Raw genomic sequence first — 55,549 nt, 5'->3', positions numbered from 1 at the left:
CCCGGAGTTCCGCCGGAAACTGCACAACTCGCCGCTGAACCTCCTGCACCCGGTGTGGGTGGAGGACGAGGCGTTCGACATCGACCACCACCTGCACCGCGTCGCCGTCCCCGCGCCGGGCGACCGCGAGACGCTGGCCGAGCTGTGCGCCCACTTCGCGGGCCAGCCGCTCAACCGCGGCCGCCCGCTGTGGGAGCTGTACGTGATCGAGGGACTGCCCGGCGACGGTGTCGCGGTGATGTTCAAGATGCACCACGCGACCGTCGACGGCGTCGGCGGCGCGAACCTGATCGCCTACCTGGCAGGCACCGAACCGGGTGAACTTCCGCCGCTGCCCGAGCCCGAGCCCAACCTCGCGCCGCCCTCGCACCTCGAACTGCTCAAGACCAGCGTCGGCGAGCTGGCGCGGCGGCCGGTGGAGCTGGCGAAACTGCTGCCCGGCCTGGCGAGCATGGCGCCCCGCTGGATCGGCCGCGCCCTGCGCCGACAGGGCATGCCGGTGCCGTTCACCGCGCCGCGCACCTCGTTCAACTCCACCATCTCCAGCGTCCGCGCCATCGCCTACAGCACGGTCGAGCTGGACGACGTGAAGACCGTGAAGAACGCCTTCGGGGTGAAGGTGAACGACGTGGTCCTGGCGTTGTGTGCGGGCGCGCTGCGCCGCTACCTGAACGCGCGCGGCGAGCTGCCCAAGGACCCGCTGGTGGCGACCGTCCCGGTGTCGACGCTGGACCGCACCAGCCAGGAGGGCGACAGCAACAACAAGGTGTCCGCGTTCTTCGCGACCCTGCACACCCACCTGCCGGAGGCCGCCGCGAGGGTCTACGCGGTCGCGGAGAGCAACCGCCAGGCCAAGGAGCACCACCACGAGATCGACGCGGACATGCTGCAGGACTGGGCCCAGTTCGCCGCGCCGGGCCTGTTCGGGCTCGCGGTGCGGGCCTACGCGGCGCTGCGGCTGGCCGACAAGCACCCGGTGGTCCACAACCTGGTCGTCTCCAACGTGCCCGGGCCGCCGATGCCGCTGTACTTCGTCGGCGCGCGGGTGACGGCCTTCTACCCGCTCGGCCCGGTGTTCCACGGCGCCGGGTTGAACGTGACCGTGCTGTCCTACGCCGGCAAGGTCGACATCGGGCTCCTCGCGGCGCGAGAACTCGTTCCAGATCTGTGGTTGCTGGCCGATGCGATGCGGGACGAGATGAAGGAACTGCTGGACGCGGCCCCGGCCCTTGCCTGAACGTCGCTCCTCGGCTAAGACTAGAACAGGTTCCAGTCTTCTAGTCGAGGAGCCGGTGTGGACTTCACCCTGGACGCGACCCGGGCCGAGATCGCCGCGCTGACCGCGGACGTCCTCGCCAGGGACCCCGAGCACGCCTGGCAGGCGCTGGCGAAGGCCGGGCTGCTCGAGCTCGCCCTGCCCGAGGAGCTGGGCGGGGACGGGCTCGGTCCGGCCGAGGTCGCGGTGGTGCTGACCGAGGCCGGCCGGGCGGGCGCGCAGGTGCCCGCGCTCGCCTCCCTCGCGCTCGGGGTGCTGCCGCTGAACCGGATGGGCAGCCCGGAGCAGCGCGCGCGGTGGCTGCCGGAGATCGCGTCCGGCGAGGTCGTCGTCACAGCCGCGCCGCACGAGCCGTCCCGGCCGTTCGCCGCCGAGCCGTCGACCGAGGCCGTCGTCGTGGACGGCGACTGGGTGCTGACCGGCACGAAGACCCTGGTGCCGTCGCTGGCGCAGGCCCGGTGCGTGCTCGTGCCCGCGACGCTGCCGTGGGGACCGGGCGTGTTCCTCGTCGATCCGCGGGCCGAGGGTGCGGCGGTGCACGGCACGTCGTTGCGGCTGTCCGGCGTCCGGGTGGGTGAGGCGGACCTGTTGCGCGACGGCTCGCTCGCGGACCTGCGCCGGTTCGCGCTCGCCGGCGCGGTCGCGCTCGGCGACGGCGCGGTGGCCGGAGCGCTGGCGCTGACCACCGCACACGTGCGGCAGCGCGAGCAGTTCGGCCGTCCACTTGCGACGTTCCAGGCGGTGGCGCAGCAGATCGCGGACGTCTACATCGCCTCCCGCACGCTGCACCTGGCCGCGTTGTCCGCGGTGTGGCGGCTCGACGAGGGGCTCGACGCGGACGAGGACCTGGCGGTCGCCGCGTACTGGCTCGCCGAGGAGGCGCCCAAGGCGCTCGCGGTGTGTCACCACCTGCACGGCGGCCTCGGCGTCGACATCACCTACCCGCTGCACCGCCACTACGGGCTGGTCAAGGAGCTCGCCGCGCTGACCGGCGGCGCGAGCGAGCGGCTGGACCGGCTCGGCGACCTGGTGGGGGCCTGATGTACATCGAACTGACCGCGCCGCAACGGAAACTGCGCGACGAACTGCGCGAGTACTTCGCCGGTCTCATCACGCCGGAGGAGCGGCAGGCGCTGCTGCGTGAACGGCACGGCGAGGTCTACCGCCGCATCGTGCGCCGCATGGGCAGCGACGGGCGGCTCGGCGCCGGCTGGCCCGAGGAGTACGGCGGCGGCGGGTTCGGCGACCTGGAGCAGCACATCTTCGCCGACGAGGCCGCGCGCGCCGACGTGCAGCTGCCGTCGGTGACGCTGCAGACCGTCGGGCCGACCCTGCAGGAGTACGGCACGCCGGAGCAGAAGGCGTTCTTCCTGCCGAAGATCCTCGCCGGGGAGGTGCACTTCGCGATCGGCTACACCGAACCCGGCGCGGGCACCGACCTCGCGTCCCTGCGCACCACCGCGGTGCGCGACGGCGATTCCTACCTGGTCAACGGGCAGAAGATCTTCACGACCGGCGGGCACGACGCCGACTACGTCTGGCTCGCCGTGCGCACCGATCCGGACGCGCCCAAGCACAAGGGCATCTCGATCCTGATCGTCGACACCAGCGACCCCGGCTACTCGTGGACGCCGATCATCACCTGCGACGGCGCGCACCACGTCAACGCCACCTACTACTCCGATGTCCGGGTCCCGGTGTCGATGCGGGTCGGCGAGGAAAACCAGGGCTGGAAGCTGATCACCACGCAGCTCAACCACGAGCGGGTCATGCTCGGCCCGGCCGGGCGGATCGGCGGGCTCTACGACCGGGTGCGGGCCTGGGCCGCCGAACGCGATCTGCTCGGCGAGCCCGACGTGCGCCGGGCGCTCGGCGAGACGCTCGCCGTGGTGCGGATCAACGAGCTGCTCAACTGGCAGGTCGCGGCCGCGGAGCTGGACGTCGCGGACGCCTCGGCGACCAAGGTGTTCGGCTCGGACCGCATCCAGCGGGTGGCGCGGCTGGTGGAGGAGAACGTGGCCCGGCACGGGGATCTGTCCGATCCGGGCACCGCCGCGCTCGCCGAGTGGCTGGACGTGCTCGCGCGGCGCAACATCGTGCTCACTTTCGGGGGTGGCGTGAACGAGATCCAGCGCGAGCTGATCGCGACGGCCGGACTGGGCTTGCCGAGGGTGCCGCGATGAGCGTCGAAGAGGCCGCTGCCCGGATCCGCGCACAGGGCGAGTCGTCGCGGCGCCTGGCGCGTGATCCGGTGAACCAGGCGATGATCAACAACTGGGTCGAGGCGATCGGCGACGCCAACCCGCGGTACACCGAGGGTGTCGCGCCGCCGGTCATGGTGCAGGTGTGGACGATGAACGGCCTGCACGGGCAGCGCGCGGCGGACGACCCGCTGGGCGCGATGCTGGCCGTGCTCGACGAAGCCGGATACACGTCGGTCGTCGCGACGAACTCCGAGCAGACCTACCACCGCTACCTGCGGGTCGGCGAGCACGTGTCGGCGTCGACGGCGCTGGAGTCGGTCGTGGGGCCGAAGCGGACCGCGCTGGGCGAGGGCTGGTTCGTCACGACCCGCACGTCCTGGTACGTCGGCGACGAGCTGGTGGCCGACATGCTGTTCCGGGTGCTGAAGTTCGCGCCGCCCCCGTCCGCGCGAGGCGCGCTGCGGCCGGTGGTCAGCCGGGACACCGAGTTCTTCTGGGAGGGTACGAAGGCCGGTGAGCTGCGGATCCAGCGCTGGGGCGACGTGTTGCGGCACCCGCCGGGGCCGATGCCGCCGGAGGGCGACCTGGACGCGAAGCCGGACTGGGTGGTGGCGAGCGGGCGCGGCACGGTCTACAGCTACGTCGTGCACCACCGTCCGGCGGTGCCGGGCAAGCAGCTGCCGTTCGTGATCGCGCTGGTCGAGCTGGAGGAGGGGGTGCGGATGCTGGGCGAACTGGTCGGGGCCGATCCTGCGGAGGTCCACATAGGACTGCCGGTGACCGCGACGTTCCTGAAGGTGGACGACGATCTGACGTTGCCTGCCTGGCGGGTGGCGCGGTGACCGCCGCCGGAACCGAGCTGCCCGAGCTGGCCTTCGACGTCACGCCGACGTTCGTGATCAGCACCGCGCTGGCGACGCGGGACTTCCAGGACGTGCATCACGACCGGGACGCCGCGGTCGCGCGCGGGTCGAAGGACATCTTCCTCAACATCCTCACCGACACCGGTCTGGTGCAGCGGTTCGTGACGGACTGGGCTGGGCCGGACGCGCTGGTCCGGTCGATCAAGATCAAGCTTGGCGTGCCGTGCTACGCCGGGGACCGGCTGGTGTTCACCGGGCGGGTCGCCTCGGTCGAGGGGCGGGTCGCGGTCGTCGAGGTGACCGGGACCGGGCAGCTGGGGGCGCACGTGAGCGGGACGGTGACCGTGGAGCTGGCGGCATGACTCTGTCGGGCAAGGCGGCGATCGCCGGGATCGGCGCGACGGAGTTCTCGAAGGACTCGGGACGCAGCGAGCTGCGGCTGGCGGCCGAGGCGGTGCGCGCGGCACTGGACGACGCCGGGTTGCGTTCGTCCGATGTGGACGGTCTGGTGTCGTTCACGATGGACGGCAACGCCGAGATCGCGGTGGCGCGGGAGCTGGGCATCCCGGAGCTGACGTTCTTCAGCCGGGTGCACTACGGCGGCGGCGCGGCGGCGGCGACGGTGCAGCAGGCGGCGATGGCGGTCGCGACCGGGGTGGCCGAGGTGGTGGTGGCGTACCGGGCGTTCAACGAGCGGTCCGGGCACCGGTTCGGGCAGGTGTCGTCCGCGGCGGCGGGGCAGGTGAACTCCTCCGGGGTGGACAACGCGTTCCACTACCCGATGGGGCTGGCCACGCCGGCGGCCACGGTGGCGATGGTGGCGCGGCGGTACCTGCACTCCTACGGCGCGTCGACAGAGGACTTCGGCCGGGTGGCGGTGCTGGACCGCAAGCACGCGGCGACGAACCCGGCGGCGTGGTTCCACGGCAAGCCGATCACGCTGGCGGAGCACCAGGCGTCGCGGTGGATCGCCGAACCGTTGCGGTTGCTGGACTGCTGCCAGGAGTCCGACGGCGGGGTCGCGCTGGTGATCACGAGTGCCGCGCGGGCACGCGACCTGCGCCACCCGCCCGCGATGATCGCCGCGGCGGCGCAGGGTAGCGGGCCGGACCAGTACATCATGACCAGCTACTACCGGGACGAGCTCGCGGGCCTGCCGGAGATGGGCGTGGTCGCGCGGCAGCTGTGGGCGCAGGCCGGGGCGGGGCCGTCCGACATGGACGTCGCGGTGCTCTACGACCACTTCACGCCGTACGTGCTGATGCAGCTGGAGGAACTGGGGTTCTGCGGCCGCGGCGAGGCGCCCGGTTTCGTGGCGTCCGGAGCGCTCGAACTGGACGGCTCACTGCCGCTGAACCCGCACGGCGGCCAGCTCGGCGAGGCGTACATCCACGGGATGAACGGCATCGCGGAGGGGGTGCGGCAGATCCGCGGCACGTCGTGCAACCAGGTGCCGTCGGTGTCGCACGTGCTGGTGACGGCCGGTACCGGTGTGCCGACCAGCGGGCTGGTGCTGGCTCAGTCGTAGCCGCGGATGAAATGGCTCTCGTCGTCCACCAGGTCGGTGGTGTCGAACGTGGTGTCCTCGATGACGGATTGGTCGGTGATCGGTTCGGTGGCCGGCATCGTCCTTCGTCCTTTCCTGACGTCGCCTACGGTGTGTGGTTCCCGTCATAGAAGCAGTGAAACACCGGCGATTTCAGTACCCGGGGACCGGGATCCAGCCCGGCCAGCCGTCCGGGTAGCACGTCGGCTCCAGGCCGGGTGGGAAGACGAACAGTGGAATGTTCGCGACCCAATAGAGCCAGGTGAGCAGCAGGACCACCACCAGCAGCACCCCCGGCGTCCACCCGCGCAGGCGCGGCCACAGGCGGCGGTGCAGCTTGTGCAGCCCCCACACGGCGAGCGCCATGACGATCCAGTCGACCAGCAACGCGGGCCCGAGAACGAGGATCACGCCGGGCATGGGATTCGAGTGGCACGCCCGCGCATACCACCACACGGCGTGCTGCGCCGCGAAGAACCACGCGAACCCGATGAGGGCGTACAGCACCGCGCTAAGGCACCCTCCCGCGCTTCCGCGGGCCGTGTCGGCAGGCTCCACCTGATCTCTCTCCCCCCTCGCGCGTCGCCCACCAGCTGCGCCGTGTCGGTTCAGTGGACGGGAACCGGGAACCAGGCCGGCCAGCCGTCCGGGTGCTCGGAGCAACAGGACGTCTCGGGGCTGTACGGGGCAAACGAAAAGCATCCACCACCGCAGGCGCGGCCACAGGCGGCGGTGCAGCCGGTACACCAAGCGGGCGGCCAGGGCCAAGACCAGCAAGTGCGGGCAGCCCCGCAGCATTTCCGTTGCGGCGTCGTCCGCCACTGGCCTCCCGTCCGGCCGGTCCGTCACCGGTTGCGCCGTCTCGCGGTGTGGAATTCACCTCGATGACCTCTAGCGCACACACACGTTCATGGGCGAACTTGAGGACGTGCAGATACCGGTCCTGGTTGCGTGGAGCCTCACGGTGGCGTTCGCGCTGCTGGCGGTTCCCAGCGTGGTCCGGCTGGTGCGCCTGGACGCCCTCACGACCACCCCGGACACCCGCCAGCAGGACGTCGCCGAGCTGTTGATGGTCCTGGCGATGCTCGCGATGGTCTCGCCGCTCGGGGGGCCCATTCCGGCGGCCGGGTGGCAGGCCATCCTGGTCCTCACCGCCGGCTGGTTCCTGGTCGCCGCGCTGCGGGGGCGCCGGTGCTGTGCCATGCACCACCTCGTGTCCGCCGCGGCGATGCTGTACATGATCACCGCGATGCCCGGCCACCACGACGGGCCCTGGATGGCGATGACACCCGGCCGGCTCGCCTGGCCCGTGCTGGCGCTGGCCGCCATCGGCTATTTCGCCGTCGACAGCGTCCGCTCCGGCATCCTCGGCGCGCGCTGGGCCCGCACCGAGAGCCTGCGCGACCACCGCGCGGTCCGCCAGGTCTGCCGCGCCCTGATGGGCGTCGGCATGGCTTACATGCTGGTCAGCGGCTTGTGAGCAGGGCGTCCGCCAGCACCGGCGCGTTCCGCTCCACGGCCGTCGTCGTCAGCGCCAGGCCCTCGTCCGTCCGCCACACCCGTGTCCGCAACGTCTCCCCGGGCAGCACGATGCCCGCGAACCGCGCGGAGAACGACCCGACGCGCGTGACGTCGGCGTCCAGCATGGCGTCCGTGACGCCCTTGGCGACCATCCCGTACGTGCACAGCCCGTGCAGGATCGGCGCCTCGAACCCCGCCGACCGGGCGAACTCCGGGTCGATGTGCAGCGGGTTCCGGTCGCCGCACAGCCGGTAGATCAGCGCCTGCTGCGGCAGCGTCGGCGTGTCGATCACCGCGTCCGGCTCCCGGTCCGGCAGTTCGACGCGCGAGGAAGAGCCCCGCGAACCGCCGAACCCGCCCTCACCGCGGGCGAAGATGCTCGACCGCGCCGTCCACAACGGCGCCCCGTCCGTCGACACCACCGACGTCTCGTTGACGATCACCGCCGCCTTGCCCTTGTCGAGCACGTCCACGATCCGCGTCCGCGCGACCGCCTTGCCCTCGACCGGGATCGGCCGGTGCACGGTCACCGCCTGCGTCCCGTGCACCACCTTCGCCAGATCGACTTCGATGCCGGGGAACGACACGGCGGGCGGCTCGTAGATGCGCAGGTTCGCCGCCACCGTCGCGAACGTCGGCAGCACCCGCAGGTCCCGCTCGTAGGTGTAGCGCACCTCCCGCGGATCGACCGGCCGGGCGCCCGCGCCCAGCGCCAGGTGGTAGAGCAGCACGTCGGACGGCGTCCAGGCGAACGTCAGCTCGTCGAGCTCGGCACCGATGGCGACGTCGGGATCGATGGGCAACGCGGCAACTCCTACTCGTAGGTGACCGACACCTCGTCGGTCAACGGTACCGACTGGCACGCCAGCACGATGCCGTCGGCGATGTCCTCGGAATCCAGGACCTCGTTGTTCAGCATCTTCACTTCACCGGAGACGATCCGGCACGCGCACGCGCTGCACTGGCCTTCGCGGCACGAGTACGGCGCGTCCAGCCCGCGGGCCAGCAGGAAGTCCAGCAGCTTCTCCTGCCGCGGCCAGGTGAACGAGTGCTGCGAGCCGTCCAGATCGACGGACAGCGCGGTCGTCCCGGCCTCCTCCGAAGCTGCGGCGGCAGCCTTGTCCTCGAACGGGTTCCCGCCCAGCGAGACGAACCGCTCCAGGTGGATCCGCTTGCGCGGCATCCCGAGGTCCTTCAACGCCTGCTTCCCGGCCGCCATGAACGCCTTGGGCCCGCACAGGAAAGCCTCGAACTCCGCGTACGGCCGGACCAGCTCACGCAGCTGCGTCACCGATGGCAGCCCCTGCACGCTTTCCAGCCAGTGCACCAGCACCAGCCGCTCCGGATGCTCCCGCGCCAGCGCGGCCAGCTCGGACGCGAAGATCACCGACGGGGAGTCCCGGTTCGCGTACACCAGCACGATCCGCCCGCCGCCGGAGGCCAGCGCGGACTTCAGGATCGACATCACCGGCGTGATGCCGCTGCCGCCGGCCATCAACAACAGGTCGGCGTCCAGCGATTCGGGCGTGAACACCCCAGCCGGGGCCAGGACGTCCACAGTGGAACCGGCGGAGACGTTGTCGCACAACCAGTTCGACCCGTACCCGCCCTCGGTCCGTTTCACCGTCACCTTGAGCCGCGAGCCCTCGTGCGGAGCGCTGGCCAACGAGTAGCACCGCGCCGCATCACCCGCGCGCAACGTCAGGAACTGCCCCGGCCGGTACGCGAACTTCGAAGCATGCTCGGCGGGCACGTCGAACACGATCGACGACGCCTCGGCCGTTTCCGCGATCACCTCGGCGACGGTCAGCGTGTAGCTATCCGGCATCGAGAACCCCGAACTCCCCGTCCCGCACCGCCGCGACGATGCTGTCCACCAGCTTCGGACAGGTGTCCAGCAGCGCGGTGTTGCGCCCCTCGGCCACCTCCTGCGCGAACACCGGGCAGCTGCCGGCATCGGTCGTCCACTGGATGCTGGTGTGCTTGACGCTGTTCTTCTTCACCAGCACCCACGTGCCGCACGACGCGCACGCGTGCGGCCGCAGGCCGCCTGCCAGGAACTCGGTGCACTCGGCGGTGGTCATCCCGCGACCCCCGCCTCCTGCTGACGGGCCAGGTTCTCGGCCACCTCCCGCGCCCACACCTCGTTGGCCTTGGTGGTGTCCACCTCGAACTCGAAGCGCCGCGTCATGTCCTCGGTGACGTCCTCGACGTCCACGTAGAACTGCTCGTACCAGCGGCGCAGCTGGTAGACCGGGCCGTCCTCCTCGCACAGCAGCGGGTTGTCGATGCGGGTCTTGTTCTTCCAGATCTCCACGTCCTGCAGGAAACCCACGCCGATGCTCTTGGCGAACTTGCCCGCGATCTTGTCCGCCTGCTCGTCCGACACGCCCGGCAGCTTCTTCACGCTGACGCCCCACTGCAGCACGAACGAGGTCGGCGTGACCGGGTAGTGGCAGTTGATCAGCACGTTCTCGATCTCGAAGCCCTTGTACGTGTTGAGCAGCGTGTTGATCATGTATGACGGCCCGAAGTACGAGGCCTCCGAGCGCAGCAGGTTGTCCTCGCCGCCGTAGTTGGACGCCATCCCGACGTCCGGCCGTCCCTTGGTGTTGAGGTATTGCGTGGCGATGTGGCCCTCGAACACGTTCTTGAAGTACGTCGGGAACGCGTAGTGGATGTAGAAGAAGTGGGCCATGTCGACCATGTTGTCGATGATCTCGCGGCAGTTGGACCCCTCGATCAGCACCGAGTCCCAGGTCCAGTTGCTCCACTCGCCGCTGAAGATGCCGTCGATGCGCGGGATCACGACGTCCGGCGGCGGCGGGTTGCCCTGCGGGTCGTGCCACACGAAGAGCTGCTTGTTCTCCTCCAGCGTGATCCACGACCGGGTGCGGGCACGCAGCGGAACCCGTTTGGCGTAGGGGATCGACACGCACTTGCCGTTGCCGCCCCAGCGCCAGTCGTGGAACGGGCAGGCCACCTCGTTGCCCTTGACGCTGCCCTGGCTCAGGTCGCCGCCCATGTGGCGGCAGTAGGCGTCCAGGACGTTGAGCTTGCCGTCCTCGCCTGCGAACACCACGAGCTTGGTGCCGAACGCGTTGACGGCGTGCGGTTTCCCGTCGCGGAACGTCTCGGCCAGCCCCAGGCAGTGCCAGCCGCGCGCGAACCGCGCCGGCGGCGCACCCGCGGCGATCGTGCGGACTTCAGTCATCATCGACCTCCAGTGCGATTCTGGGTGGCCAGGTGGCGTGAGGCAAGGAACCCGAAGACCATCGCGGGCCCGATCGTGGCGCCCGGCCCGGCGTAGGTGTGTCCCATGACCGCGGCGCTGGTGTTCCCGGCCGCGTACAACCCGGGGATCACCGACCCGTCCTCGCGCAGCACGCGGGCGTGGGTGTCGGTGCGCAGCCCGCCTTTCGTGCCCAGGTCGCCGGGCACGATCTTGACCGCGTAGAACGGGGCCTTGTCGAGCGGGCCGAGGCTGGGGTTCGGCTTGTGGCGGGGGTCTCCGTAGTAGTGGTCGTAGGCGCTGCGCCCGCGCCGGAAGTCCACGTCTACACCGCGCCGGGCGAAGCCGTTGAACCGCTCGACGGTCGACTCCAGGGCCGCGGTCGGCACCTCGATGCGGGCGGCCAGTTCGCCCAGCGTGGGCGCCTTGGCCACGATCCCGGCCTTGAACCAGCGGCCGGGCAGCTTCTGCCGCGGCCCGACGCCGGTGAACATGTACCGGTCGCGGTAGCGCTGGTCGAAGATCAGCCAGGTGGGGATGTTCTCACCGGGCCCGTCGCCCGGCCCGTACATCGCGTGCACGGCCTCGACGTAGGGCGCGGACTCGTTGACGAACCGCTCGCCGCGCGCGTTGACGAGGATGCAGCCCGGCCGGGACCGCTCGGCGAGGGCGAACCACGGCCCGCCGGTCAGCGGGATCGTCGGGCCCCACCAGGCGTCGTCCATCAGGGCGACCGACGCGCCGAGCTTGAACCCGGCCAGGATCGCGTCGCCGGTGTTGGCCTTCGCGCCGACGGTCCACTCGGTGCCGATGGGGCTGCGCTGGTACTTCGCGCGCATCTCCTCGTTGTGCTCGAACCCGCCCGCGGCGAGCACGACCCCCAGACGTGCCCGCACGGTTTCCGCGCGCCCGTCGCGCCGGACCACCACCCCGGTGACCCGCTCGTCCTCGGTCACCAGGTCGGTCAACGGGGTCTCCAGCCACACCGGCACGTCGGCGCGGAGCAGCCCGGCGCGCAGCCCGGCGGCCAGCGCCTGGCCCATCGACAGCAAACGCTTGCCGCGGGCCAGCCCGGTGAGCCAGCGCCCGCCGATGCGCAGGACCCGCAGCGCGCCCTTGGGGTGCCGGGCGAGCAGGCTCAGCCAGCGGTAGTCCGCCTGGGTGATCGGCACGCCCAGCGGCGCCCCGCTGTAGGGCGGTTCCAGGTTGCCCAGTTCGTCGCCGAGCAGCTTGCCGTCGAACGGTTTCGGCTCGACCGACCGGCCGCCGGCCCGCCCGCCGGGGGCTTCGGGGTGGTAGTCGGAGTAGCCGGGCACCCACTGCAGTCGCAGCGGCGTGACCCGGTGCACGAACGACACCACCTCGGGGCCGTGGTCGAGGAACGCCTGACGCAGCTCGGCCGGCACGACGTCACCGACGATGGCGTCGAGGTAGGCCCGCGCCGCCTCCGGCGTGTCCGCCACACCGGCCGCGCACAATGCCTCGTTGCCCGGGATCCACACCCCGCCACCCGATCGGGCCGTGGACCCGCCGAACTTGGGGGCCTTCTCGATCACCACCACGGAGAGGCCGGCGTCGGCGGCCGTGAGGGCGGCGGTCATGCCGGCGGCGCCGCTGCCGACCACCACGACGTCGAACTCGTCGGTCATGCCACCTCCGCTGAAACGTGTTCCACTTCGCTGAGCGCCTGTTCGCCGCCTTGTCGGTCACGATAGACGAGAACGTGTTTCAGTTCTAGGGTAGCGGGTGTGAACCAGACGGCGGATGTGATCGTGATCGGGTTCGGGGCGGCCGGCGCCTGTGCGGCGATCGAGGCCGCCGACGCGGGCGCGGACGTGCTCGTGCTGGACCGCTTCGGCGGTGGCGGGGCGACCGCGCTGAGCGGCGGCATCGTCTACGCGGGTGGGGGCACCGCCCAGCAGCGGGAGGCCGGGGTCGGCGACTCCGTCGACGCGATGTACGACTACCTGCGGCTCGAGGTCGGCGAGGCGGTGTCGGAGGAGACGCTGCGGCGCTTCTGCGACTCCAGCCCGGCGATGATCGAGTGGCTGGAGCGCAACGGCGTGCCGTTCGAGGGCAGCCTGTGTCCGTACAAGACGTCCTACCCCAACGACGACCACTACCTGTACTACTCGGGCAGCGAGTCCGCCGGCGGGTTCCGCGACCTGGCCAAACCGGCCGCGCGCGGGCACCGCACGAAGGGCCCGGGCACGTCGGGCAAGCTGCTGTTCGCCCGGCTGGCCCAGGCGGCACGCGACCGCGGGGTGCGCGTCCTGCCCGGCACCGGGGTCGAGTCGCTGATCGTCGAGGACGGCGTCGTGAGCGGTGTCCGGGCCCGCACGATGCGCGACGCGCCCGCCCGGGTCCGCGCCGCGCACGCCCGCATGGCGCGGTACGCCGCGAAGCCCGGGATCTACGTGCCGAGCGTGCGCAAGGCACTGCAGCACCGGATCGAGCGGCTGGAACGGCGGTACGCGCGCGAGGTGGAACTGACCGCCCGGCGCGGGGTCGTGATCGCGGCGGGCGGGTTCATCTTCAACCGCGAGCTCGTGCGTGAGCACGCCCCGGCCTACCGCGGCGGGCTGGCGCTGGGCACGATCGCCGACGACGGTTCCGGCATCGGGCTCGGCACCGCGGTCGGGGCGGCGACCGGCGAGATGCACCGGATCTCCGCGTGGCGGTTCGTCACGCCGCCCAGCGCGATGCTCAAGGGCGTCCTGGTCGACCAGGACGGGCGGCGGATCATCGACGAGTCCCGCTACGGCGCCGCGGTCGGCGAGGTGATGATCGGCAAGCACGACGGCAAGGGCTGGCTGCTCGCCGACGCCGAGACGATCGCCGAGGCCCGCCGCACCGCCCGGCGCGAGAGCCAGTGGTTCCAGTGGCTGCAGGCCCGCTACCTGCTGCAACGGGGCCGGGTGTCCGCGGCGACCCTGGACGAGGTGGCGCGCAAGGCCGGGGTCGACCCGGCCGGGCTGGCCGCCACCGTCGAGGCCTACAACGCGGCCGCGGACTCGGGCGCCGCGGACCCGGCCGGCAAGCCGGCCGAGTACGTGCGGCCGGTGCGGGCGGCGCCGTTCTCGCTGATCGACGTCTCCATCAAGCCCAGCCTGGGTTTCCCCTGCCCGATGCTCACGCTCGGCGGGCTCGTGGTGGACGAGTCGACCGGCCAGGTGCGGGACGCCGACGGCGCGGGCATCGCCGGGCTGTACGCGGCGGGCCGGTCCGCGGTGGGAATCTGTTCCAAGTCCTACGTGAGCGGCCTCTCGCTTGCCGACTGCGTGTTTTCCGGGCGCAGAGCGGGAATTTCCGCAGCTCGACGGGCTGCTTGATGACAAAAACGAGAACGTGTTCTAGTCTTGCTGATGACTGAGAAAAGACATGACGGACGGGGCGTGCAGATGACCGATCAGGATGGTCGCGGGGTGCTGGCCGGGGTCCGGGAGCTGCTTCCCGTTCTGCGGGAGCGGGCCCAGGAGACCGAGGACGCGCGGCGCATTCCGGACGAGTCGATCAAATCGCTGCAGGAGACCGGGTTCTTCAAGCTGCTGCAGCCGAAGACCTTCGGCGGCTACGAGGCCGACCCGGTGACCTTCTACACCGCGGTGAAGCTGCTGGCGAGCGCGTGCGGGTCCACCGGCTGGGTCGCCTCGATCCTCGGGGTGCACCCATGGCACCTCGGGCTGTTCGAGCCGCAGGCGCAGCAGGACGTGTGGGGCGAGGACGTCGACGTGCGCATCTCGTCGTCCTACGCGCCGATGGGCAAGGCCACCGTCGTCGACGGCGGGTACCGGCTGACCGGCCGGTGGAGCTTCTCCTCCGGCTGCGACCACGCGACCTGGGTGTTCCTCGGCGCGCCCGCGTTCGACGCCGAGGGCAGGCCGGTCGACTTCTGCACCTACCTGCTGCCGATCAGCGACTACCGGATCGAGGACGTCTGGGACACCGTCGGCCTGAGCGGCACCGGCAGCAACGACATCATCGTCGAGGACGCGTTCGTCCCGGCGCACCGCGCGCTGAGCTTCCAGGCCACCTCGAAGTGCCGCACCCCGGGGCAGCGGATCAACCCCGGTCCGCTGTTCAAGCTGCCGTACGGATCCGTGCACCCGTCGACGATCACCGCGCCGATCATCGGCATGGCGCAGGGCGCGTACGAGGCGCACGTGGAGCATCAGCGCAACCGGGTCCGCGCCGCCTACATGGGCGAGCAGTCCAAAGAGGACCCGTTCGCGAAGGTGCGGGTCGCCGAGGCGGCCAGCGAGATCGACGCCGCGTGGCTGCAGCTGACCCGCAACATCGACGAGCTGTACCAGCTGGCCTGCCGCGGCGAGAAGCTGCCGTTCGCCACGCGGCTGCGGGTGCGGCGCGACCAGGTGCGCGGCACCGAACGCGCGATCGCCGCCGTGGACCGGCTCTTCGAGAACTCCGGCGGCCGCGCGCTCAAGCGGGGCACGCCGATCCAGCGGTTCTGGCGCGACGCGCACGCCGGCCGCGTGCACGCGGCGAACGACCCGGAACGCGCCTACATCATGTACGGCAACGGTGAATTCGGCGTGCCCGTCGAGAATGCGATGGTGTGACGTGACCGAGGGCAAGTACGCCGAGGTCGGCGGGGGCCTGCGGCTGCACTACCACGAGGCCGGCACCGAGCACGCGGAAACCGTGGTGCTGCTGCACGGCGGCGGGCCAGGCGCCTCGGCGTGGAGCAACTTCTCCCGCAACATCGAGGTCTTCGCCAAGTCCTTCCGCGTCCTCGCGGTCGACCAGCCCGGGTTCGGCAGGTCGGACAAACCGACCGAGCACCCGCAGTACTTCACGCACAGCTCGACCGCGGTCGTCGGCCTGCTCGACGCGCTGGGCGTCGGCAAGGCGCACCTGGTCGGCAACTCGCTCGGCGGCGGCACCGCGGTCCGGCTCGCGCTGGACCACCCGGACCGCGCCGGGCGGCTCGTCCTGATGGGGCCGGGCGGGCTGAGCACCAACCTGTTCGCACCCGACCCGACCGAGGGGGTCAAGGCGCTCGGCCGGTTCGCCGCGCCACCGGGGCCGAGCAAGGAGAAGCTCGCCGCGTTCCTGCGGCTCATGGTGTTCGACCCGGCGCTGATCACCGACGAACTGGTCGAGGAACGCTACGCCAATGCGAGCACGCCCGAGTCGCTCGCGGCGATGCGCGCGATGGGCGCGTCCTTCGCGGGCGCCGACTACGAGCAGGGCATGCTCTGGCGTGAGGCCTACAAGCTGCGGCAACGCGTGCTGCTGATCTGGGGCCGCGAGGACCGCGTCAACCCGCTCGACGGCGCGCTGGTCGCGCTCAAGACGATCCCGCGCGCGCAGCTGCACGTGTTCAGCCGCTGTGGACACTGGGCCCAGGTCGAGAAGTTCGACGAGTTCAACCGCCTGGCACTCGACTTCCTGCGAGGTGAATGAGATGGGCATCCGCTCACTGGCGTACCTGCGCATCGAGGCGACCGACATGGCCGCCTGGCGCGAGTACGGGCTCAAGGTCCTCGGCATGGTCGAGGGCAAGGGCTCGCACCCGGACGCGCTCTACCTGCGGATGGACGACTTCCCGGCGCGGCTGGTGATCGTGCCGGGGGAGAGCGACCGGCTCGCGGTGGCCGGCTGGGAGGCCGCCAACGCCGCCGAACTGGACGAGGTGCGGGCGCGGCTGGACGCAGGCGGCGTGCCGTACAAGGAGGGCAGCGCCGAGGTGCTGGCCGAGCGGCGCGTCACTGAGCTGATCAGCTTCGACGACCCGTCCGGCAACACCCTGGAGGTGTTCCACGGCGTCGCGCTGGAGCACCGGCGCGTGGTGAGCCCGTACGGGCACCGGTTCGTCACCGGCGAGCAGGGCCTCGGGCACGTCGTGCTGTCCACGCACGACGACGACGCGGCGCTGCGGTTCTACCGCGACGTGCTCGGCTTCCGGCTGCGCGACTCGATGCGCCTGCCGCCGCAGATGGTGGGCCGCCCGGCCGACGGGCCGCCGGCGTGGCTGCGGTTCTTCGGCTGCAACCCGCGCCACCACAGCCTGGCGTTCCTGCCGATGCCGACGCCGAGCGGGATCGTGCACCTGATGGTCGAGGTGGAGAACACCGACGACGTCGGGCTGGCGCTGGACCGCGCGAAGCGGCGCAACGTGCCGATGTCGGCCACCCTGGGGCGGCACGTGAACGACCTGATGCTGTCGTTCTACATGAAGACGCCGGGCGGGTTCGACGTCGAGTTCGGCTGCGAGGGCCGCCAGGTCGACGACGAGTCGTGGATCGCGCGCGAGAGTACCGCGGTCAGCCTGTGGGGCCACGACTTCAGCGTCGGGATGCGGAAGTGATCTCGTCCGCGATCGAGCCGGCGCGTTTCCGCCAGGTGCTCGGGCACTTCGCCACCGGGGTCACCGTGATGACCACGATGGACGACGGCGAGCCCGCCGGGTTCGCGTGCCAGTCGTTCGCCGCGCTGTCGCTGGACCCGCCGCTGGTGCTGTTCTGCCCGGCCCGCGAATCGCGGACGTGGCCTGCGATCGAGCGCAGCGGGCGGTTCGCGGTCAACGTCCTCGCGGAGGGGCAGCACCGGGTCAGCGCGGTGTTCGGGGCGCGCGGCGCGGACAAGTTCGCCGCCGTCGAGTGGGAGCCGGCGCCGTCCGGCTCCCCGGTGCTGCAGGACGCACTGACCTGGGTGGACTGCGCCGTGGAGACCGTGTTCGAGGCGGGTGACCACTTCGTCGTGGTCGGACGCGTCACGGCGCTGGGGGAGGCGTCGAACGGGCGGCCGCTGCTCTACTACCGCGGCCAGTACACCGGCGCGGCGCCGGTCAAGGCGGACGTGCTCAGCTGGGCCGGCCCGGACGACTGGCTGTGACCGCCTCACCGGCGATCTCGTCGACCGACCGGCCGGTGGTGCGCGGGCCGAACACCGCGGTGATCAGGATGAGCAGCACCATCGCCAGCGCGACGGCCACGAACACCGCGGTCGCGCCCTCGGCCTCCAGCAGCGGCAGCAGCAGGTAGGGCATCGCGGCGGTCGCCAGGCGGGACAGCGAGTAGGCCGAGCCCGCGGCGGACGCGCGCAGGCTCGTCGGGAAGATCTCCGCCTGGTAGGCGTGGTAGGCGTTGGAGAACACGTTGCTGACCGCGGTGTAGCAGAAGCCGAGGATCGCGATGGCCGCGCCGCCGGTGGAGTAGCCGAAGGCGAGCCCGAAGACCGCCATGCCCGCCGCGGCCGCGACGATGAGCCACTTGCGCTGGAAGCGGTCCATCAGCGGGATCGACAACGCGGAGCCGATCGGGTAGCCCAGGAACGACAGGGCGCTGAACGTCAGCGAGTGGGCGACGTCGAAACCCTTGGCGGTCAGGATGATCGGCACCAGCGAGCCGAAGCCGTAGTAGCCGAACACCTGCAGGACCTGGAACGCGGACAGCATCGCGGTGCGCGTGCGCCACGGCTTGCGGAGCAGCGCGCGGAACCGTTGCGGCTGCGCTTCTTCGTGGCTCGCCAGTGGCACGTCGAGCGTCGTGCGTGCGGATTTTTCCAGTCGCTGGACGACTTCCTCGGCTTCGGCGTGCCGTCCCTGCGCGATGAGCCACCGGGGCGATTCGGGCAGACCGGCGCGAAGCGCCCACACGATCGCCGCGCCGAGCGCCCCGATCACGAAGAGCCAGCGCCAGCCGTCGACGCCGAGCGGCGCCTCGCCGACCAGACCGCGCGCGAGGAACCCGGCGGCGGGAACACCACAGAAGCCGATGGTGTAGGCCCAGGCGGTGGCCCTGCCGCGGGCGTGCGCCGGCAGCAGGTCGGCCAGGTAGGCGTCGGCGAGGGGTAGTTCCGCGCCGATGCCGATGCCCGCGACGAACCGGCAGACCACCAGCATCCAGACGTCCGTGGAGAACGCGCCGAGCAGCGTGAACAGCGAGTAGACGCTGAGCGTGAGCAGGAAGGCGCGCCGCCTGCCGATGCGGTCGGCCAGCCTGCCGAGCGTCACCGCGCCGACGAAGGCGCCCAGGAAGGCCGACGCCAGCAGCGGCTTGGTCGCCGCGCCGGACACGCCGAACTCCTTGGACAGCACGGTGCTCACGGTGCTGGCGAGGAAGAGGTCGTAGAGGTCGAAGAAGGTCGCCACCCCGACGACGGCGATGAGCAGGCGGTGGAAGCGCGTCACGGGCAACCGGTCGAGCCGGGCGGTCATCGACAGCGGGGCGGTCATGGCCGGAAAGTTTTCTCCCGCAAGCCGATCTTGACAACGGTTGCCGGATTCGTCCGGTGTGCCAGGATGCGCCCGGTGGAGGGCGTCTTCGCGCGGCTGGGGCAGAGCCCGCACTCCGGTTACGCTTCCGGGATGGATCTCAGGCAAGACGCGCACGCGATGTCCGACGACCTCGTGGCACTGCGGCGCGCACTCCACCAGGTGCCCGAACTCGGCCTCGACCTGCCCCGCACCCAGGAGACGGTTCTCCGGGCCCTCGACGGGCTGCCCCTGGAGATCAGCACCGGCACCGGGCTCTCGTCCGTCACCGCCGTGCTGCGCGGGCAGGGCGGCGACGGCGATGTGGTGCTGCTGCGCGGTGACATGGACGCGCTGCCGGTCACCGAGAACACCGGCGCCGCCTTCAGTTCCCGGCACGAGGGGCGGATGCACGCGTGTGGGCACGACCTGCACACCGCCGGCCTCGTCGGCGCCGCGCGGCTGTTGTCGGCGCACCGCGACCGCCTGGCGGGGGACGTGGTGTTCATGTTCCAGCCCGGCGAGGAGGGCCACGACGGCGCCGGGCACATGATCGCCGAAGGCGTCCTGGACGCGGCAGGCCGTCCGGTCGCCGAGGCCTACGGGCTGCACGTGGTGTCGGCGATGATCCCGCGCGGCCGGTTCGTGTCCCGCCCCGGCCCGATCATGGCCGCCGCCGACGGGCTGTTCGTCCGCGTCCTCGGCGCGGGCGGGCACGGGTCCCGGCCGCACGTGGCGCTCGACCCGGTGCCTGCCGCCTGCGAGATGGTGACCGCGCTGCAGACGATGGTCACCCGCCGGTTCAGCGTGTTCGACCCGGTCGTGGTCACCGTCGGCACCTTCCACGCAGGCACCCAGCGCAACATCATCCCGCCGGAGGCCCGCTTCGAGGCCACCATCCGCAGTTTCTCGAAGGAGGCGCGGGAACGGGTCGCGGAGCTGGCCGTCCCGCTGTGCCGGGACATCGCGGCGGCTCACGGCCTGGAAGCCGAGGTCATCTACTCGCCCGAGTACCCGGTCACGGTCAACGACCCGGGCGGACACGAGTTCGTCGCCGAGACCGTGCGCGAGGTGTTCGGCGAGGAGCGGTTCACGGAGGCGCCGGATCCGGTCACCGGCTCGGAGGACTTCTCCCGCGTGCTGGACCGGGTCCCCGGCGCGTTCGTGTTCCTCGGGGCGACTTTCGCCGAGGACCCCGACTCCGCGCCGTACAACCATTCCCCGGAGGCATCGTTCGACGACAGCGTGGTCGCCGACGGCGCGGCGCTGCTCTCGTCGCTGGCCGCGCGGCGGTTGAGCGGAGCGACGGCATGACCCGGATCCTGTTCGCCGGCGGCCGCGTCTTCGACGGCACCGGTAGCGACCCGTTCGACGCGGACGTGGTGGTCGAGGACGGCCGCATCGCCGCGATCGGCACCGGCCTGGACGCCGACGAGGTCGTCGACTGCGCGGGCACCACGCTGCTGCCCGGGCTGTTCGACTGCCACGTGCACGTCACCGTGTCCGACATCAGCCTGATCAAGCTGTTCCAGAAACCGTTTTCCTACCAGTTCTACGAGGCGGCGCGGAACCTGCGCAGCACGCTCGAACTGGGGATCACGACGGTGCGCGACGCGGGCGGCGCGGACCTCGGCATCAAGAAGGCTCAGGCGGACGGGCTGATCAGCGGCCCGCGGCTGGAGATCTCGATCGGCATCATCAGCCAGACCGGTGGGCACGGCGACGACTGGATGCCTTCGGGGCACTGCGTTCCGTTGACGCTGCCGCACCCGGGGCGGCCGTCCACGGTCGTCGACGGGCCGGACGAGATGCGAAAGGCTGCGCGGGAGTTGCTGCGCGCGGGCGCCGACGTGCTCAAGGTGTGCACGACCGGCGGGGTGCTCTCGCCCGGTGACGACCCGCGGCACACGCAATTCACCCCGGCCGAGCTGGACGTGCTGGTCGCCGAGGCCGCCATGCAGGGCAAGGCGGTGATGGCGCACGCGCAGGGCACCGAGGGCATCAAGAACGCGGTGCGGGCGGGGATCCGGTCCATCGAGCACGGCATCTACCTCGACGACGAGGCCATCGAACTGATGCTCGCGCACGGCACGTGGCTGGTGCCGACGCTGATCGCGCCGATCGCGGTCATCCGCGCGGCCCGGGCGGGCGCGGCGCTGACCGACGAGATGATCCGCAAGGCCGAGGACGTGGCGGAGGTGCACGCATCGTCGATCCGCCGCGCGGTCGAAGCCGGGGTGAAGATCGCGATGGGCACCGACAGCGGCGTCGGCCCGCACGGCACGAACCTCGAAGAGCTGCCGCTGATGCAGGCGGCCGGCATGAGCCCCGGCGAGGTGCTCGCCGCGTCGACGTCGTCGGCTGCGGAGCTGCTCGGGTTCGGTGAGTCGCTAGGCAGGCTGGAACCGGGTTTCCGCGCGGACCTGGTGGTCGTGTCCGGCGACGCCTACGACCTGGCCGCGTTGCCGGGACGGATCCGCGAGGTGTGGCAGGACGGCGTGCGCGTGGTCGCGCCCGGCTCGCAGAAGTGAGAAGACCCCCGGGCCGCGCCGAAACTGGGGGAGGAAGGCGCGGCCCGGGGGCCTCGCTCCAGCGCCCGAGGGGGAGGTAAGCGCCGGAGCACCGGCCGGTGTGAAACTGGGGAGGATGACACCGGCCGTGTGGAGTCAGGATAGCGCGCGTTGCGGCGCGCGGACCGCCTTTCACAGGAACTCGACAGGTTTCGGGTGTGGTGGTCAGAGGACCAGGTCGGCGAGAACGGTGTTCAGGGCATCGGCGAACGCTTTCGCGTTGCGCTGGGGGGCGAGGTGCGCCCCGGGCAGTTCGACGAACGGCAAGCCCAGTTCGAGGGCGAGCGCGCGCGCCGGGCGGTAGTGGTAGTAACCGCGGCTGCCTTCGCCCGCGGTCAGCACGATCGGCACCGGGCCGCGGCGGAGTGCGTCGAGGTCCGGCAGGTAGCGGTAGAAGCCGACGAGTTCGCGGTCGAACAGCAGGCGCCACTCGTGTTCGTGCGGCAGGCGCACGGTTTTCAGCGGGGGCAGCCCGGCGCCCGCGATGGAGCCGAGGAACCCCTGGAACGCCGCGAAGACGTCGCCGTCCGCGCTGAGGGCGGCCTGCTCTGCGGCGAACTCGAGCCACTCGTCGGCGTCCGGCAGCAGGCCGACGGCGGGCGGCTCGTGGACGACCAGCCCGCTGACGACGTCGGGGTGCCGGACGGCGAGCTCCAGCCCGATCTGACCGCCGGCGCTGCTGCCGAACACGAGAGCCTTGCTGTAGCCGAAATGCTCGACGACAGCACGCGCGTCATCAGCGTGCCGCGCGACGGTCAGCGGCCCGTCCGTGGAGTCCGTGCTGCCGAAGTGCCCACGCCGGTCGTACCCGAGAACGGTGTAGCGGGTCGCGAGCTGCTCGGCGAGGGCCCGGTAGGAGGCGGCCGCCCCGGTTCCCCCGGGCACCAGGAGCAGCGCCGGGCCGGCCCCGCTCCGCTCGACGTGCAACTCCCCGTCCGGCACCGGGCACGCGCCGCTCTCCGAGATCATGGGCGCAGTCAAGCACAACGGGAGCACCGCCCACCCACGCACCCGTTCGAGCTCGCCCCCACACTCGTTCTCAACCTGTGCGCGCGCAACCCCGGCCATCACTCGTGCCACCCAGGGCGCCGGCAGCGGAGATCCCCACCGGCGCCACTCCACAGTGGACTTTCCTCAGGCTTCCTTCAGCGCAGCGGCAAGACCTTCGCCCAGCGGGGTCGTCGGGCGCCCGATCAGCGCCGACAGCTCGCCGGTCACCTCCGCGAGCGTGCCCTCGGCGATGTTCTGGTCGAGTGCCACCACGAACCCGGCCGTCTCCGCGGGCAGCCCGGCCTCGACCAGCGCCGCGCGGTGCTCGTCGGCGGTCAGGTTGCGGTAGCGGATCTCCTTGCCCGCGATGGTGGAGATCTCGCCGGCGAGGTCGTCGAACGTCCACGCGACGTCGCCGCCCAGTTCGTACACCTTGCCCTCGTGCCCCTCGCCGGTGAGGACCGCCACGGCGCCCGCGGCGAAGTCGGCCCGCGTGGCGCTCGCGACCCGGCCCGCGCCGGCGCTGCCGATCAGCACGCCGGTCGCGATGGCCTGCTGTGCGTTCTGCACGTAGTTCTCGGTGTACCAGTTGTTGCGCAGGATCGTGAACGGCACGCCGGACGCGCGGATGATCTCCTCGGTCGCCTTGTGCTCGGGCGCCAGCACCAGCGGGGTGTCGTCCGCGTGCGGCGCGCTCGTGTAGACCAGGTGCGTGACACCGGCCGCCTTCGCGGCGTCCACCACGGCCTGGTGCTGCGGAACCCGGTGGCCCACCGCGTTGCCCGAGATCAGCAGCACCTTGCTCGCGCCGGCGAACGCCGTCGCGAGCGTCTCCGGCCGGTCGTAGTCGGCTTTCCGCACTTCGACGCCCAGGTTCGCGGCCTTCTCCGGGCTGCGCACCGCGGCGACGATCTGGCCGGCGGGCAGCTTTTCGCGCAACCCGGCGACGACGTGGCGGCCCAGCTGGCCGGTGGCGCCGGTGACGACGATGGTCATGTTCTCGCTCCTTCTCGGACGTCTGCTCACCGGCGAAGTTAGTACTAACTTCTCGAAAGTGCCAACTATGGGTGAGTACCGTCACCGGGAATCGTGGGCGCCACCAGGTATCCTCGGTGTCATGAGTTGCGACGCCGAGCACGACCAGTTGGTCGCCGACGTCTTCGCACGCGCGTGCACGTCGCGCGGCGTGCTGGAGCACGTGACGGGGCGCTGGGGCACGCTCGCGCTGGCCGCGCTCGCCGAGGGGCCGTTCCGGTTCAACGCGTTGCGCCGCAAGGTCGACGGCGTCAGCGAGAAGATGCTGGCCCAGACGTTGCAGGCGCTCGAACGCGACGGTTTCGTGCACCGCGAGGCCGAGCCGACGATCCCACCGCGCGTCGAGTACAGCCTGACGCCGCTCGGCGCCGAGGTGGCCGGCCGGCTGCGGGAGTTGATCGAGCTGGTCGAGGGCCGGGTGGCGGAGGTCGAAGCCGCGCGCCGAGCCTACGACGATGCGAAGGCGGCCGTGGCGCGCTAGGTAGGGCCGGGCCTGGGGCCTCTGGGATCAGGCGGCCGTGCCGTCACCGAAGGCCGTCACGTGGGCTGCTGCGCAGGCGCACGGGAGGTCGCCCGGCACGACGACGCTGCCCGCGATCGTCGTTCGCGGCTCGAGCGGGATCGCGCGCACCCGGGTGGAGCGGATCTCGATCACCTGGTCGGCGGGCAGCACGGTCCAGCTGCGCGGATCGGAGCCGACCTCGACGATCCTGTCGTGCACCGTCCCCGCGCGGTGCGCCGGTGGTCCCTGGAGTCCGACGTCGGGCAGCGCGCTGAGCACCGACGGGTCGTGGTCCTGGGAAGTCTTCAGGGGACCGGCGGCCAGTTCGGCAACGCCGACGACCGCGCGGCCGGCGGCGGGCTGCCGGGTCGACACGACCGCGAACAAGGCCTCGGTCCAGGTCGGCAACACCCGCAGCCCGGGCGCCGAACGCACCTCCCTTGCCAGGGCAAGGTCGATCTCCCCCTGCCGCAGAGCGTTCAAGCGAGCGGTCAGCGGCAGGTCGACGAGCACGACGTCGAATCCCGGGGCCTTTCCCGCAACGCGTCGATCCCGCGTTCCAGCCGGGCGGTGAACTGCCCGGCGCCGGTCCCGATGCGCATGACACCTGCACACTCGCGTGCCGCGACCCGAACCCGATCGACGGCCGCGAGCGCCTCCCGCGCGGCGGCGAGCACCCGGCGTCCCGCCTCGGTCAGCCGGACGCGGCGCGGTGAGCGGTCCAACAGGCGGACCCCCAGCTCGCGCTCCAGTGCCGCGATCCGCCTGCTGACCGCCGGCTGAGCGATGTGCAGCCGCTCGGCGGCCCGTCCGAAGTGCAGCTCGTCCGCGACCGTGACGAAGTACCGCAACGCCCGTAGTTCCACCCGGTCTCCCCTGCGACGATGCCTCCAGATTATCGCTGTGCGGCAGCCCTGGTTCTGGTTCCCGGCGAGCCCTGGTGCTGGAGTCGGGACATGGACATCGATCTCGGTCTGCTCGGCGCGCACCTGCGCGAGCACGAAGTGGACCCGGACCGCGCGGTCGAGGTGGAGCGCGCAGGCTACGGAACGCTCTGGCTGGACGCCTCCCGACGCGACCATCCGGCTGACTGTCGGCACGAGTGTGGTGAACGTCTGGACCGCCGACGCGGAAACCGTCGCGGCCTCCTACCACAGGATCGAAGCCAGGCACCCCAGGCGCTTCCTGCTCGGCGTCGGAATCGGCCACCGCGAAGTGCACGCCGAACACACCTGCCCGTACGACACGCTGGTGTCCTGCCTGGACCGGCTCGGCAGCGCGGGCGTGCCGGCCGACCGCATCGTGGTGGCCGCGCTCGGGCCGCGGGTGCTGCGCTTGGCAGGGGCGCGCACCGCCGGAGTCATTCCCGGCATGGTCACCCCGGAGCACACCCGGCGGGCCCGCTCGATTCTGGGCCCCGGGAAGCTGCTGTTGCCCGGGCATTTCGCCCTCGTCGAGCCGGACGTGAACCGAGCCCGCGCCGCCGCCCGGAACCGCGCTGGGTGTGCGCAACTACGCGAGCGACCTCCGGCGTCTCGGCTTCACTGAAGACGATCTCTCCGGCGCGGGCAGCGACCGGCTCATCGAGCGGCCGGCGCCGACCACGTCGGCGTCTACCCCCTTGGCGACGACCCGATCGCCACACTCGTCGAAGTCGCGAAGGCGGTTCAAGCCACCGAGCCGGGGCTGCGCGACAACCTCAGTGGGCGCCGGAGCTAGTCCCGCTGCGCCAGGAACACGAACTCCATGCCGGGCCGGTCCGGGGTGTCCCGCACGTCGGCCACGCGGAATCCTTGTGCGGCAAGGCTTTCCTCGACCTCGTCGCGCTCACGGAACCGCAGCGTGGAGTCCGAGGTGACCACTTCGCCGTCGGCCAGGAACCGGTACGTGAAGCGGAACGACACCAGCGGCAGGCTGACGTCCGTGACTTCCATGCGTCGCTCCACGCGGCCGGCGCCGGGCACGTCGAGCACCAGCGGGCCGGTCGCCGCGGCCCAGTCCTCCCAGGCCCGCCGCTCCGGGCGGCGCGTCTCGAACACGAAGTGACCGCCCGGCCGCAGCCCGGTCCGGATGCCCGCGAGGGTCCGGGCCCAGTCTTCGTCGGTAAGGAACACCTGCGCGACGTTCCCCGTCATGGCGGCGAGATCACCGGCGGCCGGGGGCAGATCGGTGGCGTCGCCGTGGATCCAGGTGATCTTCCCGTCCGGATCCTTCGCGCGCGCGACCGCCAGCGACGCCTCCGCCGGGTCGACGCCCACCACGGTGCGGCCCGTCGCGGCGAGGAGCACGGCCAGGCTGCCCGTGCCGCAACCGACGTCCAGCACGTGTTCGGCCTTGAGCTCGTCGGCGATCGACAGGTACAGGTCGAGGTCGTCGCGCTCGCCGTCGAAGGTGTCGTAGACCGGGGCGAGGCGGGGGTGGGCGAAGATCGCGTCGGGCACGGCACGCACCTTAGCCGGGCGGCGGTGCGCGCGCCCGGTTTTGTCGGTACCCCCTGTCACACTGCGGACGTGACCAACTGGAGGGAATTCGAAGAGCAAGCGCCGGCGCTGGCGGCGGTGGTGCGTGAGCGGTTGACGGCGGCGGAGACGCACGTGCTGGCGACTCTGCGGCGGGACGGGTCGCCCCGGGTGAGCGGCACCGAGGTCGACTTCCACGGGCCCGATCTGTTCATCGGGTCGATGTGGGGCGCGCGCAAGGCGCACGACCTGCGGCGCGACGGCCGGTTCGCGTTGCACGCCCACCCATCCGCCGAGGGCGACGCGAAGCTGTCGGGGGTCGCGATAGAGGTCACCGAGAAGGCCGTCCTGGACGCCGTCCAGGGCGACATGCAACCGAGCCACCTCTTCCGGCTCGACCTCCAGCAGTCGGTGCTGACAACGGTCGAGGGCGACAAGCTGGTGGCGACCACCTGGTGGCCGGGCCGGGAGGTGGTGCGTTTCGAGCGCAAGTGAGACCAGGTACGAGGATACCCTCACGCGCCCGGCGTGAGGGTGGGCTTGACGTCCGTGGAAGGGCCTTGGTGCCCGCGTCGGGGTGAGCCGGGGGTGCCCGTGTCGGGGTGAGACGCCGCCTCGCCGATGCCGGATCGTGCGTGTTCCGGACCGCAATGCCGGCGACGGCCCGGCGCGCCGGGTGGGCCCCGCAGCCGCTCCAGGCGGGTGGGCCCCGCAGCCGCTCCAGGCGGGTGGGCCTACAGCCGTTCGACGGTGGTGGCGGTGGAAGCGCCCTCGCTGGCGCTGTGGCGCTGTGGCACGTAGGCGGGCTCTCCAGCCACTCCGGGATGGTCGCGGTAGGAGTGCTCCAGTGGCGGCCGCGTGCGTGAGCGGGTCTGCGACTGCGCGGGAACGGTGGCGGTCCGGTGCGTGAGCGGGTCTGCGTCTACGCGCGGACGGTGGCGGTGGCCGCGCGCCGGTCGCCTGACGAGGCACGGGCGGGTTCGCCCGCTGCTCCGGGACAGTGGCTGCGGGAAGCGGTTCGCTCGCCGCTGGCACGCGGGCGGGCCCGCATCCGGCGGGATGGCGCAGTGCTCTGCTGGCGGGGCTGCACGCGAGCGGTTCTACAGCCGCCCCGGGATCGTGGCCGCGGAGAGCGCTCCGCCCGCGCGGCTGGGCGTGCGGAGCGCTCCCTACAGCCGCTCCAGGATGGTGGCCGTGGAGAGTGCTCCGCCGGCGCACATGGTCACCAGGGCGGTCGTACCGTCGCGGCGTTCCAGCTCGTGCAGGGCCGTCGTCAACAGGCGGGCGCCGGTGCTGCCCACTGGGTGCCCCAGTGCGATGGCGCCGCCGTTGACGTTCACCCGCTCGGGATCCGGCGAGTGCACCTGCTGCCACGACAGCACCACCGAGGAGAACGCTTCGTTGACCTCGAACAGATCGAGATCGCCGACCGCCATCCCGGCGCGCGACAGCACCCGCGACGTCGCCTGCACCGGGCCGTCCAGGTGGTAGTACGGCTCGGCGCCGACCAGCGCCTGCGCGCGGATCCGCGCCCGGGCGCGCAGGCCCAGCGACGCCGCCCGTGCGGAGTCCATGATCAGCACGGCCGCCGCGCCGTCGGAGATCTGGGACGACGTGCCCGCCGTGTGCACACCGCCGTCGAGCACGGGCTTCAACCGGGCCAGCCCATCCAGCGTGGTCTCGCGCAGGCCCTGGTCGCGGGCCACCAGCCGGGTCTCCCCGGTCGGCCTGCCCTCCGCGTCGAGCACCGGCGCCTTCGCCGGCGCCACCTCGCGGTCGAACCGGCCCTGCGCCCACGCCGTCGCCGCTTTGGTCTGCGACGCCACCCCGAACCGGTCGACGTCCTCCCGGGTGATGCCACGCCGCAGGGCGATCCGCTCCGCCGCGCCGTACTGGTTGGGCATGTCGATCGCCCACGAGCCGGGCTTCGGCGCGCCCGCGTCCACGCCGCGGTTCGCGCCCAGCGGGATGCGGCTCATCGCCTCCACCCCGCACGCGATGCCGACGTCGATCGCACCTGCCGCGATCAACCCGGCGACCAGGTGCGCGGCCTGCTGGGCCGACCCGCACTGCGCGTCGATCGTCGTCGCGCCGGTCGTCGCGGGCAGGCCGGCGTGCAGCCACGCCGTGCGCGTCACGTTGCCCGACTGCTCACCCGCCTGCGTCACGCAACCGCCGATAACCTGTTCCACGATCGCGGCGTCCAACCCGGCCCGCTCGACCAGCGCCCGCTGCGCCACGCCCAGCAGCTCGGCCGCGTGCAACCCGGCCAGCCAGCCACGCCGCTTCCCGATCGGGGTCCGTACGGCCTCGACGATGACGGGTTCACCCACGGCAGCTCTCCTCCACTCGACTCCCGCTTAAAGTAGAACTTGTTTCAATATTGAGCAAGTGTGACCCAGGTCAACCGTCACTTGGTGGCCAATCGGACCACCAGGGCATTCAAGATCGAGTAAACGGGTTTCACTCAAACTCTCGACTTGGTTAACACCGTATGCTCTAATCGGGTTTAGAACGTGTTCCACGACGACGTGAGGCACCTCGGGAGGTAGCCGTGGCCACGCCCCTGATCCCCGCCGGCTTCGATTTCACCGACCCCGACCTGATCGCGGCAAGGCTTCCGCTGGAGGAGTTCGCCGAGCTCCGCAAGACCGCGCCGGTCTGGTGGAACGCGCAGCCGCACAACCGCGCGGGCTTCCGCGACGACGGGTTCTGGGTCGTCACCCGGCACGAAGACGTCAAGACCGTGTCGAAGGACAGCGAGCTCTACTCCTCGCAGGAGAAGCTCGCGATCATCCGGTTCGACGAGAACATGACCGACGAGGGGCTCGACGCGAACCGCCTCGTCCTGCTCAACATGGACGCGCCCCAGCACACCAAGCTGCGCCGCATAGTGTCGAAGGGCTTCACGCCCCGCTCGATCGCCCGCCTGGAGGACACGCTCCGCGACCGCGCCGCGCGCATCGTGCACGAGGCGAAGAAGAAGGGCTCCGGCGACTTCGTCGAGGACGTCGCGTGCGAACTCCCGCTGCAGGCCATCGCCGAGCTGATCGGCATCCCGCAGGAGGACCGCCGCAAGATCTTCGACTGGTCCAACCAGATGATCGGCTACGACGACCCGGAGTACGACATCGAACCGATCGCCGCCTCCGCCGAACTCGTCGGCTACGCGTGGAACATGGCCGAGGAGCGCCGGAGGTGCCCGATGGACGACATCGTCACCAAGCTCGTCCAGGCCGATGTGGACGGTGAGTCGCTCAGCTCGGAGGAGTTCGGCTTCTTCGTCATCCTGCTGTCGGTGGCGGGCAACGAGACCACCCGCAACGCCATCACCCACGGCATGAAGGCCATGCTCGACCACCCCGACCAGTGGGAGCTCTACCGCGAGCAGCGGCCGAAGACCGCGCCGGACGAGATCGTCCGCTGGGCCACCCCGGTGATCGCCTTCCAGCGCACCGCGACCGCCGACACCGAGCTCGGCGGCCAGCACATCCGCAAGGGCGACCGCGTCGGCATGTTCTACAGCTCGGCCAACTTCGACCCCGAGGTATTCGACGAGCCCGAGAAGTTCGACGTGCTGCGGGATCCGAACCCGCACGTCGGCTTCGGCGGCACCGGCTCGCACTACTGCCTCGGGGCGAATCTCGCGCGCCTGGAGATCGACCTGATCTTCAACGCCATCGCCGACGAAATGCCTGGTATCCGCGAGATCGCGCCGCCGGAGCGGTTGCGTTCGGGCTGGCTCAACGGCATCAAGCACTACCGGGTCGCCTACGAATAGGGGTTAGGCGGCACCTCGGTCCTCGTCGCCAGGAGGTGCCCGGTGCCCGTCGTCCCGCCCAGCCCGGAAGAACTCGCCGAACTCGCGGCCCGTCACGGTTTCCGCCTCGGCGAAGCCGACCGCAAGTCCTTCGCCGGTCTCGTGGAGGCCAACCTCGCCGCCCACGAGGCCGTCGAGCACCTGTACGCCCGCTCGGCGCCCAGCGCGCCGCGACTACGAGTGGCCGGCGGACAACCCGCTCGGCGCGTGGTACGTGCGCACCCGGATCCCGCCGACCGGTGACGATCCGCTGAGCGGCCGCGAGGTCGTGATCAAGGACAACATCGCGGTCGCCGGGGTGCCGATGATGAACGGATCCCGCGCGGTGGAGGGGTTCGTGCCGCGCCGGAACGCGACCGTCGTGAGCCGGGTGCTCGCGGCGGGCGGCACGATCGTCGGCAAGGCGGTGTGCGAGGACCTGTGCTATTCCGGGGTCCAGCTTCACCTCCGCCTCTGGCCCGGTGCGCAACCCGTGGGACCCCACCCGGCACGCCGCCGGCTCGTCGTCCGGCAACGGTGCGGATTCCGGCCGCGTTCTGCGGCGTGGTCGGGCACAAGCCGACGCACGGGCTCGTGCCCTACACCGGAGCATTCCCCATCGAAACCACGATCGACCACCTCGGCCCGACGACCCGCACGGTCCGGGACGCGGCGCTGCTGCTGAGCGTCCTCGCCGGTGACGACGGCTCCGACCCGCGCCAGTTCCGCACCCCGAGCCGCCGGACTACCTGGCCGCGGTCGAGCAGGATATCCGCGGCGTGCGGGTCGGCGTGCTCACCGAGGGTTTCGGCCTGCCGATGTCCGAACCGGGTGTCGACGACGCGGTCCGCGGCGCGGCCGACCGGCTCGCCGCGGCGGGCGCCGTGGTGTCCGAGGTCAGCGTGCCGTGGCACCGGGACGGACTGGACGTGTGGACCGTGATCGGCACGGACGGCACCGCGCGCCAGATGATCGACGGCAACGGCTACGGCATGAACGTGCCCGGCCGGTACGACCCGGAGCTGATGGTGCACTTCGCGCAGGGCCGGCGCGTGCACGCCGACGACATGTCGGACACGCTCAAGACCATGATCCTCACCGGTGCCTACGCCGCCGAACGCTACGACATCCGCCACTACGCGATGGCGCGCGAGCTGGCGTGGGAGCTGCGCGCCGGCTACGACGCGGCGCTCGCCGAGGTGGACGTGCTGGTGCTGCCGACGGTGCCCCACGTCGCGAAGCCCCTGCCCGGCCCGGACGCGACGCGCGAGGAGCGGATGGTCAACGCGCTGGGGATGGTCGGCAACACCGCGCCCTTCGACGCGAGCGGGCACCCGGCGATTTCGGTGCCCGCCGCGCCGGTGGACGGCCTGCCGATCGGCCTGATGATCGCGGGCCGCCGCTTCGACGACGCGACCGTGCTCCGCGTGGCGGCCGCCTACGAGCGGGAGGTGGGTGGCTTCCCGGTCGCCGCCCGGTAGGTCAGGAGCGCGGCGGCGCCCTGCTGCCGGACCGCGTGGAGCCGCAGATCCGCGGGTGCGGTGAACAGCCGCCGCCCGGTGCCGAGCGCCGTCGGGAACACCAGGAGCCGGTACTCGTCGACGAGGTTCTCGGCGGCGAGGGTGTGCACGACGCCGATGCTGCCGGTGACGATGAGGTCCCGGTCCGTCCCGCGCACCGCCGAGACCAGGTCCCCGTCGAGCACGGACGAGTTCTGCCACGCGTCCGTGCTGGTCAGCGAGCGGGACACGATGAGTTTCGGGATGGCGTTCATCTTCGCCGAAAACTCGTCGGTCCGGCCCGGCCAGAGCTTCGCGAACAGCTCCCACGTGACGCGGCCCAGCAGCAGCACGCCGGTGTCGAGCAGCGCGCCGAGCCCGAACTTGTCGCCGGCCACCGCCTCCGGACCGTGCCGGAACGCCCAGCCGCCGCCCGGTGTGCCGCCGGATCCGTCCGGGTCCTCGATGACGCCGTCCAGCGTGACGAACTCGATGACGATCAACGTGCCCATGTGGACTCCTCGGTTGTCCTCCGCCGGCCCCGGTGTGGCCCGGCGGAAGTACATACCGGCGAGTGCCGCCATACTCATCGCGATGGCCAGGGTCGATTTCGCAGCGCTGACCGAACCGCACCGGGCGGAGCTGCTCGCGTACTGCTACCGGATGCTCGGGTCGGTCCACGAGGCCGAGGACCTGGTGCAGGAGACCATGTTGCGGGCGTGGCAGGCCCGTGAGCGCTACGACGAGCGGCGGGCGTCGATCCGCACCTGGCTGTACCGCATCGCGACCAACGCGTGCCTGACCGCGCTGGAAGGCAAGGCGCGCCGGCCGCTCCCGTCCGGGCTGGGCGCGCCCAGCACCGCCCCCGGGGCGCCCCTGCGGCCGGCTTTCGAGGTGCCCTGGTTGCAGCCCTTCCCCGACGCCCGGCTCGGCGATCCGGCGGACCAGGCCGTGCGGCGGGACAGCATGCGGCTGGCGCTGATCGCGGCCATGCAGACGCTGCCGCCGCGGCAGCGGGCCGTCTGGGTGCTGCGCGAGGTCCTGGCTTTCCGCGCCGCCGAGGTGGCCGGACTGCTGAACACCTCGGTCGCTTCGGTGAACAGCGCCCTGCAGCGGGCGCGGGCGGGGCTGTCCGTCGCGGCCCTCGAAGACGTCGCCCCGTCCGGCGACCCCGCGGCGCGCCGGACCGTGGAGGCCTACGTCCGCGCGTTCGAGGCGGCCGACGTGGACGCGCTGGTCGAGCTGCTCACCCACGACGCCGTGCTGGAGATGCCGCCGGTGCCGCTGTGGTACCGCGGCCGCGACGACTACGCCGCGTTCATCCGGCGGGTGTTCGCGATGCGCGGCGTGGGCTGGCGGATGGTCCCGACCGGGGCGAACGGCCAGCCGGCCGTGGCCGCCTACGCCCCGGATCCCGCCGGCGGGCACCGCCTGCACACCCTGCAGGTGTTCACCGTCGCCGGCGGGCGGATCAGCCGCACGGTCGTCTTCCAGGACCCGGCGGTGTTCGCGGCCTTCGACCTGCCTACCGCCGTCTAGGTGGGTTGTCTGGTGAGGTTGGTTCCGCGGCTGGCGGGGGTGTGGCCGCCGCCCGATCCGGTCCGCAGCGCTACCACCTGCGCTTCCACCTCTGGCGGGGTCTGCCCGGGGCTGTGGTGCGGGCGGCTGGATCGATCGACCAGGCCCGCCGGGCCGTGCTCGCGACAACGACTCGCCCAGCGGGCGACGGTGGTGTGACTGACCTGGAACCGCTCTACCGCCCGCGCAGCGACCACCCTGCTCCACGACACACCGGGCCAGCCGCAGCCGGCCGGTGGGGGCCAATGGCGCCTACCAGGGTCATCTCAGCGATGTCAGCCGGTCACCACCGTCCCCGGACAGCACACCTAGGCTTCGCCGAGCCCACCACCCACATCGCGAAGTACTGGGAGCCCCCGCCGTACGCGTGGCCCAGCGCGCGGCGCGCCCCGTCGACCTGGTAGTCGCCCGCCCGGCCCATCACCTGCTTCGCCGCCTCGGAGAATCGCAGCATGCCGGACGCCCCGATCGGGTTGGACGACAGCACCCCGCCGGACGGGTTGACCGGCAGCCTACCGGTCAGGGCGGTCTCCCCGGCCTCGGTCAGCTTCCAGCCCTCGCCCCCGGGCATGAAACCGAGGTTCTCCAGCCACATCGGCTCGAACCAGGAGAACGGCACGTAGATCTCCGCCGCGTCTATTTCGGACAGTGGGTCGGTGATCCCCGCCTCGCGCCACAGCGCCGCGGCGGCTTCCCGGCCGGCCTGCGGGTTGACCTGGTCGCGGCCGGCGAACGTGGTCGGCTCGGTGCGCATCGCGGTCGCGTGGACCCACGCCGCGCCCGGCACCGCGTCGCCCGCGGCCTCGTCGCCGATCACCATCGCGCACGCGCCGTCCGAGGACGGGCAGGTCTCGTCGTAGCGGATGGGGTCCCACAGCACCTGCGAGGACCGCACCTTCGCCACCGTGATGTCGGCCTGCTTGAGGTGCGCGTACGGGTTCAGCGCCCCGTTCCGCCGGTCCTTCGCCGCGACGATCGCCCCGACGTGCTCGGGCGCGCCCGACCGCCGGATGTAGGACCGCACGTGCGGCGCGAAGTACCCGCCCGCGCCGGCGCCGACCGGCATCGTGAACGGCGGCGCGATCGACAGCGCCCACATCGCGTTCGACTCGGACTGCTTCTCGAACGCCACCGTCAGCACGCGCCGGTGGATGCCGGACTGCACCAGGCTCGTCGCCACCAGCGCCGTCGACCCGCCCACCGAACCGGCGGTGTGCACGCGCAGCAACGGTTTCCCGGTCGCGCCCAGCGCGTCGGCCAGGAACAGTTCGGGCATCATCACGCCCTCGAACAGGTCCGGCGCCTTGCCGATGACCACCGCGTCGATGTCCGGCCACTCCACCTGCGCGTCGGCCATCGCGCGGTCGATCGCCTCCCGCAGCAGGCCGGGCATGGACACGTCGGTCCGCTTGGCCCGGTGGTGGGTCTGCCCGGTGCCGAGCACCGCGGCGAGCTGCTTCGCCATTCTCACGCCTCCAGGACCGCGACGAGGTTCTGCTGCAGGGCCGGGCCGCTGGTGGCGTGCGCGAGCACCTTCGAGGCCTGGCCGGTGAGGATCCGGGTGGCGGCCTCGCCAATGCGCGCCAGCCCGGCCGCGAACATCGGGTTGCCGCTGAGCGCGCCGCCCGAGGGGTTGACGCGGACGTCGTCGCCGAGCCCGAGCGCGGTCCGCAGGATCAGCTCCTGGTGGGTGAACGGCGCGTGCAGCTCGGCGATCTCCACGTCCCCGGTGCCGACCGCCTGCCCGGCCGCTTCCGTGGACGGCGAGCGGGTCAGGTCGCGCGCGCCGAGCACGGGCGTGTCCACCCGGTGCTCGATGCCGGTGATGACCGCGGGCCGTTCGGCGAACTCGTGCGCCCGCCCGGCCGCGGCGAGGACGATCACCGCGGCGCCGTCGGTCACCGGCGCGATGTCGTGCGCGCGCAACGGATCGGCCACGTACGGCGCGTCCAGCAGGTCGGCGATCTCGCTGGCGCCGGAGAACTGCGCGTGCGGGTTGCGGGTGGCGTCGGCGCGGCTGCGCGCGGCCACCTCGGCCAGGTCCTTCTCGCTCCACAGGCCGGCGTCCAGCCCGAGCCGCGCCTGCAGGCCCGCGATGCTCACCGAATCCGGCCACAGCGGCGCGACGGTGTACGGGTCGAGCTGCAGGGCCAGCACCCGGCGCAGCTGCCCGGCGGAAGACTTGCCGAAGCCGTAGACCAGCGCGGTGTCGACCTCGCCGGTACGGATCTTCAGCCAGGCCTCGTACAGCGCCCAGGCCGCGTCCATCTCCACGTGCGACTCGTGGATCGGCGGGAACGCGCCGATCGCGTCGATCGCGGAGATGAACGAGAACGCCCGGCCCGCCAGGTAGTCCGACGAGCCGGAGCACCAGAACCCGATGTCCGACTTGGACAGTCCGGTCTGCTTGTAGACCTGGGCGAAAATGGGCACGAGCATCTCCACGCCGTTCGTGGTGCCCGGCGTGGAGCGCACGTTCGGGGCCTGGGCGAACCCGACCACCGCGACGTCTCGCATGGCAGTTCCCCTCTACAGGTGGTGGGCGAAGGACTCGTAGGGCGCGTCCGGCTCGCCGGTCGGCTCGAAGTGGCTGATGTTCTCCAGGCTCGTCCAACACTCGTCGCGTGGTTTCCAGTTCGCCTTGACCCGCATGCCCATCCGGACGTCGGCGGCGCCGCAGCCGAGGACGAGGTGCAGGAACGCGATGTCGGCGCCGTCGAGCAGGATGTAGGCCGCGACGTAGGGCGGCTTGATGCGCTGGCCGAGGAACGGCACGTTGACGATGCAGAACGTGGTGACGATGCCGGTGTCCGGGAGTTCCACTTCGTCCACTGTGGGCACCCCGTCGGTAGGGCAGGCGCCGCGTGGCGGGATGTAGACCTTCTCGCACTTCGGGCAGCGCTGGCCGATGAGCTTGCCCTCGGCGAGGCCGCGCAGGTAACGGCTCTCCTCCGGTGACGCCGAGTGCTGGTAGTGCAGCTGGATCGGCGTGACCATCACACCGCTCTGTTCGGACTTCGGCGGTGGCGCGGGGGAGGGCCCGTCGTCCGCGCCGACGGGAAGGAAGTAGGCGATGTCCCGGATGTGGCCGGCGGGCTCGTCGGCCCAGCGCACGCGCACCCGCATCCCGGTGCGCATCTCGGCTGGGCTGTCCACGTGCACGGCGTGCAGCATCGCGGTGTCGGCGCCGTCCAGCCGGACCAGCGCCCACGCGAACGGCGTGGCCAGCGGCTGGCCCTCCAGCGGTTCGGGGATCCAGGACCAGCTCAGCACGGTGCCCTCGTCGGACACCGGCACGAACTCGGTGAGCGCCGCGGCGGTGACCGGGTCGTACTCCACCGGCGGCACGTGCACGCGGCCGTCCGAGCCGCGCACGCCCTCGATGCGGCGCTCGCGCAGTCCGGCGGCGAACCGGCCGAGCACGGGCCCGAGGGAGCGGGTGTAGTCGAAGGCGAGATCCAGCGGCGCGGACAGCGGTGTACTCACGAATCGAAGTGAAACACGTTCTCGATCTGGCGGCAAGACGCTCTGCCGGAAGGTTGCGCGGTAAGTGTAACAAGTTCTAGATTCGGGTGCATGACCACTGCACTGGAGACGATCGGCCTGTGGAACATCGCGGCCGGGCAGCCGGACCGGGCGGCGATCGTGAACTCCGACGGCAGCGAGGTCGGTTACGGCGCGCTCGCCGGCAAGGCCAACGCCTACGCGCGCGGCCTGCGTGAGCTGGGCCTGGAGACCGGCGACGTCGTGGTGGTGCTGCAGCCCAACAGCGACGAGCTGCTGGCCGCGTACTTCGCCGCGCTGCAGACCGGGCTGTACGTGGTGATGGTCAACTGGCACCTGGTCGGACCGGAGGTGGCCTACATCCTGTCCGATTCGGGGGCGAAGGCGTTCCTCGCGCACGAGCGGTTCGCCGACGTGGCGATCGCCGCGGCGGACGAGGCCGGGGTGCCCGCCTCCGGCCGGTTCGCGGTCGGCCGCATCGACGGGTTCCGCGACGTGGCCGAACTGGGCGCCGGGGGGAGCGGGCGCCCGGAGGTGCGGACGGCGGGGTCGCCGATGCTCTACACCTCCGGCACTACGGGACGGCCCAAGGGCGTGCGGCGGCCGCTGAGCGGGGCCGACCCGGACAGCGTGCCCGCCGCGTCCACGTGGTTCTTCGGGATCTTCGGGCTGAAGCCGTTCGACGACCACGTCCACCTGTGCGGTTCGCCGCTCTACCACACGGCGGTGCTGAACTTCGCGTCGATCTCGATCCAGCTGGGGCACACGGTCGTGCTGATGGACCGGTGGGACCCGGAGGAGATGCTGCGGCTGATCGAGCGGTACCGGGTTACGCACAGCCACATGGTCCCCACGCAGTTCCGGCGCCTGCTGGCGCTGCCGAAGGAGGTGCGGTCGCGCTACGACCTGTCGTCGCTGCGGAACATGATCCACGGCGCGGCGCCGTGCCCGCCCGAGGTGAAGCGGCGGATGCTGGAGTGGTGGGGCCCGGTCGTGACCGACTACTACGCCGCGAGCGAGGGCGGCGGCACGATGATCACCGGCGAGGAGTGGCTGCGCAAACCCGGTTCGGTGGGGCTCCCGTGGCCCGGCTCGGTGATCAAGATCCTGGACGACGACGGCAACGAGCTGCCCCCGGGACAGCCCGGCACGGTCTACATGCGGATGGGCACCTCGACGTTCGAGTACCACAAGGACGCCGAGAAGACGCGCAAGGCGCGGGTCGGGAACCTGTTCACCCTCGGCGACGTGGGTTACCTGGACGAGGACGGCTACCTGTTCCTGCATGACCGCAAGAACGACATGATCATCTCGGGCGGGGTAAACATCTACCCGGCCGAGATCGAGAACGAGCTGGTGATGCACCCGAAGGTCGCGGACGTGGCGGTGTTCGGCATCCCGCACGAGGACTGGGGCGAGGAGATCAAGGCGGTCGTCCAGCCGGCGCCGGGAGTCGCACCGGGGCCCGAGCTGGCGGAGGAGCTGCTGGAGTGGGTGCACGGCCGGCTGGCGAAGTTCAAGTGGCCGCGCAGTGTCGATTTCGCCGAGGAGCTGCCGAGGGATCCCAACGGTAAGCTGTACAAGCGCGAACTGCGGGATCCTTATTGGACGGACCGGAAGATCTGAGCCTCCTGCGGCCGCGGTTCCGTGCGGCCGGGCGCGGCCCGGTGTTCCGGAAATGTGCGCGCCCCGCTAGCCGCCCGCGCCCTGTTGGCAGCCCGAGTCCTGCGGATTGCCCCGCGGGGCGCGGTTCGGTGCGCGCGTGGCAGCCCGCCGACTTACCCCAGCGCGGGGTTGATCGGGCGCTCAGGCTGGGCGTGGCCGCAGGTCCCGCTGGTGCGTTCTTCCGTCACCACCTCGCCGGAGCGTGCGAAGCGCACCGACGCCCACCACGAACCGTCGGCGCGGGGGTGCTTCTCCCAGGTCAGCGTTCCCGGCACCCACTGCCCGGCGTCCTGGACAGGGCTTCGCAGGCGGATTCGGGTTTTCGCGCACCCTCAGCCACCGTTCGGTGCAGCAGTGCCCGCAGGGCTGGAGCTTCTCCGGGCCCAGGTCCGCCCAGCGGACCGGCACCACGTCACCGGTCTCGCCGCCCCTGCGGCGCACGTGCTCCTGCCCCTTGAGCAACCACTCGCACCGGTCGTCGTTGTGGTACGCCGACCCGCCCGTGGTGCGCCAGCCGCGCGGCAGCACCCCCGCCGGCGGCGGCGTGCAGTACGCGCACTGGTCCGCCGGCAGGAGGTGCTTGTATTCGCCGTCCATCGCGCCAAGGTAGCGGCGGCCACCGACAGTCTCAGCGGCCCTCGAACCGCGGCTTCCGCTTCTCCGTGAACGCGCGCGGCCCCTCTTTCGCGTCGGCGGACTGGAAGACCTTCAACCCGTACTGCGCCTCGATCTTGAAGGCCTCCTCCTCGGGCATCCCCTCGGTGTCGCGGATCGTGCGGAGGATCGCCTGCACCGCGAGCGGCCCGTTGGCGGCGATCATGTCCGCCAGATCCAGCGCGCGCTCCAGCGCCCGCCCGTCCGGCACCACGCTGCCGATCAGCCCGATCTCCTTGGCCTCGGCGGCGGTCAGGTGCCGCCCGGTCAGCAGGATCTCCGCAGCCAGCGTGTACGGGATCTGCCGCGGCAGCCGCACCGCCGAGCCGCCCATCGGGAACAGCCCCCACCGCGCCTCGGACACGCCGAACCGCGCGCTCTCCCCGGCCACGCGGATGTCGGTGGCCTGCAGGATCTCCGTGCCGCCCGCGATCGCCGGGCCCTCCACGGCCGCGATCAGCGGTTTCGTCAGCCGCCGTCCCTTCAGCAGGCCCTCGATGCGGCCCGGGGCGAACGTGCCCTTCTCGTACGAATCGGCGGGGGAGTTGTGGTTCATCGACTTCAGATCCGCGCCGGCGCAGAACGCGCCGCCCGCGCCGGTGAGCACACAGCACCGGATCTCCGGATCGTTGTCCACCCGGTCCCACGCCTCGACCAGGATCGCCATCATCTCGCCGCTGATCGCGTTGCGGACCTCCGGCCGGTTCATCGTCACCACGAGCGTGTGCGCGCGTTGTTCAACCAGGGCGTGCGGCTGCGTCATGATTACCTCTCCGTCCGGCGCCATTGCCCAAAACGATAACATGTTCTACTTTGGCTGGGTGGCATACAACATCGCGGATCTGCTCGAGCACGCCGTCGACGCCGTGCCGGATCGCCCCGCGGTCATCTGCGGACAGCGGCACGTCACCTACGCCCAGCTGGAGGACAGGGCCAACCGGCTGGCGCACCACCTCGCCGCGCAGGGGGTCGGTCCCGGCTCCCACATTGGCGTTTATTCCCGCAACTCCGTGGAGACGATCGAGGCGATGTTCGCCGCGTACAAGTTGCGCGCCATCGCGGTCAACGTCAACTACCGCTACGTCGAAGCCGAGCTCGAGTACCTCTTCGACAACGCCGACCTGGTCGCGCTCGTGCACGAGCGCAAGTACGCGGACAAGGTCGTCGCGGTGCTCCCGAAGGCCCCGAAACTGAAACACGTACTAGTGGTTGAGGACGGCAGCGACGCGGACTTCTCCGGCTACGGGGGCGCCGAGTACGGGCCGGCGCTCGCCGCGCAGTCGCCGGACCGCGACTTCGGTGAGCGCAGCCCGGACGACATCTACATCGTCTACACCGGCGGCACCACCGGCTATCCGAAGGGCGTCATGTGGCGCCACGAAGACGTGTGGCGGGCGCTCGGCGGCGGCATCGACTTCGTCACCGGCGAGTACGTCCCGGACGAGTGGACGATGGCCGAGCAGGGCAAGCAGGGCGCGATGGTCCGGCTGCCCGCCGCGCCGCTCATCCACGGCGCCGCCCAGTGGGCCGCCTTCGGCGCGATGTTCGGCGGCGGCACCGTCGTGTTCGTGCCGCAGTTCGATCCGCACGAGATCTGGCGCGAGATCGAGAAGCACAAGGTGCACGTCCTGACGATCGTCGGCGACGCGATGGCCCGCCCGCTGCTCGACGCCTACCGCGAGGGCGGATACGACGCCTCGTCGCTCGTCGCCGTGTCCAGCCACGCCGCGTTGTTCTCCCAGCCGGTCAAGCAGGAGTACCTGAGCACCTTCCCGAACCTGGTGCTCACCGACGCGATCGGCTCGTCGGAGAGCGGCTTCACCGGCATCGGCATGGTCGCCAAGGACGCCGACCACTCGGCAGGCCCGCGCGTGAACTTCGGCAAGGACGCCATCCTCATCGACGACGACAACCGCCTCGTCCCGCGCGCGCCCGGCGCGATCGGCCGGATCGCGCGCCGCGGGCACGTGCCGCTGGGCTACTACAAGGACCCGGCCAAGTCCGAGACGATCTTCGTCGAGGTCGAAGGCAACCGCTACGTGGTGCCCGGCGACTGGGCCCGCTACGAGGAGGACGGCACCGTCACCCTCCTCGGCCGCGGTTCGCAGTGCGTCAACACCGGCGGCGAGAAGGTGTTCCCGGAGGAGGTCGAGAGCGCGCTGAAGTCCCATCCGGACGTCTTCGACGCGATCGTCGTCGGCGTGCCGGACGAGCGGCTCGGTCAGCGGGTCGGCGCGATCCTGCAGGCGCGGCCCGGTGTCACGCCCGACCTCGGCGCGATCGAGGCGCACCTCCGGACGCAGGTCGCGGGCTACAAGGTGCCGCGCAGCGTGTGGCTGGTCGACCGGATCGGCCGGCTCCCGACCGGCAAACCGGACTACCCGTGGGCCGCCCGGCACGCCGCCGAGCACTCACCGATCGAGATCCAGAAGGCCTGAGGAGACACTTGATGCGCACCGCGCTGTGCGAGACGTTCGGCATCCGGTACCCGATCATCGGGTTCACCCCGTCAGAGCACGTGGCCGCCGCGATCAGCAAGGCAGGCGGCCTCGGCGTGCTCGGCTGCGTCCGGTTCAACGACGCCGGTGAACTCGACCGGGTGCTGGACTGGATGGATGCCAACATCGACGGCAAGCCCTACGGGGTGGACATCGTCATGCCCGCGAGGGTGCCCGCGGAGGGCGCCGCGCTGGACCTCGAAAAGCTCATCCCCGAGGAGCACCGCGCGTTCGTCGAGCGGACCTTGCGCGAGCTGGGGGTGCCGGAGCTGCCAGAGGACACCGAGGAACGCGCCGGCGTGCTCGGCTGGCTGCACTCGGTGGCCCGCGCGCACGTCGAGGTCGCGTTGAAGCACCCGATCAAGCTGATCGCCAACGCGCTCGGCTCACCCCCGGTCGACGTCATCAACCAGGCGCACGAGCACGGCGTGCCGGTCGCGGCGCTCGCCGGCAAGGCCGGGCACGCGGTGCGGCACGTCGACAACGGCGTGGACTTCGTGGTGGCGCAGGGGTACGAGGCGGGCGGGCACACCGGCGAGATCGCCTCGATGGTGCTGCTGCCGGAGATCGTCGACGCGGTGGGCGACCGCGCGCCGGTGCTCGCGGCGGGCGGGATCGGTTCGGGCAGGCAGGTCGCGGCGGCGCTGGCGCTGGGCGCGTCCGGCGCGTGGACCGGCTCGATCTGGCTCGCGACGGAGGAGTACCTGCAGACGATGCCCGAGTCGACCGCGATGCAGAGCGCGCTGGTGGGGGCGACGTCGTCGGACACCGTGCGGACGCGCATCTACACCGGCAAACCGGCGCGGCTGCTCAAGACGCGCTGGACGGAGGCCTGGTCGTCCGCGGACGCGCCCGAACCGCTGCCGATGCCGCTGCAGAACCTGCTGGTGAGCAAGGCGCACAACCGCATCCACGCGGCGAACGACCCGACGGTGGTGTCGATGCCCGCCGGGCAGATCATCGGCCGGATCGACCGGGTGCGGCCGGTGGCCGAGATCGTGGCCAACCTGGTCAGCGGTTACGAGGAAGCGTTGTCCCGCCTGGACAAGACGAGGTAGGCGAGCGCGCCGGCGGCGAGCACGACGACACCGCTGATCACCGACGACAGCGGCAGGCTGAACGCGAGCACCACGCAGCCGGCGAGCCCCACCACGGGCACCACGCGGCGGGCGCCGAGCGTCCACGCGCTCGCGTTCGCGATCGCGTAGTAGGTCAGCACCGCGAACGAGGAGAACCCGATCGCGCCGCGCAGGTCGGTCACCAGCACCAGGGCGGCGACCACGACCCCGACCGCCACCTCCGCGCGGTGCGGCACGGCGAACCGCGGGTGCACGGCGGCCAGCGGAGCGGGCAGGTGGCCGTCCCGGGCCATGGCGAACGTCGTCCGGGACACGCCGAGCACCAGGGCGAGCAGCGAGCCCAGCGCGGCCAGTGCGGCGCCGGCCCGGACCACCGGGGTGAGCGCCGACCACGACGTGCTCGCGATCGCCGTCGCGATCGGGTCCGAAGTGGACGCCAGACCGTCCGGCCCCAGTTGCAGCAGCAGGAAAACAGCGACGACGGCGTACACGGCGAGCGTGATCCCCAGCGCGATCGGGATGGCTCGCGGGATGGTGCGCTCCGGATCGCGCACCTCCTCGCCGAGGGTGGCGATCCGCGCGTACCCGGCGAAAGCGAAGAACAACAGCCCGGCCGACTGCAGGATGCCGTCCGCGCCCGAGCCGGGGAACGGCGTCAGGTTGGCGGAATCCGGGCTGCCTGCGATCACGATCCCGGCCACCGACCCGGCGAGGACCACGAGCGTGGTCGTGACGATGACCTTGGTGAGCGTCACCGACCGCTGGACGCCGCGGTAGTTGAGGGCGGTCAGCGCGAGCACGACGGCCGCCGCGACGAGCGACTGCGCGAGGCGGCTCGCGCCGGGCGCGGTGTAGGACGCGACGGTCAGCGCCATCGCCGCGCAGCTCGCGGTCTTGCCGACGACGAACCCCCACCCGGCGAGGTAACCCCAGAACTCGCCGAGCCGCTCCCGGCCGTAGACGTAGGTGCCGCCGGATTCGGGGTATCGCGCGGCGAGGCGGGCGGAGGAGGTGGCGTTGCAGTAGGCGACCATGGCGGCCAGCGCCAGGCCGATCAGCAGCCCCGCGCCCGCGGCCCGGGCGGCAGGCGCGAAGGCGGCGAACACCCCGGCCCCGATCATCGACCCCAGGCCGATCACGACCGCGTCCCCGGTGCCGAGCCGCCGCACTAGTCTTGTCACGGGGAGACCGTAACCGGTGGCCTGGCCGCGGGGATGATCCGTCACGGGATGTTCGGCGCCCGTTCGCCCGCGGACGGGGGAGCGATCGACCAGAGCGCCCAGGATCGTGCCGTTCAACCAAGGGCGTCCAGCTTCCGTTCCAGCACCGCGCGCTCCCGTTCGTTGCCGCACAGCTCGACGGCCCGCGTCGGCTCCGTCCTGGCCTCCTCGGTGCGCCCGAGCCGCACGAGCAACTCGCCCCGCACGGTCGGCAGCAGGTGCGACTTGCCGAGTGCACCGGCGGCCGCCAGGGCGTCCACGATCGGCAGCGCCGCCGCCGGACCCTGCGCCATCGACACCGCCACCGCGCGGTTCAGGTCGACCACGGGCGACGGCGCGAGCCCGCCGAGTGCCTCGTACAGCAGCACCACCCGGTCCCAGTTCGTCTCCGCCACCGACGGAGCGACGGCGTGCACTCGGCGATCGCGGCCTGCAGGCCGTACGCGCCCAGCCACCGCCAGGCCGCCTCCGCCCGCGCCAGCGCCGCCCGTCCCCGCCGGATCGCCGACCGGTCCCACCGCCGCCGGTCCTGGTCCTCCAGCAGCACCGGCTCCCCGTCCGGTCCGGTGCGCGCCGGGAACCGCGCCGCGGTCAGTTCCAGCAACGCCAGCAGCCCGTGCACCTCCGGCTCGTCCGGCATCAGGCGCGACAGCACGCGGGCGAGGCGCTGGGCCTCGCCCGCGAGGTCGTACCTGATCAGGTCACCACCGGAGCTGGCCGACGAACCCTCGGTGAAGATCACGTAGATCGCGTTCAGCACCGACCCGAGCCGCGCGGCCCGCTCCTCCGGCGAGGGCACCTCGAACGGCACACCCGCCGCGCCGAGCGTCTTCTTCGCCCGCGTGATCCGCGCCTGCACGGTCGCCGTCGGCACGAGGAACGCCCGCGCGATCTCGTCGCTGGTCAGACCGCCGACCACCCGCAGCATCAGCGCCACCCGGGCCTCCCGCGACAGCACCGGGTGGCACGAGATGAACATCAGCGCGAGCACCTCGTCGTCGATCTGGTCCGGATCCCACTCGATCTCCCCGCCGTCCTCGCGCAGGTCGTTGGCGAGGACGGCGTACCTGTCGTCGAGCGCGGAGCGCCTGCGGAACGCGTCGACGGCCCGGCGCCTGCCCACCGTGAGCAGCCACCCCGCCGGGTTGCGGGGCACCCCCTCGCGCGGCCAGGTCACCACAGCCTCCGCCAGCGCCTCCTGGGCGAGGTCCTCGGCCAGCGCGAAATCGCCGGTGTAGCGCGCGAGCGCACCGACGATCCGCGCCGACTCGATGCGCCAGACGGCGGCGATCGCTTCCCGCTCGGTCATCTCAGAGCTGACCGGTCGCCTCGCGCCACGCCCGCTCCTTCTGGATCCACTCGTTGTCCTGCGGGAACTCGTCGATCGTGGTCACCCGCCGGATCTCGGTCTTGACACCCTTGCCCTTGATCGGGGACCGCTTGGCCCACTCGGCCGCCTCCTCCTTCGAGGCCACGTTGAGGATGTAGAAGCCGCCGAACAGCTCCTTCGTCTCGCCGTAGGGGCCGTCGGTGACCACGGGCGGCTCCGAGGAGTAGTCCACCACCACGCCGTCGTTCGCGTCGTCCAGCCCTTCGGCGGCGACCAGCACACCGGCCCGGATCAGCTCCTGGTTGTACCGGCCGGTCATCTCGATCATCTGGTCGAAGTCGAAGTCGGCCAGGTTCGCGAACGCCTCGTCGGTGGCCCGCCAGATCAGCATGAGCTTCATGGTGTTTCTCCCCCGGTGTCCGGGTCCTTCTGGACCCTCTCACCCCATGGGTCGAACGGGGGCCGTTCCGATCGACACGGTCCCGGGATTTTTCGTGCAACCCGTCGGCGGGCCCGTTCCGTCCTGGAGGCATGAGGTGGAAAGCAACGATGTGCGGACTGGGCCTCGTCCTGCTGGCGGCCACGGCCTGCGGCGAGCAGACCCCTACCGTCGGAAGCGGTTCCGGCGACGCGACCAGCAGCGAAGCCGCTCCCACCGCGCCGACCATCCCGGCCACCGACCTGCCCCCGGTCATGCCGGGCGGGCCGCGTCAGATGCAGCCACCGGCGGACACCGCCCAGGTGCCCGCCACCCGCGTCGACTCCTCGGCGCTGCCGTCGGACTTCCCGCGCGAGGTGTTCGTCAGCGCGGACGGCAAGCAGTTGTTCATCCGCGCCGAGGAGGGCGGGTGCGGCCGCGCCTCGGCCGAGGTGACCGCACAGGACGCGCGGCAGGTCGTCGTCAACCTGGTCGAGAACAAGAGCAACCTGGCAGGCCAGATGTGCACGATGGACATCCGCTACCCGGTGGTGTCGGCGACCCTGTCCGAGCCCCTGAACGAGCGGACTGTGGTGCTGACGAGCGCCAAACGAGGTTACTGACCGGTAGTATCCCCGGGCATGAGGAAACGCCAGGTCTCCGCGACGCGGATCGTCGCGGCCCCGCCGGAGAAGATCTTCGAGCTGCTCGCGGACCCGTCGAAGCACCCGCTGATCGACGGCTCCGGCACGGTCCTCGCCGCGCAAGGCGGCGGGCCGGAGCGCCTGACGCTCGGCTCCCGCTTCGGCATGGACATGAAGATGGGCGCGAACTACAAGATCCTCAACACGGTCGTCGAGTTCGACGAGAACCGGCTGATCGCCTGGCGGCACTTCAACGGGCACCGCTGGCGGTGGCAGCTCAAACCGCTCGAGGACGGCTCGACCGAGGTGACCGAGACCTTCGACTGGTCCACCGCGCGCATTCCGCTCTTGATCGACCTGAGCTTCTTCCCGCGCAAGAACAAACAGGCCATCGACAAAACGCTCGACCGGCTGGTCAACCTGTTCCAGGCGTGAAAAACGGGCGCCACCCACGTGGGTGGCGCCCGTTCCGGTCAGCCGGTCAGGAGCGGAAGCTGATCTGCAGCACCGGCTCCGACGTCTCGGCGAAGAAGTCGTTGCCCTTGTCGTCGATGACGATGAACGCCGGGAAGTCCTCGACCTCGATCTTCCACACGGCTTCCATGCCCAGCTCGGGGTACTCCAGCACCTCGACCTTCTTGATGCAGTCCTGCGCCAGCCGCGCCGCCGGCCCGCCGATCGAGCCGAGGTAGAACCCGCCGTGCTCCTTGCAGGACGCGGTGACCTGCTTGGACCGGTTGCCCTTGGCGAGCATCACCATCGACCCGCCCGCCGCCTGGAACTGGGCGACGTAGGAGTCCATCCGGCCCGCGGTGGTCGGCCCGAAGGAGCCGGAGGCGTAGCCGTCCGGGGTCTTCGCCGGGCCTGCGTAGTAGACCGGGTGGTCACGCAGGTACTGCGGCATCTCCTCGCCTGCCTCCAGCCGCTCCGCGATCTTCGCGTGCGCGATGTCGCGGGCCACCACCAGCGGGCCGGTCAGCGACAGCCGGGTCTTCACCGGCAGCGACGACAGCTGCGCGCGGATCTCGTCCATCGGGCGGTTCAGGTCGACCTGCACCACCTCGTCGGACAGGTCGTCGGTGGTGACGTCCGGCAGGAAGCGGGCCGGGTCGCGCTCGAGCTGCTCGATGAACACGCCGTCCGCGGTGATCTTCGCCTTCGCCTGGCGGTCGGCCGAGCAGGACACCGCGATGCCGACCGGGCAGGACGCGCCGTGCCGCGGCAGCCGGATGACGCGCACGTCGTGGCAGAAGTACTTGCCGCCGAACTGGGCGCCGATGCCGAACTGCCGGGTCATCTCCAGGACCTGCTGCTCCAGGTCGGTGTCCCGGAAACCGTGGCCGAGCGGGGACCCCTCGCGCGGCAGGTTGTCCAGGTAGCGGGCCGAGGCGAGCTTGGCGACCTTGAGGTTGTACTCGGCGGACATGCCGCCGACCACGATCGCCAGGTGGTAGGGCGGGCAGGCCGCGGTGCCGAGGCTGCGCAGCTTCTCGTCCAGGAACTTCGCCAGCCGCTTGGGGTTCAGGACGGCCTTGGTCTCCTGGTAGAGGAACGTCTTGTTGGCCGAGCCGCCGCCCTTGGCCATGAACAGGAACTCGTAGGTTGGATCGGACTGGCCGGCTGTGTTGTCTTTGTGGAACAGCTCAATCTGCGCCGGCAGGTTGGTCCCGGTGTTCTTCTCGTCCCAGAAGGTCACCGGCGCCATCTGCGAGTAGCGCAGGTTGAGCTCCTGGTAGGCGTCGAAGATGCCGCGGGCCAGCGCCTGCTCGTCGTTGCCGCCGGTGAGCACGCCCTGGCTGCGCTTGCCGATGACGATCGCGGTGCCGGTGTCCTGGCACATCGGCAGCACGCCGCCCGCCGAGATGGCCGCGTTGCGCAGCAGGTCCATCGCCACGAAACGGTCGTTGCCGCTGGCCTCGGGATCGTCGACGATCGCGCGGAGCTGCGCCAGGTGCGACGAACGCAGCAGGTGCTGGATGTCAGTAATCGCGGTCCGGGCGAGCTTGGTCAGCGCTTCGGGGTCGACTTCCAGGAACTTCCGTCCGGCGGCCTCGACTACCCGGACGCCCTCGGCCGTCACGAGCCGGTACTCGGTCTCGTGGTCCGGACCCAGCGGCAGCACGTCGGTGTACTGGAAGGTGGTGGTGGTCACTCGGGCTCCCTCGCAGGCAATTCGGGCCCTTGACGTTACCGCTTGCGCGTGCTTGCCCACGTAGAGGTGTGGCGCGCACCTCGCCGGAGATCGCGTGGCGCGAACCACCCCGCCGGGGGTATCGGCCGGCCCCGGTGCGCGTAGCTTGTGCCTCGGCCACTCCGAAAGACCCCCGAAAAGTCGGAAGGCCGGGCCCACCCCGACGGACCCGACCTTCCGGGGAAAGCGGCCGGGAGCACAGGGCACCCGCCGCGAAGTCCAACCGTCCGTAGGACGTGAAGAACTCACCAGACGTTGCTTCCACGGTGACGTGACCTACGTCATACGTCAACACTGCCGATCGGGTTGTCGTGGAACGCGAACAGGGCCACCCCGCGTAGGCGGAGCGGCCCTGCCGGTTGCCCTGGACGGGTCAGCTGGCGTAGGCGCGCAGGCGCTCCGCCCGCTCGCCCTGGCGCAGCTTCGACATGACCTCGCGCTCGATCTGGCGGACCCGCTCGCGGGACAGCCCGAAGTGCTTGCCGATCTGGTCGAGGGTGCGCGGCTGGCCGTCGTCGAGGCCGTAGCGCATCCGGATGACCTGCTGCTCCCGCTCGTCGAGCGTGGCCAGGACCCGGCGCAGGTCGTCCTGCAGTAGTCCCGAGATGACCGCGCTCTCGGCGTCGGTGGCCTCGGAGTCCTCGATGAAGTCGCCCAGCGGGGCGTCCTCGTCGGTGCCGACCGGCATGTCGAGGCTCACCGGGTCGCGGGCGTGGTCGAGCAGGTCGGCGACCTTCTCGACGGCGATGCCGGACTCGGCGGCCAGCTCCTCGTTGGTGGCCTCACGGCCGAGCTGCTGGTGCAGGTCGCGCTTGATGCGGGCCAGCTTGTTGACCTGCTCGACGAGGTGCACGGGCAGCCGGATGGTGCGGCCCTGGTCGGCCATGCCGCGGGTAATGGCCTGGCGGATCCACCACGTCGCGTAGGTCGAGAACTTGAACCCCTTGGAGTAGTCGAACTTCTCCACCGCGCGGATCAGACCCAGGTTCCCCTCCTGGATCAGGTCGAGCAGCGGCATCCCCCGCCCCGTGTAGCGCTTGGCCAGCGACACGACCAGCCGGAGGTTGGCCTCCAGCAGGTGGTTCTTGGCCTTGTGGCCGTCGCGCACGAGCGCCTCGAGCTCCTTGCGGCGCTGCGGGCTCAGCTTCGGCGCGGTGTCGAGCATGTGCTGCGCGAACACCCCCGCCTCGATGCGCTTGGCGAGCTCGACCTCGTCGGCGGCGGACAGCAGCGCGGTCTTGCCGATCCCGTTGAGGTAGACCCGCACGAGGTCCGCGGCCGGGCCCTGTGCGTCGAGATCCGCGTCGAGGTTGGGCGAAGGGCGTACGCTGGACTCGACGGGCTCGGTTTCGGGCTCGGGGACCTCACGAGTCGGGCGCTCGAGAGTCTGTACTGACATGTTCTGCCTCCCCGGTCACGGGCGGACACGTTCGGTGCGTCACACCGGCTGTTGCGCCGCGTGGGTGGATCCTGTGGAGTGCTCCACCCCCGCGGTGTCCAGCTCGTCGGCTGGACAATGGTTCCAACGCCGGCCGTTGCCAAAACGTTCCCGCCTTCTCGACCTCAAGACGAGGCGGTCCCGGACCGGGTTGCTCCACCAAAGCTGAGGTTTTGCTGAGAGACCGCTTCGGCGGAGCAGTGGTTCAGACCTCCACGAGCACCGTGAAAGGTCCGTCGTTCACGCTGCGCACCGCCATCATGGCGCCGAACTTCCCCGTGGCCACACGGGCTCCGCGCTCGCGCAGCTCCGCCACGACGCGGTCGAACAGCGCCAGCGCGTCGTCCGGGCGGGCCGCCTGCGTCCACGATGGACGGCGCCCCTTGCGGGTGTCGCCGTACAGCGTGAATTGGCTCACCACCAGCAAAGGGGCGCCGGAAGTGGCGCACGACTCCTCGTCGCGGAGGATGCGGAGTTCGTGCAGCTTCCGCGCCATGGTGACCGCTTTGTCCTCGCTGTCCGAAACATGGACGCCGAGCAGCACCAGCAGCCCCGGCTCCTCGATCGCGCCGACGACCTCGCCCTCGACTGTGACGCTCGCCTCGGTCACCCGCGCCGCGACGGCCCTCACACCGCCTCCAGGAAGCCGTGGCGGACCAGTTCCCGCACCAGCGGCAGCGCGGCCTCGGTGAGCGCCTCCTCGTCCAGCCCGTGCCCGGCCGCGAGCAGCGACAGCAGGTCCGACAGCGGCAGCGCGCCCCGGCAGCCGGCCAGCAGCGCGGCGACCGTCTCGTCCACCTCGTGCTGCCAGCCGGGACCGTCGGAGCGGTGCAGCCGCAGCACCGTGGTGTCCCAGCCCTCGTCGCCGGGCGCGGACACCCGCTCCAGCAGCACCGTCGGCGGCACCCGGAAGCGCGCGTCCAGCAGGTCGTGCCCGTGCTCCCGTAGCCAGGCCACCCGGTCCAGCCACCGGCCGGCCTCCGGGCCCAATGGGTCGTCGTAGGCCTGCCGCAGGTCCTCGCACACCACCGTGGGGTGGGCCGCGTCCGTCCGGCGCAGGGTGACGAAACCGAACCCGACGCCCTGGACCTTGTTCTCGGCGAACCAGTCCAGCCAGTCGGCGGCCTTGGCCCGGCCGCGATCGGAGCGCGGGTCGATGCCCGCGTCACGCAACCAGGTGCCCACGTACAGCCCGGGGTCGGCTACGTCCCGTTGCACGAACCACGCGTCCGTGCCGCCGGGCAGCCAGCGGCTCACCCGGTCGGCCCAGTCCTCGCCGTCCACGTGCAACCAGGAGGCGAGCAGCTGCCCGGTGCCGCCCTCGGTCAGGAAGCCGGGCAGCTGGCGGATCACCAGGGCGCTCGCGTCGTCGCCGCCGAGGCCGGAGTCGCGGTAGGTGTAGTCGACGCGCGGCGGTCCCACCACGAACGGGGGATTGCACACGATCTGGTCGAACCGGCGGCGCGCGACCGGCGCGAACCACTCGCCCCGCACCAGTTCCACGTCCAGCTCGTTCAGCCGGAACGTCGCGTCCGCCAGCGCCAGCGCCCGCTCCGACACGTCGGTGGCGGTGACGCGCTGGGCGTGCCGCGTGGCGTGCAGCGCCTGCACGCCGTTGCCGGTGCCCAGGTCCAGCAGGCTGCCCACCGGGCGGCGGGTCGTGGCGCGGATCAGGCTCAGCGACGCGTGCCCGACGCCGAGCACGTGGTCCGGCGGGACCTCCGCGCCCAGCACGTCGGAGTCCAGGTCCGAGACGACCCACCACGAGCCCTGCTCGTCCCCGTGCGGCCGCACGTCCAGGCCCGCGCGCAGCTGCTCCCGGCCGCGCACGAGACCGGCCGCGAGCGCGTCGTCCAGTGCCACCGGCGCCAGCGCGGCCCGCACGGCCGCTTCGGGCTCGGCGGAACCCAGCAGGAACAGGCGGATGAGCGTGCCGAGCTCGCCGGCGTCCGCGCTGGCGCGGAAGGCGAGTTCGGGCTCGCCGCGGCCCAGCGCCGCGTGGGCCGCCCCGCCGAGGGCGTCGACCACGCCGTCGGCGTCGTAGCCGGTGCGCTGGAACGCCTCGCGCAGCCGGGCCAGGAAATCGTCGGAGAACCGCGGAATGCTCACGGTGGGTGATCCTCCCACGCGGGCGCCGCGGCTGTGCTGAGATGGCCGCATGACCACCACGGACCGGGCGACGGTGCTCGCGGGGCTCGGCGAACTCCTGCCGGGACTGGAGGAGCTCTACGTCGACCTGCACCGCAACCCCGAGCTGTCGTTCGCCGAGCACCGCACCGCCGGCAAGCTCGCGGACCGGTTGCGCGACGCCGGTTACGAGGTGCACACCGGCATCGGCGGGACTGGGGTGGCGGGGGTGCTGCGAAACGGGGACGGCCCGGTCGTGATGCTGCGCGCGGACATCGACGCGCTGCCGGTGGCCGAGAAGACCGGCCTGCCCTACGCCAGCGAGGTGCGCGCGCCGAACCCGGACGGCGACGAGGTCCCGGTGATGCACGCGTGCGGCCACGACATGCACGCCACCTGGCTGGACGGCGCGGCGCGGCTGCTCGCGGGCGGCCGGGACGGCTGGCGGGGCACCGTCGTCGTGGTCTACCAGCCGGGGGAGGAGGTCGGCGAGGGCGCGGAAACGATGGTGCGCGACGGCCTGTTCGACCTCGTCGGCACGCCCGCGGTGGTGCTGGGCCAGCACGTCGTCCCCGGCCCGGCGGGCTGGGTGCTGACGCGGCCCGGCGTGCTGATGGCGGCCACCGACTCGCTGCGGATCGTGCTGCACGGCCGCGGCGGGCACGGCTCCCGGCCGGAGACGACCGTCGACCCGGCGGTGCTGGCGGCGTCGGTCGTGATGCGGCTGCAGACGATCGTGTCCCGCGAGATCGCGGCGACCGAGCAGGCCGTGGTGACCGTCGGGTCGATGCACGTCGGCACCGCGGCCAACGTCATCGCCGAGGAAGCGGTGCTCGAGGTCAACGTCCGCACCTTCGACGAGCAGGTCCGGCGGCGGGTGCGGGCCGCGGTCGAGCGCATCGTCCAGGGCGAGGCGGCCGCGGCGGGCGCGCCGCGGCCGCCGGAGATCACGCCGATCGCGACCTTCCCGGTCACCGCCAACGACGAGGGCGCGAACCGCACGCTCACCGAGGCGTTCACCGCGCACTTCGGCGCCGACCGGACCATGGACGCGCCGCTGGTCACCGGCAGCGAGGACTTCGGCGAGTTCGGCAGGGCGGCCGGGGTGCCGTCGGTGTTCTGGCTGGTCGGCGGCCTGGACCAGGACTTCGTGCTCACCGCGATGGCCGAGGGCCGGTTCGAGCGCGACGTCCCGTCGAACCACTCGCCGCGGTTCGCGCCGGTGCTGCACCCGACGCTGCGGACCGGGGTGGAGACGCTGGTCGTGGCCGCGCTCACGTTTTTGTCGGTGGGTGCTGGCAGGCTCGGGGCATGACCGGAAACGCCCCGATCCCCGCCGCCAACTTCGCCCAGCCGTGGGCGGACGACACCCGCCCGCCCCTGCCCAAGACCGGTGACGAGCGCGAGATCCTCACCGCCTACCTCGACTGGCACCGGCAGACCTTCGAGCTCAAGTGCGCCGGCGTGGCGCCGGACCGCCTGTCCGAGAAGCTGATCCCGCCCTCCGGCCTGACCCTGCACGGCCTGGCGCGCCACCTCGCCGGCGTCGAGCGGTGGTGGTTCCGCATCCAGTTCCGCGGCGAGGACGTGCCCGTCCTGTACTACTCCGACGAAGACCCGGAACAGGACTTCGAGCGCCTGGACGGCGATCCGGCGGAGGCGCTGGCGGTGTGGCGCGCCGAGTGCGAGGCCTCCCGGCGGATCGTCGCCGACGCGCCCTCGCTGGACGTCACGGGCGTGCACCAGGCCTCCGGTGAGCCGATCTCGTTGCGGCGGATCATCGTGCACATGCTCGCCGAGTACGCACGCCACAACGGGCACGCCGACCTGCTGCGCGAACGGATCGACGGCAGGACCGGGCACTGAGGAGGGGAACGTGACCGACGCACTCGCACTCACCCGCGCGCTGACCGCGGTCGACACGGTGGGCCACGCGGAGAGCGCGGCGCTGGAGGTCGTGGCGCCGCTGCTGCGGGACGCGGGGTTCCACCTGGAGGTGTTCGAGCACGAACCCGGCCGCGGCACGCTGGTCGCCGAATGGGAGACCGGGCACGACGTGCCGCCGCTGTGCCTGTCCGGGCACGTCGACACGGTGCCGCTGGGCGGCGCGCCGTGGCAGCGCGACCCGTTCGCCGGGGAGACGGACGGCGACCGCGTGTACGGGCGCGGCGTGAGCGACATGAAGGCCGGGGTGGCGGCGATCGTGACGGCCGCGGTCACGATCGCGCGGTCCCGGCCACGGCGGGCCGGGCTGCGGCTCGTGCTGACGGCGGCGGAGGAGACGGGGTCGCAGGGCGCGCGGTTCGTGGCCGACCGGCTGGGGCCGAGTGGTCCGCTGCTCATCACCGAGCCGACCGCGAACGTGGCGTTCCATGGGCACAAGGGCGCCTTGTGGCTGGAGGCGCTCGCCACCGGGGTGACCGCGCACGGGTCGATGCCGCACCTCGGGGACAACGCCGTCGTCAAGCTGGCCGCGGCGGTGTCCAGGCTGGCGGAGTACCGGTTCGGGGTGGAGCCGCACCCGGTGATGGGGCCGCCGACGCTGAACGTGGGCACCTTCACCGGCGGGCTGAACACGAACTCAGTGCCCGACCGCGCGGTGGCGACGGTGGACGTGCGGACGGTGGCGGGACAGGACCATGCGGCGTTGCTGGAGTCGCTGGCCGCGGTCGCGGGGGTCGAGGTGCGCCCGCTGATCGACCTGCCGCCGGTGTGGACCGATCCGGGCGACGAGTGGGCGGCCTCGGCGGCCGAGATCGTCCGGGAGGTCACCGGCGCGGGCGGGGAGGTGGCGACGGCGACGTACTTCACCGACGCGTCCGTGCTGACCCCCGCGCTGGGCGGGGTGCCGACGCTGATCTGCGGGCCGGGCGAGCCGGAGCAGGCGCACGTCACCGACGAGTGGTGCTCCATCACCCGGCTGGCCGAGTCGGTGGAGATCCTCACGCGCGTGTGTGCCGGGTGGTGCGGGATTTAACGCCACCCGAGTATCGCCGGGGAGGGGGAAGTGGCAGCATGGAGGGCACAGGAGGTGGTCGCGGTGAACAGGTCCCCCCGGAGCACCGGCGACGAGGACGCCCCCGTTCTCATCACCGAGGCCGCCCCGTCCTACGAAGACGAGCACGCGGCGCGCAAGCGCAAGTACATGCTCATGATGGGCATGCGGTTCCCGTGCCTGGTGCTGGCCGGGATCTTCTACCACACGTGGTGGCTGGCGCTGCTGTTCATCGTCATCTCGATCCCGCTGCCGTGGGTCGCGGTGCTGATCGCCAACGACCGCCCGCCCCGCAAGTCGGAGAAGGTCAACCGCTACCAGCGCAACGCGAAGGCGATCGAGCACCGCGAACACCGCATCATCGACGGCTGACCCCCGCGCGAGTCCCACGTTCCCGGGCGCGAGTCCCACGTTCGGCCGTCCGGGCCTCGGCCGGGTACGAGCCGCCACGCAGAACTCGCACGGCTGAGCGTGGACTCGCACGGCTGAGCGCA

At 71.6% G+C, this 55,549-nt stretch carries 53 protein-coding genes and 4 pseudogenes (1 of these 57 cut by a window edge); 31 read left to right on the top strand and 26 right to left on the bottom strand.

The annotated features are described in order from the left end of the window. The 6 genes in view from AMETH_RS24335 to AMETH_RS24310 are tightly spaced (at most 57 nt apart) and all read left to right on the top strand, a layout consistent with a single transcriptional unit that may run on beyond the window. A protein-coding gene (locus AMETH_RS24335; protein WP_026153325.1) for a WS/DGAT/MGAT family O-acyltransferase crosses the window boundary here: on the top strand, positions 1 to 1,237 show its 3' portion. It extends 161 nt beyond the left edge of the window; 1,237 of the gene's 1,398 nt are visible here — the last part of the coding sequence; its start codon lies off the left edge, out of view; it ends in the stop codon at positions 1,235 to 1,237. 57 nt (positions 1,238 to 1,294) lie between these two features. Then, a complete protein-coding gene (locus AMETH_RS24330; protein WP_017983779.1) occupies positions 1,295 to 2,317 on the top strand; it encodes an acyl-CoA dehydrogenase family protein in 1,023 nt (340 codons plus the stop codon). Then, complete coding sequence (locus AMETH_RS24325; protein WP_017983778.1) at positions 2,317 to 3,459, top strand: acyl-CoA dehydrogenase family protein; 1,143 nt, start codon at positions 2,317 to 2,319, stop codon at positions 3,457 to 3,459. Before AMETH_RS24330 ends, AMETH_RS24325 begins: the two co-directional genes overlap by 1 nt. Beyond that, positions 3,456 to 4,322 carry a bifunctional MaoC family dehydratase N-terminal/OB-fold nucleic acid binding domain-containing protein gene (locus tag AMETH_RS24320; RefSeq protein WP_017983777.1) on the top strand — a complete coding sequence of 289 codons (867 nt, stop codon included), beginning with the start codon at positions 3,456 to 3,458 and terminating at the stop codon, positions 4,320 to 4,322. Before AMETH_RS24325 ends, AMETH_RS24320 begins: the two co-directional genes overlap by 4 nt. Continuing rightward, positions 4,319 to 4,705: a MaoC family dehydratase gene (locus AMETH_RS24315; RefSeq protein ID WP_017983776.1), complete on the top strand. Its 387-nt coding sequence runs from the start codon at positions 4,319 to 4,321 to the stop codon at positions 4,703 to 4,705. The genes AMETH_RS24320 and AMETH_RS24315 overlap by 4 nt, the downstream gene beginning before the upstream one ends. After that, a complete protein-coding gene (locus tag AMETH_RS24310; protein ID WP_017983775.1) occupies positions 4,702 to 5,871 on the top strand; it encodes a lipid-transfer protein in 1,170 nt (389 codons plus the stop codon). Before AMETH_RS24315 ends, AMETH_RS24310 begins: the two co-directional genes overlap by 4 nt. Positions 5,872 to 6,042: 171 nt before the next feature. Here AMETH_RS24310 and AMETH_RS24305 read toward each other — a convergent pair whose 3' ends face one another. Beyond that, on the bottom strand, positions 6,043 to 6,396 hold the full coding sequence (locus AMETH_RS24305) for a hypothetical protein (RefSeq protein ID WP_017983773.1): 354 nt from the start codon (positions 6,394 to 6,396) through the stop codon (positions 6,043 to 6,045). 403 nt (positions 6,397 to 6,799) lie between these two features. Between AMETH_RS24305 and AMETH_RS24300 the strand changes: the two genes are divergently transcribed. Continuing rightward, positions 6,800 to 7,369 (top strand): DUF5134 domain-containing protein, encoded by a 570-nt coding sequence (locus AMETH_RS24300; RefSeq protein WP_017983772.1) that lies wholly within the window; start codon positions 6,800 to 6,802, stop codon positions 7,367 to 7,369. On the opposite strand, the gene AMETH_RS24295 is transcribed toward AMETH_RS24300, so the two are convergent. Genes AMETH_RS24295 through kstD form a run of 5 tightly spaced genes read right to left on the bottom strand, consistent with a single transcriptional unit; the run spans position 7,356 to position 12,291 of the window. Beyond that, a complete protein-coding gene (locus AMETH_RS24295) occupies positions 7,356 to 8,213 on the bottom strand; it encodes a MaoC/PaaZ C-terminal domain-containing protein (protein ID WP_017983771.1) in 858 nt (285 codons plus the stop codon). The genes AMETH_RS24300 and AMETH_RS24295 overlap by 14 nt on opposite strands. Before the next feature lie 11 nt (positions 8,214 to 8,224). Further along, positions 8,225 to 9,238: a ferredoxin--NADP reductase gene (locus AMETH_RS24290; RefSeq protein WP_017983770.1), complete on the bottom strand. Its 1,014-nt coding sequence runs from the start codon at positions 9,236 to 9,238 to the stop codon at positions 8,225 to 8,227. After that, entirely contained in the window at positions 9,228 to 9,494 is a 267-nt protein-coding gene (locus tag AMETH_RS24285) for a hypothetical protein (RefSeq protein WP_017983769.1), read from the bottom strand. The genes AMETH_RS24290 and AMETH_RS24285 overlap by 11 nt, the downstream gene beginning before the upstream one ends. Beyond that, the gene (locus tag AMETH_RS24280; RefSeq protein WP_410468215.1) at positions 9,491 to 10,627 is read right to left on the bottom strand and encodes a 3-ketosteroid-9-alpha-monooxygenase, oxygenase component; all 1,137 of its coding nucleotides are present in this window, start codon (positions 10,625 to 10,627) and stop codon (positions 9,491 to 9,493) included. The genes AMETH_RS24285 and AMETH_RS24280 overlap by 4 nt, the downstream gene beginning before the upstream one ends. Continuing rightward, positions 10,624 to 12,291: a 3-oxosteroid 1-dehydrogenase gene (gene kstD / locus AMETH_RS24275; RefSeq protein WP_017983767.1), complete on the bottom strand. Its 1,668-nt coding sequence runs from the start codon at positions 12,289 to 12,291 to the stop codon at positions 10,624 to 10,626. Before kstD ends, AMETH_RS24280 begins: the two co-directional genes overlap by 4 nt. Positions 12,292 to 12,390: 99 nt before the next feature. Here kstD and AMETH_RS24270 point away from each other — a divergent pair. The 5 genes and pseudogenes from AMETH_RS24270 (at position 12,391) to hsaB (ending at position 17,500) form a co-directional block, all read left to right on the top strand. Further along, positions 12,391 to 13,999 (top strand): annotated as a pseudogene (locus AMETH_RS24270) (FAD-binding protein). A 44-nt stretch (positions 14,000 to 14,043) separates the two neighbouring features. Further along, a complete protein-coding gene (gene hsaA, locus AMETH_RS24265) occupies positions 14,044 to 15,222 on the top strand; it encodes a 3-hydroxy-9,10-secoandrosta-1,3,5(10)-triene-9,17-dione monooxygenase oxygenase subunit (RefSeq protein ID WP_026153323.1) in 1,179 nt (392 codons plus the stop codon). A gap of 1 nt (position 15,223) precedes the next feature. Continuing rightward, the gene (gene hsaD, locus AMETH_RS24260; RefSeq protein ID WP_017983764.1) at positions 15,224 to 16,069 is read left to right on the top strand and encodes a 4,5:9,10-diseco-3-hydroxy-5,9,17-trioxoandrosta-1(10),2-diene-4-oate hydrolase; all 846 of its coding nucleotides are present in this window, start codon (positions 15,224 to 15,226) and stop codon (positions 16,067 to 16,069) included. A gap of 1 nt (position 16,070) precedes the next feature. Next, positions 16,071 to 16,973 carry an iron-dependent extradiol dioxygenase HsaC gene (gene hsaC / locus AMETH_RS24255; RefSeq protein ID WP_017983763.1) on the top strand — a complete coding sequence of 301 codons (903 nt, stop codon included), beginning with the start codon at positions 16,071 to 16,073 and terminating at the stop codon, positions 16,971 to 16,973. Continuing rightward, the gene (hsaB, locus tag AMETH_RS24250) at positions 16,970 to 17,500 is read left to right on the top strand and encodes a 3-hydroxy-9,10-secoandrosta-1,3,5(10)-triene-9,17-dione monooxygenase reductase subunit (RefSeq protein WP_017983762.1); all 531 of its coding nucleotides are present in this window, start codon (positions 16,970 to 16,972) and stop codon (positions 17,498 to 17,500) included. The genes hsaC and hsaB overlap by 4 nt, the downstream gene beginning before the upstream one ends. Here hsaB and AMETH_RS24245 read toward each other — a convergent pair. Continuing rightward, positions 17,469 to 18,842 carry an MFS transporter gene (locus AMETH_RS24245; protein ID WP_017983761.1) on the bottom strand — a complete coding sequence of 458 codons (1,374 nt, stop codon included), beginning with the start codon at positions 18,840 to 18,842 and terminating at the stop codon, positions 17,469 to 17,471. The two genes, hsaB and AMETH_RS24245, sit on opposite strands and share 32 nt — an antisense overlap. A 132-nt stretch (positions 18,843 to 18,974) precedes the next feature. On the opposite strand from AMETH_RS24245, the gene AMETH_RS24240 reads away from it, so the two are divergent. Together AMETH_RS24240 and AMETH_RS24235 are read left to right on the top strand one after the other, a co-directional pair. Further along, the gene (locus AMETH_RS24240) at positions 18,975 to 20,174 is read left to right on the top strand and encodes a M20 metallopeptidase family protein (protein ID WP_026153322.1); all 1,200 of its coding nucleotides are present in this window, start codon (positions 18,975 to 18,977) and stop codon (positions 20,172 to 20,174) included. Further along, the gene (locus AMETH_RS24235) at positions 20,171 to 21,391 is read left to right on the top strand and encodes a metal-dependent hydrolase family protein (protein WP_017983759.1); all 1,221 of its coding nucleotides are present in this window, start codon (positions 20,171 to 20,173) and stop codon (positions 21,389 to 21,391) included. The genes AMETH_RS24240 and AMETH_RS24235 overlap by 4 nt, the downstream gene beginning before the upstream one ends. A 204-nt stretch (positions 21,392 to 21,595) precedes the next feature. On the opposite strand, the gene AMETH_RS24230 is transcribed toward AMETH_RS24235, so the two are convergent. Together AMETH_RS24230 and AMETH_RS24225 are read right to left on the bottom strand one after the other, a co-directional pair. Beyond that, positions 21,596 to 22,399: an alpha/beta fold hydrolase gene (locus AMETH_RS24230; RefSeq protein ID WP_017983758.1), complete on the bottom strand. Its 804-nt coding sequence runs from the start codon at positions 22,397 to 22,399 to the stop codon at positions 21,596 to 21,598. A gap of 165 nt (positions 22,400 to 22,564) precedes the next feature. Further along, complete coding sequence (locus AMETH_RS24225) at positions 22,565 to 23,416, bottom strand: SDR family oxidoreductase (RefSeq protein WP_017983757.1); 852 nt, start codon at positions 23,414 to 23,416, stop codon at positions 22,565 to 22,567. Positions 23,417 to 23,537: 121 nt separating this feature from the next. Here AMETH_RS24225 and AMETH_RS24220 point away from each other — a divergent pair, with 121 nt between their 5' ends. Next, entirely contained in the window at positions 23,538 to 23,936 is a 399-nt protein-coding gene (locus AMETH_RS24220) for a winged helix-turn-helix transcriptional regulator (RefSeq protein WP_017983756.1), read from the top strand. Between the two features lie 27 nt (positions 23,937 to 23,963). On the opposite strand, the gene AMETH_RS42750 is transcribed toward AMETH_RS24220, so the two are convergent. Next, entirely contained in the window at positions 23,964 to 24,470 is a 507-nt protein-coding gene (locus AMETH_RS42750; RefSeq protein ID WP_410468214.1) for a LysR family transcriptional regulator substrate-binding protein, read from the bottom strand. Beyond that, a complete protein-coding gene (locus AMETH_RS42745) occupies positions 24,449 to 24,823 on the bottom strand; it encodes a LysR family transcriptional regulator (RefSeq protein WP_410468213.1) in 375 nt (124 codons plus the stop codon). The genes AMETH_RS42750 and AMETH_RS42745 overlap by 22 nt, the downstream gene beginning before the upstream one ends. A gap of 241 nt (positions 24,824 to 25,064) precedes the next feature. Here AMETH_RS42745 and AMETH_RS42185 point away from each other — a divergent pair, with 241 nt between their 5' ends. Next, the gene (locus tag AMETH_RS42185; protein WP_323806963.1) at positions 25,065 to 25,505 is read left to right on the top strand and encodes an LLM class oxidoreductase; all 441 of its coding nucleotides are present in this window, start codon (positions 25,065 to 25,067) and stop codon (positions 25,503 to 25,505) included. A gap of 167 nt (positions 25,506 to 25,672) precedes the next feature. Here AMETH_RS42185 and AMETH_RS24205 read toward each other — a convergent pair whose 3' ends face one another. Continuing rightward, positions 25,673 to 26,398: a class I SAM-dependent methyltransferase gene (locus tag AMETH_RS24205; RefSeq protein ID WP_017983755.1), complete on the bottom strand. Its 726-nt coding sequence runs from the start codon at positions 26,396 to 26,398 to the stop codon at positions 25,673 to 25,675. Between the two features lie 69 nt (positions 26,399 to 26,467). On the opposite strand from AMETH_RS24205, the gene AMETH_RS24200 reads away from it, so the two are divergent. Beyond that, positions 26,468 to 26,911, top strand: coding sequence for a pyridoxamine 5'-phosphate oxidase family protein (locus tag AMETH_RS24200; protein ID WP_017983754.1), 444 nt, complete (start codon positions 26,468 to 26,470; stop codon positions 26,909 to 26,911). A 674-nt stretch (positions 26,912 to 27,585) separates the two neighbouring features. Here the strand turns inward: AMETH_RS24200 and AMETH_RS24195 are convergent. Further along, entirely contained in the window at positions 27,586 to 28,749 is a 1,164-nt protein-coding gene (locus AMETH_RS24195) for a steroid 3-ketoacyl-CoA thiolase (protein WP_017983753.1), read from the bottom strand. 221 nt (positions 28,750 to 28,970) lie between these two features. Between AMETH_RS24195 and AMETH_RS24190 the strand changes: the two genes are divergently transcribed. From AMETH_RS24190 to AMETH_RS40770, 4 genes and pseudogenes are all read left to right on the top strand, one after another. Next, positions 28,971 to 30,197 (top strand): cytochrome P450, encoded by a 1,227-nt coding sequence (locus AMETH_RS24190; RefSeq protein WP_017983752.1) that lies wholly within the window; start codon positions 28,971 to 28,973, stop codon positions 30,195 to 30,197. A gap of 42 nt (positions 30,198 to 30,239) precedes the next feature. After that, on the top strand, positions 30,240 to 30,479 hold the full coding sequence (locus AMETH_RS40780; protein ID WP_223842928.1) for a hypothetical protein: 240 nt from the start codon (positions 30,240 to 30,242) through the stop codon (positions 30,477 to 30,479). 61 nt (positions 30,480 to 30,540) lie between these two features. Beyond that, complete coding sequence (locus AMETH_RS42180; protein WP_410468240.1) at positions 30,541 to 30,900, top strand: hypothetical protein; 360 nt, start codon at positions 30,541 to 30,543, stop codon at positions 30,898 to 30,900. After that, positions 30,810 to 31,696, top strand: a pseudogene (locus AMETH_RS40770) (amidase family protein). The gene AMETH_RS42180 and the pseudogene AMETH_RS40770 overlap by 91 nt, the downstream one beginning before the upstream one ends. Here the strand turns inward: AMETH_RS40770 and AMETH_RS24180 are convergent. Next, complete coding sequence (locus AMETH_RS24180) at positions 31,654 to 32,226, bottom strand: dihydrofolate reductase family protein (protein ID WP_017983748.1); 573 nt, start codon at positions 32,224 to 32,226, stop codon at positions 31,654 to 31,656. The pseudogene AMETH_RS40770 and the gene AMETH_RS24180 overlap by 43 nt on opposite strands. Positions 32,227 to 32,308: 82 nt before the next feature. Here AMETH_RS24180 and AMETH_RS24175 point away from each other — a divergent pair, with 82 nt between their 5' ends. After that, the gene (locus AMETH_RS24175) at positions 32,309 to 33,253 is read left to right on the top strand and encodes a sigma-70 family RNA polymerase sigma factor (protein WP_017983747.1); all 945 of its coding nucleotides are present in this window, start codon (positions 32,309 to 32,311) and stop codon (positions 33,251 to 33,253) included. 62 nt (positions 33,254 to 33,315) lie between these two features. Here AMETH_RS24175 and AMETH_RS37290 read toward each other — a convergent pair. The 4 genes and pseudogenes from AMETH_RS37290 to AMETH_RS24160 all read right to left on the bottom strand — a co-directional run. Beyond that, positions 33,316 to 33,538 (bottom strand): annotated as a pseudogene (locus AMETH_RS37290) (helix-turn-helix domain-containing protein); the annotation flags it as partial. Between the two features lie 37 nt (positions 33,539 to 33,575). Then, positions 33,576 to 34,757: a thiolase domain-containing protein gene (locus AMETH_RS24170; protein WP_017983746.1), complete on the bottom strand. Its 1,182-nt coding sequence runs from the start codon at positions 34,755 to 34,757 to the stop codon at positions 33,576 to 33,578. A 2-nt stretch (positions 34,758 to 34,759) separates the two neighbouring features. Beyond that, positions 34,760 to 35,809, bottom strand: coding sequence for a thiolase domain-containing protein (locus tag AMETH_RS24165; RefSeq protein WP_017983745.1), 1,050 nt, complete (start codon positions 35,807 to 35,809; stop codon positions 34,760 to 34,762). 12 nt (positions 35,810 to 35,821) lie between these two features. Further along, on the bottom strand, positions 35,822 to 36,778 hold the full coding sequence (locus AMETH_RS24160; RefSeq protein WP_017983744.1) for a Zn-ribbon domain-containing OB-fold protein: 957 nt from the start codon (positions 36,776 to 36,778) through the stop codon (positions 35,822 to 35,824). Positions 36,779 to 36,868: 90 nt separating this feature from the next. On the opposite strand from AMETH_RS24160, the gene AMETH_RS24155 reads away from it, so the two are divergent. Next, complete coding sequence (locus AMETH_RS24155; RefSeq protein WP_017983743.1) at positions 36,869 to 38,422, top strand: acyl-CoA synthetase; 1,554 nt, start codon at positions 36,869 to 36,871, stop codon at positions 38,420 to 38,422. A gap of 667 nt (positions 38,423 to 39,089) precedes the next feature. Here the strand turns inward: AMETH_RS24155 and AMETH_RS24150 are convergent. Next, positions 39,090 to 39,878 carry a crotonase/enoyl-CoA hydratase family protein gene (locus AMETH_RS24150; RefSeq protein WP_017983741.1) on the bottom strand — a complete coding sequence of 263 codons (789 nt, stop codon included), beginning with the start codon at positions 39,876 to 39,878 and terminating at the stop codon, positions 39,090 to 39,092. A 58-nt stretch (positions 39,879 to 39,936) separates the two neighbouring features. Between AMETH_RS24150 and AMETH_RS24145 the strand changes: the two genes are divergently transcribed. Further along, entirely contained in the window at positions 39,937 to 41,553 is a 1,617-nt protein-coding gene (locus AMETH_RS24145) for an acyl-CoA synthetase (protein ID WP_209436934.1), read from the top strand. A gap of 11 nt (positions 41,554 to 41,564) precedes the next feature. After that, complete coding sequence (locus AMETH_RS24140; protein WP_017983739.1) at positions 41,565 to 42,671, top strand: NAD(P)H-dependent flavin oxidoreductase; 1,107 nt, start codon at positions 41,565 to 41,567, stop codon at positions 42,669 to 42,671. Here AMETH_RS24140 and AMETH_RS24135 read toward each other — a convergent pair. The 3 genes and pseudogenes from AMETH_RS24135 to AMETH_RS24125 all read right to left on the bottom strand — a co-directional run bounded on the left by AMETH_RS24135 (position 42,632) and on the right by AMETH_RS24125 (position 45,642). After that, positions 42,632 to 43,873, bottom strand: a complete 1,242-nt coding sequence (locus AMETH_RS24135) for an APC family permease (protein WP_026153321.1) — start codon at positions 43,871 to 43,873, stop codon at positions 42,632 to 42,634. The genes AMETH_RS24140 and AMETH_RS24135 overlap by 40 nt on opposite strands. Before the next feature lie 113 nt (positions 43,874 to 43,986). Next, positions 43,987 to 45,221 (bottom strand): annotated as a pseudogene (locus AMETH_RS24130) (RNA polymerase sigma factor). A gap of 1 nt (position 45,222) precedes the next feature. Further along, a complete protein-coding gene (locus tag AMETH_RS24125) occupies positions 45,223 to 45,642 on the bottom strand; it encodes a YciI family protein (RefSeq protein WP_017983737.1) in 420 nt (139 codons plus the stop codon). Positions 45,643 to 45,791: 149 nt separating this feature from the next. Between AMETH_RS24125 and AMETH_RS24120 the strand changes: the two genes are divergently transcribed. Continuing rightward, a complete protein-coding gene (locus AMETH_RS24120) occupies positions 45,792 to 46,283 on the top strand; it encodes a hypothetical protein (protein WP_017983736.1) in 492 nt (163 codons plus the stop codon). Between the two features lie 18 nt (positions 46,284 to 46,301). Continuing rightward, positions 46,302 to 46,739: an SRPBCC family protein gene (locus tag AMETH_RS24115; RefSeq protein WP_017983735.1), complete on the top strand. Its 438-nt coding sequence runs from the start codon at positions 46,302 to 46,304 to the stop codon at positions 46,737 to 46,739. Between the two features lie 46 nt (positions 46,740 to 46,785). On the opposite strand, the gene AMETH_RS24110 is transcribed toward AMETH_RS24115, so the two are convergent. From AMETH_RS24110 to AMETH_RS24095, 4 genes are all read right to left on the bottom strand, one after another. Beyond that, positions 46,786 to 48,456 carry a fumarate hydratase gene (locus AMETH_RS24110; protein WP_017983734.1) on the bottom strand — a complete coding sequence of 557 codons (1,671 nt, stop codon included), beginning with the start codon at positions 48,454 to 48,456 and terminating at the stop codon, positions 46,786 to 46,788. Positions 48,457 to 48,868: 412 nt separating this feature from the next. After that, the gene (locus tag AMETH_RS24105; protein ID WP_026153319.1) at positions 48,869 to 49,894 is read right to left on the bottom strand and encodes a sigma-70 family RNA polymerase sigma factor; all 1,026 of its coding nucleotides are present in this window, start codon (positions 49,892 to 49,894) and stop codon (positions 48,869 to 48,871) included. Between the two features lie 244 nt (positions 49,895 to 50,138). Continuing rightward, on the bottom strand, positions 50,139 to 50,564 hold the full coding sequence (gene dtd, locus AMETH_RS24100; protein WP_017983732.1) for a D-aminoacyl-tRNA deacylase: 426 nt from the start codon (positions 50,562 to 50,564) through the stop codon (positions 50,139 to 50,141). Beyond that, positions 50,561 to 52,093: a N5-glutamine methyltransferase family protein gene (locus tag AMETH_RS24095; RefSeq protein WP_209436805.1), complete on the bottom strand. Its 1,533-nt coding sequence runs from the start codon at positions 52,091 to 52,093 to the stop codon at positions 50,561 to 50,563. Before AMETH_RS24095 ends, dtd begins: the two co-directional genes overlap by 4 nt. Here AMETH_RS24095 and AMETH_RS24090 point away from each other — a divergent pair. The 4 genes from AMETH_RS24090 to AMETH_RS24075 are packed head-to-tail and all read left to right on the top strand — an operon-like array spanning position 52,092 to position 55,427. Next, positions 52,092 to 53,375 (top strand): amidohydrolase, encoded by a 1,284-nt coding sequence (locus AMETH_RS24090; RefSeq protein ID WP_017983730.1) that lies wholly within the window; start codon positions 52,092 to 52,094, stop codon positions 53,373 to 53,375. The genes AMETH_RS24095 and AMETH_RS24090 overlap by 2 nt on opposite strands. Further along, on the top strand, positions 53,372 to 53,926 hold the full coding sequence (locus AMETH_RS24085; RefSeq protein WP_017983729.1) for a DinB family protein: 555 nt from the start codon (positions 53,372 to 53,374) through the stop codon (positions 53,924 to 53,926). Before AMETH_RS24090 ends, AMETH_RS24085 begins: the two co-directional genes overlap by 4 nt. A gap of 10 nt (positions 53,927 to 53,936) precedes the next feature. Next, on the top strand, positions 53,937 to 55,037 hold the full coding sequence (locus tag AMETH_RS24080) for a M20 family metallopeptidase (protein WP_017983728.1): 1,101 nt from the start codon (positions 53,937 to 53,939) through the stop codon (positions 55,035 to 55,037). A gap of 54 nt (positions 55,038 to 55,091) precedes the next feature. Beyond that, positions 55,092 to 55,427 carry a DUF3099 domain-containing protein gene (locus AMETH_RS24075; RefSeq protein ID WP_017983727.1) on the top strand — a complete coding sequence of 112 codons (336 nt, stop codon included), beginning with the start codon at positions 55,092 to 55,094 and terminating at the stop codon, positions 55,425 to 55,427. Positions 55,428 to 55,549: the final 122 nt, after the last annotated feature.

The sequence above is a fragment of the Amycolatopsis methanolica 239 genome (genome assembly GCF_000739085.1).
Classification (GTDB): Bacteria; Actinomycetota; Actinomycetes; order Mycobacteriales; family Pseudonocardiaceae; genus Amycolatopsis_E; species Amycolatopsis_E methanolica.
This window is presented reverse-complemented; position numbering and strand designations above follow the sequence as displayed.

Excerpts from the sequence above, each read along its gene's own strand:
- AMETH_RS24280 (WP_410468215.1), bottom strand. The coding sequence starts at position 10,627 with ATGATGACTGAAGTCCGCACGATCGCCGCGGGTGCGCCGCCGGCGCGG.
- AMETH_RS42180 (WP_410468240.1), top strand. The coding sequence starts at position 30,541 with ATGATGAACGGATCCCGCGCGGTGGAGGGGTTCGTGCCGCGCCGGAAC.
- hsaA (WP_026153323.1), top strand. The coding sequence starts at position 14,044 with ATGACCGATCAGGATGGTCGCGGGGTGCTGGCCGGGGTCCGGGAGCTG.
- AMETH_RS24300 (WP_017983772.1), top strand. The coding sequence starts at position 6,800 with ATGGGCGAACTTGAGGACGTGCAGATACCGGTCCTGGTTGCGTGGAGC.
- AMETH_RS24310 (WP_017983775.1), top strand. The coding sequence starts at position 4,702 with ATGACTCTGTCGGGCAAGGCGGCGATCGCCGGGATCGGCGCGACGGAG.
- AMETH_RS24115 (WP_017983735.1), top strand. The coding sequence starts at position 46,302 with ATGAGGAAACGCCAGGTCTCCGCGACGCGGATCGTCGCGGCCCCGCCG.
- AMETH_RS24125 (WP_017983737.1), bottom strand. The coding sequence starts at position 45,642 with ATGAAGCTCATGCTGATCTGGCGGGCCACCGACGAGGCGTTCGCGAAC.
- hsaC (WP_017983763.1), top strand. The coding sequence starts at position 16,071 with ATGGGCATCCGCTCACTGGCGTACCTGCGCATCGAGGCGACCGACATG.
- AMETH_RS24175 (WP_017983747.1), top strand. The coding sequence starts at position 32,309 with ATGGCCAGGGTCGATTTCGCAGCGCTGACCGAACCGCACCGGGCGGAG.
- AMETH_RS24230 (WP_017983758.1), bottom strand. The coding sequence starts at position 22,399 with ATGATCTCGGAGAGCGGCGCGTGCCCGGTGCCGGACGGGGAGTTGCAC.
- AMETH_RS24320 (WP_017983777.1), top strand. The coding sequence starts at position 3,456 with ATGAGCGTCGAAGAGGCCGCTGCCCGGATCCGCGCACAGGGCGAGTCG.
- AMETH_RS24235 (WP_017983759.1), top strand. The coding sequence starts at position 20,171 with ATGACCCGGATCCTGTTCGCCGGCGGCCGCGTCTTCGACGGCACCGGT.
- AMETH_RS24140 (WP_017983739.1), top strand. The coding sequence starts at position 41,565 with ATGCGCACCGCGCTGTGCGAGACGTTCGGCATCCGGTACCCGATCATC.
- AMETH_RS24095 (WP_209436805.1), bottom strand. The coding sequence starts at position 52,093 with ATGCGGCCATCTCAGCACAGCCGCGGCGCCCGCGTGGGAGGATCACCC.
- AMETH_RS24155 (WP_017983743.1), top strand. The coding sequence starts at position 36,869 with ATGACCACTGCACTGGAGACGATCGGCCTGTGGAACATCGCGGCCGGG.
- AMETH_RS24245 (WP_017983761.1), bottom strand. The coding sequence starts at position 18,842 with ATGACCGCCCCGCTGTCGATGACCGCCCGGCTCGACCGGTTGCCCGTG.
- AMETH_RS24150 (WP_017983741.1), bottom strand. The coding sequence starts at position 39,878 with ATGACGCAGCCGCACGCCCTGGTTGAACAACGCGCGCACACGCTCGTG.
- AMETH_RS24170 (WP_017983746.1), bottom strand. The coding sequence starts at position 34,757 with ATGGCGAAGCAGCTCGCCGCGGTGCTCGGCACCGGGCAGACCCACCAC.
- AMETH_RS24285 (WP_017983769.1), bottom strand. The coding sequence starts at position 9,494 with ATGACCACCGCCGAGTGCACCGAGTTCCTGGCAGGCGGCCTGCGGCCG.
- kstD (WP_017983767.1), bottom strand. The coding sequence starts at position 12,291 with ATGACCGACGAGTTCGACGTCGTGGTGGTCGGCAGCGGCGCCGCCGGC.
- AMETH_RS24220 (WP_017983756.1), top strand. The coding sequence starts at position 23,538 with ATGAGTTGCGACGCCGAGCACGACCAGTTGGTCGCCGACGTCTTCGCA.
- AMETH_RS24165 (WP_017983745.1), bottom strand. The coding sequence starts at position 35,809 with ATGCGAGACGTCGCGGTGGTCGGGTTCGCCCAGGCCCCGAACGTGCGC.
- AMETH_RS24325 (WP_017983778.1), top strand. The coding sequence starts at position 2,317 with ATGTACATCGAACTGACCGCGCCGCAACGGAAACTGCGCGACGAACTG.
- AMETH_RS24085 (WP_017983729.1), top strand. The coding sequence starts at position 53,372 with ATGACCGGAAACGCCCCGATCCCCGCCGCCAACTTCGCCCAGCCGTGG.
- AMETH_RS24290 (WP_017983770.1), bottom strand. The coding sequence starts at position 9,238 with ATGCCGGATAGCTACACGCTGACCGTCGCCGAGGTGATCGCGGAAACG.
- AMETH_RS24180 (WP_017983748.1), bottom strand. The coding sequence starts at position 32,226 with ATGGGCACGTTGATCGTCATCGAGTTCGTCACGCTGGACGGCGTCATC.
- AMETH_RS24090 (WP_017983730.1), top strand. The coding sequence starts at position 52,092 with ATGACCACCACGGACCGGGCGACGGTGCTCGCGGGGCTCGGCGAACTC.
- AMETH_RS24240 (WP_026153322.1), top strand. The coding sequence starts at position 18,975 with ATGGATCTCAGGCAAGACGCGCACGCGATGTCCGACGACCTCGTGGCA.
- AMETH_RS24225 (WP_017983757.1), bottom strand. The coding sequence starts at position 23,416 with ATGACCATCGTCGTCACCGGCGCCACCGGCCAGCTGGGCCGCCACGTC.
- AMETH_RS24105 (WP_026153319.1), bottom strand. The coding sequence starts at position 49,894 with ATGTCAGTACAGACTCTCGAGCGCCCGACTCGTGAGGTCCCCGAGCCC.
- AMETH_RS24120 (WP_017983736.1), top strand. The coding sequence starts at position 45,792 with ATGTGCGGACTGGGCCTCGTCCTGCTGGCGGCCACGGCCTGCGGCGAG.